This window comes from Aliiglaciecola sp. CAU 1673 (assembly GCF_029223185.1).
In the GTDB taxonomy this organism is placed as follows: domain Bacteria; phylum Pseudomonadota; class Gammaproteobacteria; order Enterobacterales; family Alteromonadaceae; genus Bowmanella.
In genome coordinates, this window is record NZ_JARHUG010000006.1 from 57460 (window position 1) to 115130 (window position 57671).

Sequence of the window (57671 nt, forward strand, 5' to 3'; positions counted from 1 at the left end):
ACTATTGGATACCCCGAGGACTTACAACGGGTGGATGTAACGGATTTAAAACGATTCTTTGCAACATGGTATGGCCCCAATAATGCGGTATTGACCATTGGTGGAGACTTCGATGAGCAGCAAGTACTTGACTGGGTGGTGAAGTATTTTGCCAGTATTCCCGCAGGCCCAGCAGTTGAGCCGTTAAAAAAGGAGCAAGTCAGGTTGCCTCAGAGTCGCCATCTGGTGCTTGAAGATGATGTGCATCTGCCGCTGTTACAGCTGACGCTGCCGACGGTGTATGCACGACACGAGGATGAAGCCGCGTTGGATGTGTTGGCCGATATTCTCGGCGGCGGCAAGACCTCACTGTTTTATAAAAACCTGGTTAAGCAAGGGATCGCGGTCAACGCCGCGGTCAGTCATCCTTGTCGCGAATTGGCCTGCGAATTTCAATTGATTGCGCTTGCCCATCCAAGCCGGGTGAGCAACCTCGGTGAATTGCAGCAGATAATCCAAAGCACCCTCAACGAATTTGAGCAGCGAGGAGTGATGCCGGACGATCTCGTCCGCACTAAAACCACCATTGAAGCTGGCACCATTTACGGATTGCAAAGTGTGGCCGGCAAAGTATCGACCCTGGCTGCCAATGAGGTTTTCGAAGGGCAGCCTGATTTACTGCAATTTGATTTGGACAGATACGCCGCAGTTACCGAAGAAGACGTGATGCGGGTCTATCGTCGCTATATCAAAGACAAGCCAGCGGTTGTATTGAGTATCGTTCCTCGCGGCCAAACTGAATTGGCCGCCGCGCCCTCCGACTTTACTAAGCCACAAGCGATGCCAACGGACCAGGAGTCAGCGCAAAGTCCTGCTTTACGGCAAAAAGTGGTGGCGGATGATTTTGATCGAAACCAAGTGCCGCCGGCGGGTCCCAATCCGCTAATCCATGTGCCGGCGTTTTGGCAAACCCAGTGGCAAAACGGTATTGAAATCATTGGTCATCAAAGCAAAGAAACGCCGACGGTGACGCTGACCCTCTCTATGGAAGGGGGACCATTACTGGATCCTATTGAAAAAGCGGGGTTGGCCTGGCTCACCGCGCAGATGATGAATGAGTCAACCAAGACCATGAGCACCGAGCAACTGGCCAATGAGCTGAGTAAGCTTGGTAGCCAAATCTACTTCGGTGCAGCGGGTCGCCATTCTCAGATTACGGTATCCAGCCTGAGCAAAAATCTTGCCGAGACCCTTGAGCTTTTGCAACAAAAACTCTTCCAGCCGGCATTTTTGCAAGAAGACTTTGAGCGTATACGTCAGCAGGCGTTGCAGGGGATTCAACAACAATTGAAAGATCCAGAGCGTTTGGCCAGCCGAGGCGTCAGTCAACTGCTTTTTGGTGAACAGAATCGCGTAAGTCTGCCCGATCAAGGCACATTGACCACCCTCGCGTCGGTCACCCTTGAGGACGTGAAGGCCTTCTATCAGCGCTACTATTCGCCTGCGAAAGCGAAGCTGGTCCTGGTGGGTGATGTGGAACAACAAAGGTTATTGGCTCAACTGAATTTTCTGAAGTTGTGGCAGGGACAGGACTATGTCATCCCCGACTACGCGGATTTTCCTGAGTTGAAGGAAGCCAAGTTGTATTTTATCGACAGACCCGGTGCCAATCAGTCTGTTGTTAAATTGTTTAAGCCTTCGCTGCCTTATGATGCAACCGGTGAGCATTTTAAGTCGAAACTGATGAATTTTCCGTTGGGCGGCATGTTTAACAGCCGTATTAATCTTAAGCTAAGGGAAGAGAAAGGCTTCACTTATGGGGCCAACAGTATGTTTGTGGGAGGCAAGACCCTGGGGTGGTTCGAGGCCGCCAGCAGCGTCAAACAGGACAATACTGCTGAGGCCATTGAGGCGTTGATGGCAGAGATTGACCGCTATGCTGAAGAAGGCATGAGCCAAGCTGAACTGACCTCCTTGCGCCAGGCCTATTTACAAGCTGAAGCCTTGGATTATGAAACCCCAGGGCAAAAAGTTGGATTTTTACGTCACTTGGTGAACTATGATTTACCGCCGGACGTTGTAAAGCAGCAGCATACTGTGATCAAAAATATCAGTACCGCTGAGTTGAACGCACTGGCAGCTAAACATCTGCAACTGGATAGCATGCAACTGCTGGTGGTAGGTGACAAAGCACAGATTATGGATCAGTTGAGCGGCCTAAACAGGGACATTGTTGAGGTGAATATCACGGAGTAGGTCGGCGTTCTGCATGCCCTGATCAGATGACGAGCTTGAATTTACGAACAAGTCCCCCATTAAAGAGGGGGCTTGTCCACATTAGGATATATTTTGCAGCATAACAACCAGCCATTTAGCGAGCGCTTGCGCCTGTTAGCCAGGCCCGATATCGCCGCCACCCTCAAAGGCATCAAGCAGGGGATAGAACGAGAAACCCTGCGAATTAATCCTGACGGCAGCCTGGCCCAAACGCCCCACCCGAAAGCGCTTGGATCGGCGATGTGCCATGAATTCATCACCACCGATTTCTCGGAAGCCCTGCTCGAATTTATTACCGAGCCTCATGAAGATCCTCGCAAGGCATTGGCCCAGTTGCGTGATATCCACAAGTTTGTACTTGAGCGCATTGGTGAGGAACGCTTGTGGCCGATGAGTATGCCCTGCTATATCGAAAGCGAGGAGCATATTCCCATCGCCCAATACGGCTCATCCAATATCGGCAAGATGAAAACCTTGTACCGGACGGGGTTGAAGAATCGTTACGGCAGCATGATGCAAGCCATTGCCGGGGTGCATTTTAATTTCTCGTTACCAGAGAGTTTCTGGCAGGCATGGCTCACTGCCTTAGGAGCGCCGCAGGCGACCAAGGATGAAATATCCGCTGCTTATTTTGCCCTGATTCGTAATTATCGCCGACTGTGTTGGTTGATACCCTACTTGTACGGTGCGTCGCCGGCCCTGTGTGGCTCTTTTATCCGTGGTAAGCAGAGTAGCCTGCCGTTCCAGAAAAGCCCGCAAGGCTCTTACTATCTGCCTTATGCCACATCTTTGCGGATGAGCGATTTGGGCTACACCAACAAGGCGCAGTCGGGGCTGAATATCTGTTACAACGAACTGGATAAGTATGTTGCTTCGCTAAGACAAGCGATTCATACCCCATCGGCAGAGTTTGCGCGTTTTGCCGATAAAAAAGACGGTAAACATCAGCAGCTTAACGCCAATGTGCTGCAGATTGAAAATGAACTCTACTCACCCATCCGACCCAAGCAGATCACTAAACGCCTGGAGAAGCCCTCCGATGCGCTGGAGGACAGGGGAGTACGCTACATTGAAGTGCGGGCCTTGGATCTGAACCCATTTAGTGAAGTGGGGATCTGCCTGAACCAATTCTATTTCCTCAATGTGTTTTTGGTTTATTGCGCCATCAGTCACAGTGATGCCTTGGATCCCGGCGGTTTTTCGCAGACCGAAGCCAATCTGCGTGCAGTCGTAACCGAAGGCCGAAAACCCGGACTGATGCTGGAGCGCAATACCGGGTCGGTTAGTCTGCGTGAATGGGCCGATGACATCTTTAAAGACTTGCTAGAGGTTGCGAAGGTGATGGATGCTGTGTATCAGGAAAATCTCTACAGTGAGGCGGTGCAAACGGAGTGGGAAAAAGTACGCGATCCGAGCCTGACCCCCTCTGCCCGTATGTTAGACAATTTGATGCAGTGTGGCATGGGTACCGGCGATTATGCCCTGGCCATGGCAGAGCAGTATCGCCAACATCTGATGTTGCACCAGTATGAATATCACAGCGAGGCAGAATTGGAGTTACTGGCGAAAACATCCTTGCAGGCACAGGAAAGCGAGGAAAAGGGCGATACCCAGTCTTTTGATGATTTCCTCAGCGCCTACTTTGAAAAAAAGGTGGCACAGCCTGCATAAAAAAGCCCGGAAAAACCGGGCAACGTATTCAGGGGACACAGAAATAACACAGAATCAGAACATCCAAAGCGCTAGAAGTTCGACGTGAATATAAAAAAAATCATTTTATCAGGTTTATTGGCTGTTCCATTCCTTAGCGGTTGTGCCTCGGCGCCCCCTAAGGACAGCAGTAATCTGTGTGAAATTTTTTACGAAAAACGTGACTGGTATGACGCTGCGGTGGATATGAATGAGCGTTGGGGGGTGCCCATTCATGTGCCTATGGCCATGATGTATCAGGAAAGCTCCTTTAAGCATAATGCCCTGCCACCCCGGGATTACATTTTCTTCGGCCTGATCCCCTGGGGCAGAGTCAGTTCCGCCTATGGTTATTCTCAGGCCAAGACGCCTACCTGGGAAGATTATCAGCGAGAAACGGGCAACAGTTGGTCGTCCCGCGAAGATTTTGACGATGCCATGGATTTTATGGGCTGGTTTATCAGCAAGACCCATAAAATTAACGGCGTGTCTAAATGGGATGCCTATGCGCAGTACCTGAATTACCACGAAGGTTGGGGCGGTTACCGGCGCAAGACTTACAACAACAAAGCCTGGTTGAAGCAGATCGCGCTGAAGGTCAAAGATCGTTCTTTACGTTATGCCAAACAGTATAAGTCTTGCCAGGAAGATCTTGATAAGAGTTGGCTGTGGCGGTTGTTTTTCGGTTGAACTGATAACGCCATAGCCTTAGTTGTTTATTGGCTGAGCGTGAGGCTCATCGACCATGACTTTGTTGCGCCCACTGCTTTTTGCCCGGTAAAGCGCACGGTCGGCCGAGATCAATACTTCATCAAAGCTCTGATCATTGTTGCTAAAACAGGCCACGCCAAAACTGGCTGTGATCGCCACTTTGGTGGTACGAGTGATAGACAAAGGGCGATTCTCTATGTTTTCTCTTAGGGTTTCGGCCAGGATTAACACATCTTCCAGATTGCTATCGGTGACCAACACGGCAAACTCCTCGCCACCGAGTCGCCCGAATCGGTCATCTTTACGAATTCGATTGCTGATAAGACTGGTAAAGTGGCAAAGCACCTTGTCACCGATATCATGACCATGTGTGTCGTTAACCTTCTTGAAAAAATCGATATCCATCAAGATCACAAAGGCCGGACGTAATTGATGACGGCGAAAGCGGCTCCATTCCTGCTCCAGCAATTGCATAAATGCGCGCCGGTTCGCAATACCAGTGAGCTCATCGGTCATGGCCTGTTCATGGAAGCGGACTTCAAGGGATTTACGCGCAGTAATATCCTGAGCCGTGCCCTCGAGTTTACCCTCTTCGGTGCGGTTGGCCAGTTGATGGATCCAACGTATTGCGCCACTGCTGCGTACAATACGATGCTCCACATTAAGATGGCCGCTGCGTTTGGCCTGCTGCCAAGCCTGTTCGACCTTCTCTTTATCTTCGGGATGGACTAATTCAAGCAGCATTGACAGGTTAGTGTGTGCTTGATTGTCCACGGCAAAAATATCGAACAATACATCTGACCACCACATCTGCCCGCTTTGCAGATCGGCCGTCCAGGTACCTAATCTCGCAGCTTGCTGCGCCCTGACCAAGGTTTGGTTCAGCTCGCGCAGATCTTGCTCCAAGGCCTTGTGTTGACTGATATCGGTGACATAACCGTGCCACAAGGTGCTGCCATCGGCCTGATGTTCAGGGCGGGCAAACACTTCCCGCCAGCCAGGGCTTGGCATAGTTACCCGAAACTCACTATGCAAAATGCTCAGATTTTGCCGGGAGCTTTCCATGTCTTGCTTAAAGCTTTCACGGTATCGTTCATCAATGGTCGCCATTACCGGATTGGCGCTTTCCTTCAGTACTTCATTGCTCAGTCCTGTCAGCTTTTCCATGCCTTGATTGGCATAGGGAAAGCTCATCTGACCGTTTTGATCGATACGAAATTGAAAAATTGCGCCCGGTACTTGTTCGGATATGCGTTGCAGGAAACGGGTGGTGTCCTCAAGCTCCTGCTGTGTGGTTTGCTGCTCGGTGATGTCGGCATGGGTACCGCACATACGCAATACCTTACCCATGCGGTCTCGTTCAACGATTTGACCGTCGCTGCGTATGATGCGCCAGCTGCCATCTGCATGCTTAAGCCTGAAAACATGCAATAGCTGATGTTGCTGGCCCTTAAGATAACTTCTCACCGCTTCCCGGGCGCTTTGCAAATCGTCGGGGTGGAGTAACTTTTCAAAGGCTTCCAGCGTCAACACCTGGTAGCTTGCAGAATAGCCCAATAGTCTGGTCCACATGTTGTTGAAGTAGAGTTTGCCTTCGTCCAGACGCCAATCCCAAATGCCCAACCTCGCCGCTTTGATGGCATAACGCATTTGCTCCGTCTTTAAACGACTCTCCATGGCACTGGCGGCTAAAATCAATGAGGCCACACCTAGACTGGTGACATACAGCCAGGTACCCAGTATCGGGTTCGATAAATTCGCAAAGATACCCTGTTGGTTGAGGGCTCCATAACCTGCCACCATGGCCAGGGCCAGGATCACCCAGGAGGTCACCGCCAGGTTGGTACGAAGGGCAATCCACAATAAGCCGAGCATTGGCAGCAGGGCCATGGCTGGGGCCATGCTGGTGCTCTGCAAGACGAAAATTTCAAGGCACAGCAGTAACATCAGAAAGAATACCGACATCACCGCGGGTCTGAATAACTGATTAAGGCGGTTAAGATTGAATGACAGCAGCGGAATACCGAAGATCAAGACGCCGGTAATGTCTCCCAGTGTCCAGTTGAGCCAGGCTTTGGCGAAGTCGGATAAGGAAACGAGCTGATGCCAGGTCAGTAAGGATACGCCTAGCAGCGCCATCAGCATGGAACAAGCCAGAACACCTATCAGAGTAAACAACAAAATATCGCTATTGCTCTCAAGTCTGGCGTCAAAGCCCAGGCGCTTTAGCGTGTAGCAGCACAGATAGATGGGAATTGTTGCAGTGGCCGCAATTTGCAAGGCCATCCAAAAGTTGTGACCTGTAAACACCGTATCCAGAAAGGTGCCACCCACCAATATGGCTGGCCACAGGCGCAGATCCCAGCGCAGCAGCAAGGCGACGGCAATGCCCACCGGCGGCCATATCAGGCTGATATTGTAGGAGAATGTTGCAAGCTCAATGCCCCAAAAACCGAAGAGTGCATAGCTGCTGGCCAGAGTCAAAAATTGCAGGCAATAGCGGACCAATGCTTTCATCGGCGGCCAGCCTTAAGAATGTGAAGATTGGATGCTCCCATAACCACCTTTTATGTGGGAGCCCTGCAGCTTCAGCGGGTGAGGGGAACACACCGCGCTAAACGCTGCCCCTGTGGGCTTTCAATCAGTACGCCTATATTGTAGCCAAAGCTTTGGCGAGCATATATTAATTTGTTGAAATATCGAGCAATACCAATAAGGCGCCGTCACCGCCCCATTCCAGCGGGGCTTGGTGGAATGCGACGACGTCGGGGTGTTGAATCAACCAGTTCGGGGTGCTGCGTTTAAGCACGTGTTCGCCTATGCCATGCACAATACACACGCAGTCGCAGTGCTGTTTGACGGCGGTATATAGCAGTGCAGCAATTTCAGCCTTCGCTTCATCTCGCTTAAGTCCATGCAGATCGAGGATAAATTCGGGCACATAGTCACCCCGGCGTAATTGCTTGAGTAAATGATGGTCGGCCATGGGGCGGATATATTTGACTGCTAGTTTGGGATCAAACCAGGCTTCGAAGCCGTCAGAAAACTCAAAGCTGGCGGCGATTTTGCGCGCGAGATCGCCACCACCCGTTTTTTTCGGTAGGGAATTGGCTTTTTGCTTGCTGGCAGGGGGCTGAGGGGGTATTTTGTCCTGCTCTAACGGCGCCACCCCTTGGGTTATTTCTTTAAATAAGGCGCGGTCGTCGTCGGCCAGTTTGGACTTTTTGTGCATGACACCCTGCATTGGAAAGTTTGTGGCCGCATGATAACAAAATCGATCACACAGGTAACGCAATCCCATGACACAACCAGCCCATAATCATCAAGCCATCAGCGAACTTCGAACTATGTTGGATATGGTGAGATGGACAGTGAGCCGCTTTAATGGCGAAGAACTGCATTTTGGCCATGGCACCGACAATGCCTGGGACGAAGCGGTCAGTCTGATATTGCAGGTACTCAATCTGCAGCAGGATATTGATCCCAAGTGGTTTGATGCTCGCCTGACCCAGACCGAGCGCGAAGCCATAGTGGCGCTGGTGCAAAGGAGGGTGGAAGAGCGTGTGCCGCTGGCCTATTTGACCAATCAGGCTTGGTTCTGTGGATTACCTTTTTATGTGGACGAGCGGGTCCTGGTGCCGCGTTCTCCCTTTGCTGAACTGATTGATAAAAAATTCAGTCCCTGGCTTAACTTTGAACCAGACTGCATTCTGGATATGTGCACCGGTAGCGCCTGTATTGCCATTGCCGCCGCCCATGCCTTCGAAAATGTCCAAGTGGATGCGGTAGATATCAGTAGCGACGCCCTGGAGGTCGCTGAAATCAATATCCAGGAACATCATCTTGAACATCGTGTGTTTCCGTTGCAATCCGATTTGTTCGATGGCCTCGTCGGGCAGCAATACGATTTGATTATTGCCAATCCTCCCTATGTGGATGAGGAGGACATGAACGACCTGCCACAGGAGTTCCAGCATGAGCCTGAATTGGGACTGGCGGCAGGATTTGATGGCTTGGATCTGGTCCGTCGCATGCTCATCGAAGCCCCGGATTTTATGACCGAACGCGGTTGGCTATTTGTCGAGGTGGGTAACTCCTGGGTACATATGACTGAGCAATACCCGGATCTGCCACTGACCTGGATCAAGTTTGAACGCGGCGGTCATGGTGTCTTTGCTATCAGTCGCGAAAATTTAGTGGCCTGGTGTAAGAATCAGAAGGAGGTGAATAATGGCGGGCAATAGTTTCGGACGTCTTTTTACCGTCAGCACCTTTGGTGAAAGCCATGGCATTGCCTTAGGCGGTGTGGTGGATGGTTGTCCGCCGGGATTGGAACTTTGCGAAGAGGATCTGCAAGTGGACTTGGACCGGCGTAAGCCCGGGACATCCAGGTACACCACCGCCAGGCGCGAAGAAGATAAGGTGCAAATCCTCTCTGGCGTATTCGAGGGCAAAACCACGGGCACCAGCATTGGCCTGTTGATTCAAAACACCGATCAACGCTCGCAAGACTATTCCAATATCAAAGATATCTTCCGTCCGGGCCATGCCGATTATACCTATCAGCAAAAATATGGCCTGCGTGATTACCGCGGTGGTGGCCGCTCCAGTGCTCGTGAAACCGCCATTCGTGTGGCCGCCGGCGCCATTGCTAAAAAATATTTAAAAGACCGCCTGGGGATCCAGATCCAGGGCTATCTGTCGCAACTGGGGCCCATCGAACTGGCTCCTGAAGATTTGTCCATCGTCTATGACAACCCATTTTTCTGTGCCGAACCGGGAAAGTTGGAAGCGCTCGATGAATATATGCGTGACCTGAAGAAAAGCGGTGATTCCATCGGCGCCAAAGTGTCGGTAGTGGCCACTGGCGTGCCGGTGGGATTGGGTGAGCCGGTATTCGATCGTCTCGATGCCGATATCGCGCAAGCGATGATGGGCATTAATGCTGTCAAAGGCGTTGAGATTGGCGATGGCTTTAAAGTGGTGAATCAAAAAGGCAGTGAGCATCGCGACCTGATGAGCCCGGCGGGTTTTCTGTCCAATCGCTCTGGCGGTGTATTAGGTGGGATCTCCAGCGGCCAGGATATTCTGGTGCATATGGCCCTTAAACCCACATCCAGCATCAGTGTACCGGGAGAGACGGTGAATATCCGCGGTGAACAGGCGGAAGTGGTCACCAAAGGCCGCCACGATCCTTGTGTGGGCATTCGTGCTGTGCCCATTGCTGAAGCCATGCTGGCCCTGGTGCTGATGGATCACTATCTGCGCCATCGCGGTCAAAATGCCGATGTAAACCACACCACGCCGGTTCTGCCAGGACAAGCCTGAGGCAATGCATAAATCTGTGAATATGGGTGCCGGCACGGGCTGGCTTGCCCTGGCCTACCTGTTGTACTTCGGCCAGCTGGGTGTGCTGGTGCCTTATCTTGCCCTGTTTTTGGATGGCAGGGGCCTGGACTCCACCGCCATTGGTGAATTGTTGGCACTGATTACCCTGGCGCGCATTCTGGGCCCCACTCTGTGGGCCAATCTGGCCGATAGCAGCGGTAAATGTCTGCGTATTCTGCAGCTGGGTTGTTTGTTAGCCAGCCTCAGTTTCCTGTTTATCTTTATCGCCGATGATTTTTGGAGTCTGGCCCTGTGTTTTGGCCTGGTACTGATGTTCTGGACCGCCATTATGCCGCAGATGGAGGTGATCACCCTCAATTCGGTGGAGGGCAATGCCAGTCGCTATAGCCGTATTCGCCTGTGGGGAAGCCTGGGTTTTATTCTGCTTACCGTTCTGGCTGGACGCTTAATAGATTGGTATGGCACCGAAGTGCTGATTTTCCTCTGCAGTGGACTGCTGCTTTCCTTATTGTTGGTCAGCTTGCGGTTGCAAGAGCCGCCACAACAACAGATCGACAATGAACCCGAAGGCCCTATATGGGATTGGCTGAGAGCGCCGGTATTTATCGGCTTTATCCTCGCTGCCTGCTTGTTGCAAGTCAGTTTCGGTCCCTACAACAGCTTTTTTACTTTATACATGAAGGACCTGGGCTATAGCGGTATGCAGACGGGATTGCTGCTGTCCGTAGGGGTGGTCGCAGAAATTGTTATTTTTATGCTGGCCGGGCGTCTGATTGGCCGTTTTGGCGTAAAGCGGGTGCTGTATGTCAGTCTGCTACTCACCGCATTGCGCTGGTATGTGATGGCAAGTCTGGCCCATGTACAGTGGCTATTGATCCTCAGTCAGCTGTTTCATGCGGCCAGTTTTGGCTTAACCCATGCCGCATCTGTGCATTTCATTCATCGCTACTTCGGGCGGCGTTTTCAAAGCCGTGGTCAGGCCCTGTACGTGAGTTTGGCCACGGGGCTGGGCGGCGCACTGGGGAACTATGGCGCCGGACACTTGTGGCAGCAAGGCAAGGGGGCTGAACTGACTTTCTTATGTGCCGCTGCCGTGGTGACGCTGGCTGCCCTGGTGGTGATGTTATTGCCCCGTCAGCAATTGCAGGGCGAACGGCGGCAAAGTTGAGCCAAACCTGGCAACTGGATACAATGCGCGCCGGTTTTTGCATCAGGAGTGACATGTGGCAGACAGACAGCACCAATACCAGGATCTGATCCTGTTGTTCGATGGCCAGTTTGCTGCCAGTCACAATACCCGCCTGGTATTGGGGGACGATGAACCCATCTATCTGCCTGCTGACGATAAGGTACCCTATCACCGCGTGGTCTTCGCCCATGGCTTTTATGCCAGCGCCTTACATGAAATTGCACACTGGACCCTGGCCGGTGAGAAGCGTCGGCAGTTGGTGGATTACGGTTACTGGTATTGCCCCGACGGTCGTGATGCCGCACAGCAGGCCGAGTTTGAAAAGGTAGAAATCAAACCCCAGGCCATTGAATGGGCCATGAGCCAGGCGGCTGGAAAGCCTTTTCGGGTGAGCACCGATAACCTCAACGGCGCCGAGCCGGATCGCGAATCTTTTACCGCCAATGTGCGCAGTCAGTTGCTGCATTATTTGCAACAAGGCTTTCCCAGCCGGGCGCGCCAGTTTATCAATACCCTGCACCAGTTTTACCAAACCCCAGTACTGAAAGCGTCAGATTTCAAAGCGGAGGCGCAAGATGTCCTTTAGGTTGGGGCTGATTATCAATCCTTATGCTGGCATTGGCGGAGCGCTTGCTCTGAAAGGCAGTGACGGCGTTGACATTCGCGAAAAGGCCCTGGCCATGGGCGCACAAAAGCGCGCCAACGAGCGAACAGCAAAGGCCCTGGAACTATTGCTTCCTTATCAGGGCCAGTTGACCATTCTGACCGCCGGCGGGGAAATGGGCGAAGACTTGGCGCGTTCTTTAGGCTTTGCCGTGGAAGTGATTTATCAGCCACCAGTACAAACCGAAGCGGTGGATACGGAAAATACCGCCAGACTGATGCTGGACAAAGGTATCGATTTGTTGCTGTTTGCCGGTGGTGATGGCACCGCCAGGAATATCTGTTCCATTGTAGAAGAGCGGGTTCCGGTATTAGGTATTCCGGCGGGTTGTAAAATTCACTCTGGCGTTTATTGTGTCACGCCCCAAGCGGCAGGTCGGGTAGTGGAAATGATGCTCAAAGGGGAGTTGGTCAGCCTGCAGGATGCCGATGTGATGGACATTGACGAACAGGGATTGCGTGAAGGCAAGGTTCGGACTCGCCGTTTTGGCGAGATGTTGGTGCCCAGTGAACTTCGCTATGTACAGGCGACCAAGGTCGCAGGCAGGGAGTCCGACGAGTTGGTGCTTGCCGATATCGCTGCCCATGTTATCGAACTGATGGACGATGAATACTTTGTCATGGGCTCAGGCTCAACAGTGGCCGCCATTATGGAAGAGCTTGGCTTGGACAACACGCTGCTGGGGGTGGATCTGGTAAAGGACCGTGAACTGGTCGGCTGGGATCTCACCGCACAAGAGTTACTCGCAAGTCTTGAGGGGCAGCCGGCCAAGCTGGTGATCACCTTAATTGGCGGTCAGGGACATATTTTCGGCCGCGGCAATCAGCAACTGAGTCCTGCCCTTATCCGCGCCATTGGCCGCGACAATATTCTGGTGGTGGCCACCAAGAAGAAACTGCAATCCCTGGCCGGACGGCCATTGATTGCCGATACCGGCGATGCTGAACTGGATAAGAGCCTGTCTGGTTTTATCCCTGTGATCACCGGTTATCATGATCAAGTGCTTTACCCGGTTAGCTCACCGGGCAACCAGGAGTAGGAGTTATTATGGCTGAGCAGCAATTTCAGGCCTTTGTGGAGGCGGTGGAGCAGGCGTTTGATCAGGCGGTAGAGGAGGGCAGTGATCAGCAGTTGTTTATCTCCAGCTATTTAAGCGGCCATTTTTCACTGGTGGTGGCCAATGCCTTAAATGCCAAGGAGCATTGCCTGCAAAGCCTGAATGACAAGATGCAAAGCAGTCTGGCGATGGCCTTTGCCAACAAAGAATTAGAAGGTGGTGATCAGGATCAGGTTCGTGCCCTTTGGGCGCAACTCTTCCATCAATTCGCATAAAAAAGCGAGGTGCCAGGACCTCGCTTTTAATCAACACTAAAAGTCGCTACCGGGTGTAGTGGATCTTCTGCCCCAACATCTCTGCCGTGACCAGCGTCACGCCTTTGTCGGTGACGCGAAATCCTCTGGCAATATCTTCTTCTTTGTCTATCCCGATATTGGTATTGGGCGGGATATGCACCCCGCGATCGATAATGGCCTTACGAATATGGCAATGACGACCGATGTCTACCTCCGGCAACACCACTGAATCTTCCACCAGTGAATAAGAATGCACTGTCACATCTGAAAATAGCAGAGAGCGATTGAGCCTGGCGCCAGAGATCACGCAGCCTCCGGATACCATGGAGTCAGTGGCCATGCCAACCCGATCAGATTCATTCAGCACAAACTTAGCCGGGGGTTGTTGTAACTGATAGGTCAGAATTGGCCACTTCTCATCATACAGATTCAGCTCCGGCACCACCGAAATCAGTTCCATATTGGCTTCCCAGAATGCATCCAGTGTCCCCACATCGCGCCAGTAGGCTCGCTTACCGCCAGGCTCCCTGAAAGGAAAGGCATAGACCTTATGGCTCTTGATAATCGAAGGGATGATGTTTTTGCCAAAGTCGTGCTCTGAATCTTGGTTGTCAGCATCCTTGATCAACTGTTCAAACAGAAACTCGGTGTTAAATACGTAGTTGCCCATGGAAGCCAGGGTCATATCCGGGGTTTGTGGCAATGGGGTAGGATTGGCCGGTTTTTCATCGAAGCGCTGAATTCTGAATTGGTCATCCACCGTCATCACGCCATACGCACCGGCGGCCTCTTCGATAGGAACTTCCATACAGGACACCGTCATATCGGCACCGGACTCAACGTGATAGGCCAGCATTTCGCCATAGTCCATCTTGTAAATATGGTCACCGGAGAGTACCAATACATATTTGGGGTTGTGGGCGCGAATAATATCGATATTCTGATAGATGGCATCGGCGGTGCCGGCGTACCAATGGTCCGAGGTGCGCTGCGAGGCGGGTAACACGTCCACAAATTCACCCATATTGACATTCACATGAGACCAGCCACGCACCAGATGTTTGATCAGGGAATGGGCTTTGTACTGGGTTGCGACGCCAATTTTTTTGATCCCTGAATTGACGCAGTTGGAAAGAGGAAAGTCGATAATGCGGAACTTGCCACCAAAATAGACCGAAGGCTTGGCCCGCCACTCTGTCAGTTCATGCAGCCTCGAACCTTTTCCGCCTGCAAGGATCAGCGCATAGGTATCGCGGGTTAGGCGGCTGATATAACGTTGGTTCTTATCTAACATAATGTCTCCCTGGAACTCCTGTTAAGTGATCGAGTGAAGTGGTCGATCTCACGCCAAAATCCACTATAGCAAAGAATAAAAATTAACCGCCATATCAAAATGATACCTGGTCTGTGTTGGCGCACGGCAAGGGAGCGGGTTACGTTATCTGCCGAATACTTGGCGCAGTTTATGCAGGGAATTGCCTATTGATGTTATCCAAACGCCAAATTTTGGCCATTGTCCGCACGGTGGGTGCACGATGAAATACTTACTGTCCTGTGTTTTGTGCTGTTTTTTATTGGCCTGTGCCAGTCAACCGGAAGAGGCGCTGATTGAGGCACCCCTCCAGCAAACTGGCAATGCCGAATTTCACACCTATGAACTGGCTCAGGAGCTGTTTGCCAGCCTCGAGGGGAAGTACCCGCAGGCCAGGCAATACCGCTTTGCTGCCGCAACTTTCGTGCCGATAACCAGCCTTAAGTACAATCAAGGTCGTCAGCATCCACTGATGTTGCTTGGACACCAACTGGCTCAGGGGATGATTACCGAAAGCAGTCGCCGTGGCTATCTGGTTCAAGATTTCCTGGCCACAAACGATATTATAATGGAAGAGCAGGCAGAACGTGTGTTGTCCAGGCAACTCTCCCAGTTGGAGACTAATCAGAACGTGGATTTCTACATTACCGGGACCATCACCGAGCAGTCCAATGGCGCGGTTGTCAACGCCAAGGTGGTGCACAGTCGCAGTAAAACCGTGGTGGCCGGTGCAACCAAGTTTTTCCCCAACGAGTTGTTCTGGCCCAGTGAACACGTCACCACCAGAGACGGTATGATTTACCGTCAAGGCGCACCGGAGTAATAGCCAATGAAGTTAATCAATCCGATACTATCTCTCACTGCCGTTGCCATGTTGGCAGGATGTGCCGATAGCTTCAGCTTTATGCAGCAAGAGCCCGACATGAATGAGGCAGAGCCTGGCCATGTGGTCAATATCGTCGCCTACGAAGGACCGCAGGCTGTTCAACCCGGCACAGGCATGAGTGTTGATGCTTTTGGTGCGGTCAAGCAATCCGGGAACCAGCCGGCTTTTATGGATAAAGGGGTGTTGTATCAAGGCCATCCCCTGACTAAACACGTGGGCAGTTATGTGCAGAATATGACTCAGGATCTTATCTCCAATATGGAGTATGTGTCTGACCAGACGCCCATAGGCGTTACTCATTTTGCTTTGTTAGACAGTGACTTACAGCAAACAAACTTGCTCGGATACCAACTGGCCGAGTCCTTTATGCATGAGCTGCATAAATTCCGTATCCCAGTGCTGGATTACAAATCTACTGAATACGTGCGGGTCACCGAGGACGGTGATTTTGTGCTGTCCCGTGATTTTCTGGAGCTCAAAGAAAGGGTGCCCATGGACTATGTGTTGACCGGCACGCTGACCCGCCATCAGGGGGGCTATCTGGTCAATGCCAGAGTGTTGGGAATGCGCACAAAAGCGGTGGTTGCCACTGCACAGACGTTGATCCCCTTCTACGTGGTGGATGCGCTGCTGCCATCCGAAGCCAAGGACAAGGTGGATGGCGTTAAACTGACTAAGGGGTAAGTGATGAATGCTTCTCCAATACTGCCGTCTTTACTGGCGCTTACCCTTTCTGCTTGTAGCTGTAATTTCGAGCCCCTGGAACAGATGTTCAGCTCTGACAGCCAAAGCGCACCTTCCAGCAATAACTGGGATGAGCCAAAGCAGGCAGAGCCAAGCGTGCAACGTGATGAAACCACCTGGCAGGACGTGCCTGCTGAAGATGCGGTGGAAGAAATTCAGGCAGAAAACAACTATCCCTATCGCCAGGAGCATGGGGTGTTCTACCGTCCTGCGCCCAGTGAGCAAGAACAGGTAACAGCACCTCAACAAACTGCGCCGGTGGCTTATCTGAAGACCCCGGGAAACCTTTATCAGGCTGAATATCTGCATAAATCATTGGACGGCTATGCTGAGCAATTAGCCATGGATTTGGTGGCTAACTTAAGCCAGAAAAATCCCCGCAAGCGCCTTGCTATTGCTTCATTGGTCGAGCTGGATAGCAGCCTGCAAGGCACCAATGTATTGGGGAACCTGATGGCAGAAAAGTTGATCTCTGAAATGCAGGTGCTAGGTATGACTGTGGTGGATTATAAAACCATGGAACTGATCAAGGTGGGTAACAATGGCGATCTGGTGTTTAGCCGTCAGATGATGGATTTGGCTAAGGAGCAACAGGTGGATTACGTGCTATCCGGCACCATGGTCAGACAGGGGCGCGGCGTACAAATTCAAGCCCGTATCATCGCTCTTAGTGACAAGAAAGTGGTTTCCAGTGCCAGAGGCTTTGTCCCTAGTCTGGTGGTCAATTCCCTGTATCCCAATGTGGTGATTGAGGGGTAACCGCGATCGCGTTTACCCGTATCCGGCTATTGATGCTCCGGCCGCTTTTGCAGTTGTCTGATCAAAAATCGATTGGGACTTAAGGCGGCAAGGGTATCCCTGTCCATGGGCAATGGACTGCCGCTAAGCTGGCAAGCCAATGCCTCTGCCAATAAGGGTGCAGTGCACAGTCCCCTTGAGCCAAGTGCCGTCAATACAAAAAGGCCTGGTATGTCTTCAGCAATGGGGTATTGCGAAGGGGCTTTACCCCGATGCAATTCTGCGTATTGTTTTTGTTGAGCGTTTACATCGGCAACCGCGCCCATCACTGGCAGGTGATCCGGCGTACTCAGTCTGATGGAAGCGCGCCCTTGCTGATTAGCTTGAATTTGTTGTGCCCAATCACACTGGCTCAAGGCCTTCTGGTGGGTCTGTAAATTCTTCAGCTCTTCGTCTTGGCGATATTCACAGCTCATATCTTGCTTAACATAGGTTGAGCCCAGGGCATGATCGCCATCATGCTCAGGCGTTAAATAGCCTTTATGGCACAACACCGTTTTAAGTCCTTTAAGTGCGTCCTGCGCGGGAATGGTTTCCACCTGGCCGCGAACGGCTCTTAAGGGAATATCGGTCAGCTGTGCTAACAGCGGACTTTGTGCACCGAGAGCCAGTACCAAACATTGTGCATTGTCTTTGCTACCATCCTGCCAATGTAACTGCCAGCCATCTGCCTTTGCGGTTAAAAATTGCAGATTGTGTTGTTGGTTAATTTGCAGGTTATCACCACAGCCATCCAGTAATGCCTGAACCAACTGCTTGGGGCTTATCCAACCACCATGGGGAATAAAGAGGCCTGGATAGGGCAGGGGTAAGCCACTTAATGCACACGCTTCTGAGGCATCCACCTGATAAATAAGATCTTCTGGCCAGGCACTTTGCCCGATAAGCTTTGCCGCCTTATCCTGCAAGGCCTGATTAAAGCTCACTTGCAGCACGCCGCATTCATGCATGGCGAATGAATGGCCTTTTGCCAGTAGCGAGAGATAACGGCGCCTGGCAAAACCAAAGGCCTGCGCCATCAGGTTGCTGGATAGATTGATCTGGCTATGCAGCTGTGGATAAAAGCCGCCCTGACGATTGCCTGAGGCGCCATCGCCAATATCCTGGCTATACAGTGTTACCTTGACTCCTTTGCTGCAAAGGGCATAACACAGATTGGCCGCTGCCAGGCCCCCACCCACTACAGTAACTTCGGTATAGGCGGAGATCTGCCGATGAAACCAGGGGAGCGGCGAAGTGGATAGTGCTTTCTCAGTTAATATGCCGGCCAGCATCTCCCGTTTCTGGCCAAAGCCCTTGCGTCGCTCCACAGAAAAACCGGCTTGCTGGAGCCCCCGGCGCACAAATCCGGCGGCAGTAAAGGTGGCGAAGGTACAATTTTGTTTGCCTAACCTGGCCATATGAGAAAACAGGGCATCGGTCCACATCTCCGGGTTTTTACTTGGCGCAAAGCCATCGAGAAACCAGCTGTCTACCAAGCCTTGTGCGGGCGTTTCCACCTGGGGCAGTAAATCATGCAGATCGCCCAGCCATAGATCCAGAATCACCTCAAAGCCGCTTTCTTCAAATATTAATCGATGGCAGCCGCCGGTCAGTGAGGGGTAATGTTGTATCAGTCTGTCGCTAAACGCAGAGAGTTCCGGCCACTGTTTGAGGGCATTGGCCAGGTCCTGGCGTTGCAGAGGAAATTTCTCAAAACTGATGAAATACAGCCTTTTCAGGCGGTGGGTTGGGTTGGCTTGGCGAAACTCGGCAAAAGCCTGCCAGCAGGCCAGAAAATTAAGACCGGTGCCAAATCCAGTCTCGGCGATACAGGTTTCATCACTTTGTAACAGACGCCAGCGATCAGGCAGGTCATTATTAGCCAGGAAGACATAACGGGTTTCAGCCAGACCATTGGCATTGGAAAAATAGACATCATCGAAGGCTTCGGCCACTGGGGTACCGGCATCATTAAAGTGAATCGTGGCAGTTTGGATGGGCATGAGCAGGCGGAGTTGACAACAGAGCCCGGTATTCTACGTTAAGGTTTTTATACAGTCCAAGGCGCTGCCGTACTGGCAAGTCTAAAGAGCGGACCAGTTCCCCATGGAAAATCATTACCATAGGGGCAATTTTCTACACTAGGGTATCAAGATGAGAAGAGCCGTGATTACCGGCCTGGGCGTGGTGTCCAGTATTGGTAACAATCAACAAGAAGTGTTGGGATCCTTAAAAGAAGGGAAAAGCGGTATCCGTTTCTCCCAGCAATTTGCCGACTTTGCGTTACGCAGCCAAGTCTGGGGCAATATCCAACTGGATGTGAGCGAACACATTGACCGCAAGGCCCTTCGTTTTATGGGCGAGGCTGCTGCCTACGCCTATATCGCCATGCAACAAGCTATCGAAGACTCAGGCCTGACGGAAGAGCAAGTGTCTAACATGCGCACCGGACTGGTCGCAGGCTCTGGCGGTGCGTCATCCAAAAACCAGGTGGAAGCTGCCGATATTCTGCGTGAAAAAGGGGTCAAAAGAGTCGGCCCCTATATGGTGCCACGTACCATGAGCAGCACGGTGTCTGCCTGTTTGGCGACCCCCTTTAAAATCAAAGGTGTGAACTATTCGATTTCCTCTGCCTGCGCTACCAGTGCCCATTGTATTGGTCACGCGGTAGAGCTTATTCAATTGGGTAAGCAGGATGTGGTGTTTGCCGGTGGTGGTGAAGAAGTAGACTGGACCCTGGCCATGGAATTTGATGCCATGGGCGCCCTGTCGACCAAATATAATGAGACCCCGGATAAAGCCTCCAGAACCTACGATGCAGATCGTGATGGCTTTGTTATCTCAGGCGGTGGCGGCATGGTGGTGGTTGAAGAGCTGGAACATGCCCTGGCTCGTGGTGCCAAGATTTATGCCGAAATTATTGGCTACGGCGCCACCTCTGACGGCTACGATATGGTCGCGCCTTCTGGTGAAGGTGCGGTGCGCTGCATGCAGCAGGCACTACATGGAATTGAGGAGAAGATTGATTACCTTAATACTCACGGCACCTCCACTCCTGTAGGCGATGTGAAAGAGCTGGAAGCTATCCAGCAGGTATTCGGCGGTAAATCACCGGCCATCAGTGCCACCAAAGCGATGACAGGCCATGCATTGGGCGCCGCTGGTGTGCATGAAGCCATCTACAGCCTGCTGATGATGGAACACGACTTTATCGCCCCCTCAGTCAATATCGGTAATCTGGATGCCAAGGCTGAAGGCCTGGATATTGTGCGCGAGACCCGCAGTGCCCGGCTCAACACCATTATGTCCAATAGCTTCGGCTTCGGTGGCACCAATGCGACCTTGGTGATGCGTCGATTTGAAAAATAAAGGCTAATGGCTTTAAAAAAGCTTGGTGCCTGGCACCAAGCTTTTTTGTTTCAGGCCCCTGTTTCCGATCCTTCCGTCGAAAGCATTGGACTCTGCCCCTGGCAACTGATAGAGTCCCGCTCCCTTTTTAAGCACCCTTCGGTCGGTGCTTGCCCGGTGTCCGCTCTTATTCAGTACACCCGTTAATTTATCCCGCCTAAGACCGTCTCCAAACCCAGGTTTGGATTTAGGCCGGTTTGGAAAACACTCATTAATGACTTCATTTGATCAACTTGGCCTGTCGGCCGAATTGTTGCGCGCTATTGCTGAACAAGGCTATAGCACCCCTACGCCTATTCAGGCCCAAGCTATTCCGACTGTATTGGAAGGCAAAGATGTAATGGCCTGTGCCCAAACCGGCACCGGCAAAACGGCTGGCTTTACCTTGCCGCTTTTGCAGCGCTTAAGCCAGTCTCCAAAAGGTGGCCCAAGGGTAGTACGTGCTCTGGTACTGACCCCAACCCGTGAGTTGGCGGCGCAGGTGGGCGAGTGCGTGGAAACCTATGGTAAGCATCTGCCACTGCGTAGCACCATTATCTTTGGTGGTGTGGGTATCAATCCGCAGATCGCTGAACTGAGAAAAGGCGTGGATATATTGGTGGCAACGCCAGGACGTCTTTTAGATCACCTTGGGCAACGCACCCTGGACTTATCCAAACTGGAAATTCTGGTATTGGATGAGGCCGACCGTATGCTGGATATGGGCTTTATTCATGACATCCGCAAGATCATGGCCAAGCTGCCCAAAGCGCGTCAGAATCTACTGTTCTCTGCCACCTTCTCCGATGATATCAAGCGCCTGGCCGATGGTATTCTTCACCAGCCAGTATTGGTGGAAGTGGCACGCAGAAATACTGCCTCTGAGCAGGTCAGCCAAACGATCCACCCGGTGGATAAGTCACAAAAGCGTCCACTGTTATCTTACCTGATTGGCTCAGGCAATTGGCGTCAGGTCCTGGTATTTACCCGCACCAAGCACGGTGCCAACCGTCTGGCCCAGCAACTGGAAAAGGACGGTCTGACCGCTGCCGCTATCCACGGTAACAAGAGTCAAGGCGCACGTACCAAGGCCCTGGCTGATTTTAAATCCGGTGGGGTACGGGTATTGGTGGCTACCGATATCGCCGCCAGAGGATTGGATATCGACCAGTTGCCCCACGTGGTCAATTTTGAGCTTCCCCATGTACCGGAAGACTATGTGCACCGTATTGGCCGCACCGGCCGTGCCGGTAACGAAGGTATGGCCATTTCCCTGGTCAGTAACGATGAAAAGAAACAGCTTCGTGATATCGAAAAGCTGATCAAAAAGGAATTGCCGAAGGTCATTATCGAAGGCTTTGTGCCCGATCCTAATGCCGTGGATGAGCCGGAGGAAGCGCCACCACCGCGTAGACGCCCAGCACCACGCCGCCAGGGGGCATTTGAGAGTGTGGAACGACCTAAGACGCAGCGCCATCAAAGACGTCGCAATCAAGGCCAGGGCAGGGCGCAAAGCCAAGCCCGTTAATATGGTCTAACGCTAAGGGGTGCAATTGTGCCAAGGGCTAGGCACAATAGCGCCCATTCTGTTGTTATCTCGTTATCCCATGCGTATCTATTGCGAAGACAGCCTCCTCTATGCCCGCGAATTCTTTTCTTCTTTAGGTGACTTGCAGTTTTTCAGTGGTAAGTCGGTTCGCCCGCAAGATATCAGTGATGCCGAAATTCTGCTGGTTCGTTCCACCACCAAGGTCAACCAGACGCTGATTGGCCAGTGCCAACATCTGCGTTATGTGGGGACCGCCACTGCCGGTACCGATCATATGGATCTTGCCTATCTTTCCCAACATGGCATTGCCCATGGCAGTGCTGCCGGTTGTAACGCCATTGCTGTTGCCGAGTATGTGGTGAGCGCCATACTGGCCCTTGCCCTTAAAAACGGAGATAGCCTAAAAGGGAAACGTGTCGGCATCGTCGGCGCTGGTCATGTGGGCAGTGCATTGGATGCAAAATTGCAGGCGTTGGGTCTTAGTACCTTACTTTGCGATCCGCCTTTGGCAGAGAAGGGCGATCCCCGCCACTTTGTGTCCATGGATGAAATTATGGACTGCGACATTATCAGCTTGCATGTACCGCTGGTGGAAGATGGCCTTTATCCGACCCGTCATCTATTTGACGCTAAGCGATTGTCTGCGCTTAACAAAAACCAGTGGTTAATCAATGCTTGTCGGGGAGAGGTGCTGGATAATCAGGCATTACTGATGCTGGCTCAGCAGCAGGAACATTGTCAGATGGTGCTGGATGTCTGGGAAAACGAACCTGATGTATTGCTTGAACTACTGCCGCACTTGGCGCTGGCCACGGCCCACATTGCTGGCCATACCCTGGAAGGTAAGGCGCGTGGCACTGAACTTTTATATCGCCAGGTTACGAAGTTGCTGGGCCTGCCCGACAACATCAAATTGGAAGACGTACTGCCCCAACCCGAACTGGACGTGCTTTCGCCACAAGGCGAGGGGCTTGATGCCATTATGCAATTGGTCTTCAGTCTCTATGATATTCGGGAGGATGACGGCGCATTCAGGGAACAGGTTAACGGGCCTGCTGACTTTCGCTATGCCCGACAGCACTATGGTATAAGAAGAGAGTTTGCCAGTGCGCGAGTTAGCACTGGAAATTCAGCGCTGGCCGAGGCAATCTACGGCCTTGGTTTTCAATCTGCGGAGTGTGAATAAAAAATGTCTCGTGCCTTTGATGTTGCGGTATTAGGCGCCACCGGTTTGGTGGGCCAGCATATGATTGAAATTCTCGAACAGCGTGAATTTCCGATCAATAAACTCTATCCTCTGGCCAGCGCGCGCTCAGCTGGCGGCACCGTGAGCTTCAAGGGTAAAGATATTAAGGTGCTGGATGCCGATCAGTTCGATTGGTCACAGGCTCAACTGGGCTTTTTCTCTGCCGGTGGCAGCGTGTCTGCTAAATATGCGCCCATGGCGGCAGAAGCGGGTTGTGTGGTTATCGACAATACCTCTCATTTTCGCTACGAACCCGATATCCCCTTAGTGGTGCCGGAAGTCAATAGTCACGCGCTGGCCGACTACCGTAACCGCAATATTATTGCCAACCCTAATTGCTCTACTATTGGTATGCTGGTGGCGCTTAAACCTATTCATGACGCTTTCGGGATCACCCGAATCAACGTAGCCACTTACCAATCGGTATCAGGTGCCGGGCGTGCTGCGATGGAAGAGCTGGCCAGACAAACAGCGGACTTGCTTAGCAGCCGTGAGATCCAGCCCAAGGCGTTCAGTCGTCAAATCGCCTTCAACTGTATCCCACAGATAGATGTGTTTCTGGATAACGATTACACCAAAGAAGAGATGAAGATGCTGTGGGAAACCCAGAAAATCATGGGTGACGACAGTATTTTGGTCAATGCCACGGCGGTGCGCGTACCGGTCTTCTATGGTCATGGCGAAGCCATTCATCTGGAAACCCGTCAACCTATTGACGTTGAAGAAGTCAAAGCCTTGTTGGCCAATGCGCCAGGCGTGGTTCTGATGGATGGCAGGGAAGACTTCCCTACCCAGGTAGGCAATGCCAGCGGCAAGGATGAGGTCTTTGTGGGTCGCATTCGCAAGGATATCAGCCATCCCAATGGCCTTAACCTGTGGGTGGTATCGGATAATGTACGCAAAGGTGCTGCCACCAACAGTGTGCAGATTGCCGAGCACTTGGTACGGGATTACCTCTAGTTTGCTATCCGGGGGCGTTAGATCTAACGTCCCCACTATCTCTGCTTAAACACAATTCTTCCCCTAACTCGCTAATAAACTTAATGAATTCCAGATTGCGCCGATAAGAAAGCGTAATAGACTTGAATCATATCATTGGTATTCAGCACGCTTAGGAACCAAGCCGATAACAGGGTTATAAATTGCGCATCCGTATTCGGCCTTTATGGATCGTTATATCCTTCTGGTTTATAGTGCTTTTTGGAACATAAATTGCAGAAATATGCATATTAAAAAAGGTTTGTCAGCGGCATGGAGAGTTGAAGCGCCATGTCGAGTGCTTAGGGGCGGCGAAGAACACAGATGAAGATGCGACATTTGCTTGTTGGGCTATTCGCCGGTTATATCTCCTTGTCTATCGTCTCGATGGCCGATGCCCAGCAAGTGCAAATCAAAGGGCCGAAAAACTCTACCCGGGAATATTCCGGTAACGAGTATGGCCCGATTGATTCGAACGACACTCTTTGGCGTATCGCCGAGCGCTACCGTCCCAACAAGAGCCTGAGCATCTATCAGGTGATGCTGGCCATCTACGAACTTAATCCTCATGCCTTCGAAGATAAAAACCTCAATCTGTTGATTAATGGTTCGATGCTAAAACTTCCCAGTGAAGTATATGCCGCGCGTATCGATCCCGATGAGGCTAAAGCTCGCGCTGAAAGCGACAATAAGAATTGGAAGCCCAAAAGTGACAAGGATAATGTCGCTCCCAACCTTAAGCCGGTGCAGCCTCTGGCCAGCAGCGCGGAAATTTCCCAGACCAGGGAGTCTCTTGAGCGCAAGCTTAGCGAGTTGGATTTGCTCAGCAATAAACAGTTCGAGCTGTTGCAAGAGCAAATAGGTGCGTCGATTGATTCGGTTAGTGCACTTCTGGCCGAAAATCAGAAGATATTCAACCGTCTGGATTCGGTGGATCAGGATATTGAAGAGCTGCGTTCGCGCGTCGGCCAGGAAGGTGAAATTCAGCAGCAGATGCAATCCCTGCTGGATTTACAGAATCAGCTACTGGATTTATCCCGTCAGGCGGAAATGCGTCAACGGGCTGAAGCGGAAAATAGCTGGAGTAATAACTCTGCCTTAATGGTGCTAGCCGGTGTATTGCCTGCGCTGCTGGCATTGGGGGGGCTGGCTTTCTGGCTACGTAACCGTTCATCCTCTCCTGTTGCAGAAAAGGCCGCGCCAGTGATACACACACCGGCCAGAGATGATCATCCTATGGACAACTTGTCCGATGCCCTGGCTGATGAACTTTCTGGCGAACAGCTGGCCGCAGATGATGATCTTTTCGGGGATGACCTGCTAGACGATGTGCTGACCGATGAGTTGCAGGAGTCTTTGGATGCGACGTTGGATGAGGAACTCAAAGAATACGACGATCTGGAAGATCAACTGTTGGTGCCAGAGGAGAAAGACGAAGATAGCGGCGGTCTGCTAGGACAGGATGAGCTGGACAGCCTCTTTGCCGAGGACGATTTGTCTCCGCCCCCTGAAAAAACCAAACCCTCTGCTGCCAAGGATGATATTACCGCCATCGATTTGTCAGAAGTGGAAGATGAACCTTCCATGGACTCTTCCGAGCCACCGAAATTTGAAGAAGTGGCAGATTGGGATCTGGATGAAGAACTGGATGCTCTTGATGATTTGGAGCCAGAACGTAAACCTACTAGCAGTGGTGATGAGAAGCCAGAAATTAGCATCGATGAACTGCTTAATGAGCCGATGGCTATTGCTCCAACGGGACAAGGTGGTGATGAGGATGCTTTCTTAAGTCCTGACGCACCATTGACCGATGAGCTGCTGGAGCAGCTGGACAAGGATATTTTCGAACAGGGTAAGCAACTGGATAGCCTTACCGACGAGATCCTCTCCGAAATTGAGCAGGTGGAAAGCTTCCAGCAGAACCTGTCTGATGAACTACTGGAAGAGATGGAAGAGGAGCAAAATGCCTCTGAAGGCGACAGAGCCGATATGGATATTCTGTCCGACGAGCTATTAGGTGAATTAGAGCAAGGGGAAGAAGAGAAAGCATCGGTGCCAGAGCAAACACTGCTTGAAGCACAGCCAGCAGATGAAGAATTCGAAGCGACCACAGAGGCCACCCTGCCTGCCGATTCCGTCAATCAAGATGACCTTTCCGATGAGTTGTTAAGCGAGCTGGAAAAGGCGCCGGAAGAAGAATCGGCGGTAGCCGGTCAGGACGATCTTTCCGATGAGTTGTTAAGCGAACTGGAACAGGCACCGGAAGAAGAAACGGCGGTTTCCAGTCAGGACGATCTTTCCGATGAGTTGTTAAGCGAACTGGAACAGGCGCCAGAAGAAGAAACGGCGGTTTCCAGTCAGGATGATCTCTCCGATGAGTTGTTAAGCGAACTGGAACAGGCGCCAGAAGAAGAAACGGCGGTTTCCAGTCAGGATGATCTCTCCGATGAGCTGTTAAGCGAACTTGAGCAAGCACCCGAGGAAGAAGAGACAGCGGTTTCCAGCCAGGATGATGATCTTTCCGATGAACTGCCAAGCGAACCGGAACAATCCCCTGAGCCCGAGGAAACCGTCGCCGAGGCTGAGCCAGCCCGGGAAACACCCAGTGACACCGAGCAAGCCAGTGTGGCCGCTAAGGCAGAAAGCGTTGCAGAAGAGCTCTCTGAACAAGAGGCTGAGGCAGAAGCACCAGCCGAACAAGAATCCGATGCACCTGAGGCAGATGAAGAAGAGCTGGATGATTTGGTGACAGAAGGCTTTGAGTCTTCTGATGATGATTTGGCGATGGCCGATCAGGAACTGGCGGACCTTGAAAAGGCCTTGGATACGCCTCTGGAGGAGCTCTCCGAACAGGAAGATGCTGTGCAAACAAAGGCACAGCAGGAATTGCCCGAAGAATCGGCGAAGCCGCCAGCAAAAGAGCAGCACAAAGAGCCAAGCCTCGACGATATGCTTGATGATGTGCTGGATGATGAAGAGTTGGAAAAGGCGCTGTCTGAGCTTGAAGACGGTGAGTTTGAAGCTACGCATCATGCAATGGAATCTTCTGATACAGAACTGGAAGAGCTGGAAAACGAGCTGGCCAAGGATATGGACGAGTTGCCGGCGTTGGGTGATTGGTTGGAGCACAGCAAGGATCGCAGAGCCGCCAGCGTCGACGATGATGATGTATTGGAAGAATTGGAGTCTTCTGACTTTGACCAAATGCTGCAGTCCATGGAGCAGGATGACGAACCGGGCGCCGGATTGGATATCGAAACCCTGCTGAATGAGCAGTTGGAAGATCCGCAGACGCCGCAGCCTTTGGCTGAATCTGAAGAAGACTTCTTGGATATCGACGCACTCCTAAATGATAGCGTCGAAGCCGAGGAAACGACGCTACCAGAACAACCGCTGGATCTTGACGGGACGTTGGATGAGTTCGGCACCGTTGAGGACGATGAGGACTTGGTAGACGTCGACAAAGACAGCGGACTGGCTGCCAAACTGGATTTAGCCCGAGCTTATCTGGAGATGGATGACAAGGAGTCTGCCATTGAGCTTCTGCAGTTGGTGGTGGAAAAAGGCAATGATGAACAGCAGGAAGAAGCAAAGCAGATTCTCGACAGCCTATTGTGAATCTTTTTTGACAGCCTTGAGTAAGCAGGTCCCACTGCTTACACTGCCGGCTTACCGGACAAGCGCTAAAACTTGAGATGAAGCTGCAATTTAACGAGCAATGGAAACACTGGTTACAAACCAATCTGGATGCAGGCCATCACAAAGATAGTCTGTTTAAAATCCTGCTCGATGAGGGTTTTGATCATCAGCTGATCAAACAGGAAATGGGATATGAACCCAGTATCCCGACAGTATTAATTGCTAACCCCCTGCACGGCAAACAACAAAGTAGCAAGTCATCAAAGGAGTATGACAAATCCCCTTACCTTCAACGGCAGGGTGCACAAAGCTTTTGTTCTGATTTAGTTGAAATGTACAAGGTGGATGATTTTATTGGTGGCGAGGCCTGTAAGCGCTTGATTGCACTTATTAAAGATAAATTGCAGCCCTCCCAATTGTCCAGCAAAGAGGCCGATAGCACATTTCGAACCAGCAGTACCTGTTATCTTGGCACTCTGGACGATCCTTTAATTGCTGAGGTTGATCAGCAAATCTGTGACTATCTGGGTATTGCCCCTGCTTATGGTGAAGTCATTCAGGGGCAATACTATGAAACAGGGCAGGAATTCAAAGCCCACACCGACTACTTTGAAGACAATGAATTGCCATTCCATGGTGCCACCATGGGACAGCGTACCTACACCTTTATGCTCTATCTTAACGATGTGCAATCGGGCGGTGAAACCAAGTTTCCAAGGATAGGTGAGAGTTTCACGCCCAAAGCGGGGACCGCACTTATCTGGAACAGTCTGCTTGCCAATGGCCAAGGTAACTACAACACTCTTCATCACGCTATGCCGGTGAAGTCAGGAACGAAAGTGATTATCACCAAGTGGTTCCGACAAAGACCGGCCTGCTAGCTGATAAGCCGTCAATGTCACTTTAGTGACCGGTTTAGTGATTCGACAATTTTCCGTTATAATCCCGCGCGTTTTGGTTAGCAGAGGCCCAATATGCGCATTGCCTTGGGAATTGAATATGATGGTGCCAGTTACTATGGTTGGCAGCGTCAGCAGGAAGTCAACAGTGTCCAGCAGGAGCTCGAGCAGGCGCTAAGTCGTATTGCCGACGAGCCCATTGAGCTGCAGTGCGCAGGTCGCACCGATGCCGGTGTGCATGCGACCGGTCAGGTGGTGCACTTTGATGTGAATAAGGCCCGCGAAATGCGCGCCTGGACACTGGGCATGAACGCTAACTTGCCTGACAACATCGCGGTAAAATGGGCCAAGGAAGTGCCGGAAGATTTTCACGCGCGCTTTTCGGCTTCTGCCCGGCGTTATCGCTACATTATCTATAACCATCCGCTTCGCACCGGTATTTTGCGCCATGGCATTACCCATTACCACAGTCCCCTGGATGAAGCGCGCATGTATGAGGCATCTCGCTGCCTGCTGGGAGAGCACGATTTCAGTGCGTTTCGCGCCGCTATCTGCCAATCAAAATCGCCATTTCGCAATGTGATGTCGCTAGAGATCTTCCGCATGGGGGACTATGTGGTATTGGATATCCGCGCTAATGCATTTTTGCATCATATGGTCAGAAACATTACCGGCAGCCTGATGGAAATCGGCACCGGCCGAAAACCGGTGGAATGGATGCAGGAACTACTGGAAAACCGAAACCGTAGTCTGGCCGCGGCGACTGCCAGGCCCAATGGGCTGTATCTGGTGGATGTGACTTATCCAGACGCCTACCAAATCCCAAAAAATGCACCGGGTCCACTGTTTTTGCCGGCTGAGCTGACGCCTGGAGCTTAGACCAGTTTTGATTTCGGTCTTTTCTGAAAATATGCTTTAATGACGCCGGTCTACCACCTGATATGCTTTAATTTCAGGGGATTAGTCTTATACTTTGCGGCAATTAGCCGCTTTTTAGAACATTTGCAAAAGGGTTTGCATGAGCTGGATTCAGAAAATATTGCCCCGCACCCAGTCCTCTATCAAGAGCAACGTTCCAGAGGGTGTGTGGACCAAATGTACCGAATGTAATGCCATGCTGTATAAGCAGGAACTGGAGCGTCAGTTCAATGTTTGTCCCAAGTGTGACAATCATATGCGCATTGGCGCCAGAGCCAGGATTGACAGTATCCTGGACCAAGGGGATCGCCAGGAATTGGGTGCTGATTTAGAGCCTCAGGATATCCTCAAGTTTAAAGATTCCAAAAAATACAAAGACAGAATTACCGCCGCACAAAAAGCCACTAACGAAAAAGATGCGCTGGTAGCGATGAAAGGCAAGCTCAAAGGCATGCCCGTCGTGGTTGCTGCCTTTGAATTTGAATTTATGGGCGGCTCTATGGCCTCTGTGGTCGGTGCCCGCTTCGTCAAAGCAGTGGAAGCCTGCCTGGCCAATAACACACCGCTGATCTGTTTCTCCACCAGTGGCGGCGCCCGAATGCAGGAAGCGCTGTTGTCATTGATGCAGATGGCCAAAACCAGTGCTGCCCTGGCCAAGATGAGCGAGCGCGGCTTACCTTATATCTCTGTGCTGACTGACCCCACCATGGGTGGTGTTTCCGCCAGTTTGGCTATGCTCGGTGATATCAATGTGGCTGAGCCCAAGGCCTTGATTGGCTTTGCCGGCCCCAGGGTAATCGAACAGACCGTTCGTGAAAAATTGCCTCCCGGTTTCCAACGCAGTGAGTTTCTGCTGGAAAAAGGCGCTATCGATATGATCGTCGACAGACGCCAGATGCGGGATAAATTGCACGATCTGCTATCAAAATTGCATCATCAACACTAATTATGCCAAGTTCTGTTAAAAGCCAGCCTTCCTCCTTGGAAGGCTGGCTTTCTTATCTGGAGTCCATCCATCCGGCCAGTATCGAGATGGGACTGGAACGTATCCGCCGTGTTTATGACTTATTGCAGCTGGATCTAAGTGCCACACGGGTCATTACGGTGGCAGGCACCAACGGCAAGGGCACCACCTGTGCCATGCTGGAGCAGGCCATGCTGCAATTAGGACAAAGCGTGGCAGTTTACAGCTCGCCGCACATTGTCGATTACCGTGAGCGCTTGCGCGTTAATGGGGCCATGCTCGATGAGCCGGCCCATTGCCAGGCGTTTGCCGCAGTTGAAAAGGCTCGTGGCGATATCAGTCTGACCTACTTTGAGTTCGGCACCCTGGCGGCCTTGTACCTGATTGCCTTACAAAAACCGCAGAATGCAATTTTGGAAGTGGGTTTAGGCGGCAGACTGGATGCGGTCAATATCGTTGAGCCGGACCTTAGTATTATTACCACTATCGATTTGGATCATCAGGATTGGCTGGGTGATAGTCGCGAAAAGATTGCCATAGAGAAAGCCGGTATTGTCCGCGAAGGGGGCAGGGTGGTGATTGGTGAACCCAATCCGCCGCAATCCCTGAAGCAAAGAATGGGGCAACTGCATGCCAATGCATTATGGCGCCATCAGGATTTTGATTGTCAGGTGACGACATCAGGTTTCCAATGGCAAGGCATGGGCCTGGAACTGAAGGATGCACCTGTCCCCAATATTCCAGCGGCCAATGCTGCAACGGCAGTGGCTGCTTTGGCCGTCTTGGGACTTTATGCACAACTGGATATGCCCAGGCTTTTTCAAGATACCCGTCTGCCTGGGCGCTGCCAGCTGATTCAACGATCACCTGATGTGCTGCTGGATGTAGGGCATAATCCTGAAGCGGTGCGTTATCTGGTGTCGCAACTGACATCTCGGACATGGCAGCAACTGCATCTGGTTGTCGGGATGCTAAAAGATAAGGACATTGCGGCGACCTTGGCTCCTCTCAGTGTCTTCGATGCCAATTGGTATTTGGCGCCCCTGCCAGGACCACGCGGCGCTACCACAAAGCAACTGCTGGAAAAGCTGCCGTCGGCGCAAAGCGTGATAGAATGCTCTTCTGTCATAGCGGCGCTTAATAAGGCAAAACAGGCTGCTGGCGCTGATGATTTGATTTTAGTATTCGGCTCTTTTCTTACAGTAGCCGAGGTATTGGCCGCGCCATAAAGCCAATACGTTGATCTTATAAGGGAGGTTCGCTTGTCGTCTGCGTTTCAAAATAGGTTGGTGGGCACCGTTATTATTGTGGCCTTGGCCGTGATTTTTCTGCCTGATGTGTTGGACGGTAAGAAGGTCAGTCATAAAGATACCTTTGTCGATGTCCCCCCCAGGCCAGCTGCAGCGCAGATAGCGTCGTCAAAGGATTTCCCCAAAGACGAGGTACAACAAAGGGTTAATCGCGAGGTAGAGGTCATTGACGAACCCGCTGTCGATGAAAGTGGCGACCTGCCTGCATCAACCGAGCCAGAGCCAGAGATGGCTGCTGCCGACACTGTCAGCCAGGAAGAAGTAACACCTCCCGCGCCAGCCACGCAAAGTAAAGCACAAAGCCCCTCGGCCAACACCGTTCAGGTCGCTGCCGCCAGACCGCTGGATTACCCCGTGGAAGATCGCCCTGTTGGTGAACCGGTCAGCGCAGGATGGGTCGTTCAGCTTGGTAGCTTCCGTCATCAGAAGAATGTGCGTGAACTGTTGGATAAAGTGGAGTCGGCGGGATACAGAGCTTTTACCCGTAAGGTGCAAACCAGTGCGGGCGAGCTGACCAAAGTCTTTGTCGGTCCGGATCTGAGTAAGGACAAGATGGAAAAGGCTCTGCCGCATTTAAACAAACTCACATCCCTGCAAGGTAAAGTGACCGAATTCCAAGTGCAGTAATTCCAGGCCTGTAGTAATGAGTGCACCTGGAAAAGTCTGGCTTTAAATAAAAGAGATTTTCCAGTTCGCTTTTGCTAGAATGCGCGCGGCTTTTTTCAACGATTAGCGGCATGAACTGGATAGACTACTGCATTCTGGGCATCATCCTTGTCTCCACCCTGATTAGCCTGGTCCGTGGCTTCGTCAAGGAAGCTATCTCTCTCGCCGTCTGGTTTGCTGCCTTCTTTGTTGCCAGCCAGTTTTATGCTGACTTGGCCGTATACCTTACTAATTTCTCCGACGAACTCATTCGTAACGGCGTCGCGATTGCCATTCTCTTTGTGGTCACCCTGATTTTAGGTGGCCTGTTAAACTACTTGATTGGTCAGATGGTCCAATACACAGGGTTGTCTGGTACTGACCGGGCATTAGGTGCTGTATTTGGCCTGTTGCGTGGGGCACTGGTGGTCAGCGCCTTACTGTTTTTTATGGATGCCTTCACCGGCTTTCCCAATGCCCAGTGGTGGCAGTCGTCCATGTTGATCCCAGAATTTCGAATCGTTATCGAGTGGTTCTTCGAATATTTGCAGAACCATTCCAGTTTCTTAACTCCAGCTTGATATAGGTAACTTGCATGTGTGGTATCGTTGGTATAGTGGGTAAAAGCCCGGTCAATCAGGCCTTGTATGATGGTTTGACCGTGTTGCAACACCGAGGACAGGATGCCGCCGGGATCGTCACCGTGGACGATGGTATGTTTAATCTGCGTAAGGCCAACGGCCTGGTGCGTGATGTCTTTCATAGCCGCCATATGCAGCGATTGACTGGCAATTTCGGGATTGGCCACGCGCGTTATCCTACTGCCGGCACTTCCAGCTCTGCCGAAGCTCAGCCTTTCTACGTGAACTCTCCCTTCGGGATTGCTTTTGCCCACAACGGCAACCTGACCAATGCTCATGAATTGGAAGATGAAGTCTTTCGTATAGCCAGACGTCATATCAACACTAACTCCGACTCTGAGTTGTTGTTGAATATTTTCGCCCATGAACTGCAAAATTGTTCTGGACTGGTGCTTGAGCCGCAGGATGTGTTCACCGCGGTTAGCCGCGTACATCGCAAGATCAAAGGTGCTTATGCCGTGGTTGCAGCGATTATCGGCAACGGCATGGTGGCTTTTCGTGATCCCCATGGTATTCGACCACTGGCGCTGGGTAAGCGTGAGACCGAGTTTGGTGATGAATATATGGTAGCCTCTGAAAGCGTAGCGCTGGATGTGGTTGGCTTTACCTTTATCCGTGATGTTGCCCCCGGTGAAGCTATCTATGTCACCGAAGAGGGACAGTTGTTTACCCAGCAGTGCGCTGATAATCCAACCCATACGCCCTGTATTTTCGAGTTTGTCTATTTCTCCCGTCCCGACTCCTTTATTGATGGTATTTCCGTTTATGCTTCGCGGGTCAACATGGGCCGCAAATTGGGCCAGAAGATTGCCAAGGAATGGGCAGATCTCGATATCGATGTGGTGATCCCTATTCCTGAAACGTCTAATGATATCGCCTTACAAATTGCCCAAGAGTTGAATCTTCCGTACCGTCAGGGCTTTGTAAAAAACCGTTATATCGGCCGGACTTTTATCATGCCCGGGCAGACGCAACGTCGTAAATCTGTGCGCCGCAAACTCAATGCGATTTCGTCGGAGTTTGCCGGTAAGAATGTATTGTTGGTAGATGACAGTATCGTGCGTGGCACCACTTCTGAGCAGATTATCACCATGGCCAGGGAATCGGGCGCCAAAAAGGTTTACTTTGCCTCTGCGGCACCTGAAATTCGTTTCCCCAACGTCTACGGGATCGATATGCCCTCGGCCAATGAGCTGATTGCCCATGGTCGTGAAATTGACGCGATTTGCGACTTGATTAAGGCCGATGGGCTTATCTTCCAAAACCTGGAAGATTTGGTTGCGGCAGTGCGTGAGGAAAATCCGGAAATTAGCCGCTTCGAGACATCAGTATTCGATGGTCACTACGTTACCGGCGACGTAGATCAGGATTATCTGAATCGCCTGGATTTGTTGCGTAATGATACCGCTAAACACAGCAAGGCCCAGATGGAACTGTGTAACCTAGAGATCCATAATCTGGACGGCGAATCTTGAGTTGATGTGAGCATCCCAATAAAAAACCGCGCATGGCGCGGTTTTTTATTGGGAAAATGGTGAACCCTTAAGACATATACACAGGCCCAAGCCCCATGCTCCAGAGGATCACTGAGGCTGCCATAATGATAACAAGTAGCACCAGACCACAGGTTACCACTGAACTGGAGTAGATGAAGCCTTTCTCCTCAGGGATATTCATAATGATAGGCGTGCCAGAATAGAGCAGATATACGCTATAAGTCAGGCCCACCAATCCTACCATCATGACAAACCACAGTACCGGATAAAAAGCTGCGAAACCTACCATAAACAAAGGCGTTGCAGTGTATGCGGCAAGCTCCAAAGATTGGGTGAAACTTGGGTTTGCATCGAAGGTTTGCGCCATCCAATGAATCAGGTAGGCCAAGGCAAATACCCCAGCAACTAGTGCAACATACATCGCTGCACTCATCAGTAAGGCACTTTGTTCGGTCAGTTTAATCAGGTCGCCGACACCGATACTCCAACCCAAGTGGGCTGCAGAGTAATAGGCGCACAAGGCCGGCACCAGCGCCACAATCAGAATATGGGTCAGGCTTTGGCCTATCCCCTCATGTCGCTGCTCTATGCTGTGCCATTCTTCTTTGGGATGAGTGTAGAGTCCCCATAAATGGTTCAGAATCATACTTACCTCACTTAGCGCATTGCGTGGGATGATTGTTATAGATTGCATTTAACAACCTGTTAACATCAGTGTCTTACTCGCTGGATATTTCGTCAACTGTTTTTTTATTGACCAGATCAATAGTTTATAGATGTGAAACAGCCCCAAGCATTGAGATGCGCTTACGCTGTCTTTTGGGATAAAATGCCTGCCTCGTTTTTGACTTTTCTTACCCATGTATCAACATTTGCTCGAACCCATCAACGCCTTCCTGCACTGCAAATCACCGCAGCAATGGATTGACACCGCAATTCAACCGCAGAATCTATCTGTCTTGCTTACAGACCACCTGATATGTGAACTCAAGGCCGCCCAAAGTGCCATGTTCCTGATCCGCAAATATGCGGTCGACGAGGAAAGCGGAGCTGCTTTGCTGAAGTGGCTAAAACCCTATGAGGACTTTGCCTATCGCCAAGTGGGGGAGTGGAGAGAACTGGCTGATCATGAAAAACTGTCGAAGGCGATGCTGCCGCGTTCGGATTCCCCCTACGGCAAAGACCTGATCGATAAGATGGTATTGCTTATCAAAGAGGAGCTTCACCACTTTTATCAGGTACTTGAGTTGATGGAGGAATTTTGCATTGAGTACGACAAAATCACTTCCAGCCGCTATGCCAGAGGACTGCTGACCCATGTTCGAACCTATGAGCCGCAAGCTCTGATAGACAAGCTGATTTGTGGAGCCTATATCGAGGCTCGCTCGTGTGAGCGCTTCGCTGCTATCGCCCCGCATATGGATAAGAGGCTAGGGGAGTTCTACGTATCGTTGCTACGTTCAGAGGCACGACACTATCAAGATTACTTATCACTGGCTGAAGAAATATCGGGTAGTGATATTTCCGAGCGGGTAAATTTCTTTGGCCAGGTGGAAGCAGAACTCATTTTATCGGCGGACAGCGACTTTAAGTTTCATAGTGGTGTGCCTGTTTAATAAGGGCACACATTTAAGAGCTAACCTTTATGGCTTAAGTAAAGGTCGCCTCAAAAAAAACATAATCAACCGTTTGATCAACTGGCACCATAAAGAGGCTTAAGACGCCTAATTCTGGATGACGCAAAGTGTACATACCCTGATTGGTGGACTCTCCATCGGTTTTAAAAAGCAGTGAAAACGGGGGGCGTTTAACTCTTGGGTCATCTTGCTGAAACAATGGCGCCACTTCTGTCAGCTCAAAAGCCTGTTCTGGTTCGCAGGTAAACTGTTGACCTATAAACGGCTTGAAGTCTTCGAGGGTAAAAGTGTGGAGTTCTTGCTGTGTCGGTTGTGCCATGCTGCGGTTGTTCTCTTCCTCGCCTAGTATTCTTCTTACCTTAGCACTGTCCGTTTGTCTGCGCACTGTTGCAACAATCAAGGAATATTATGGCTGCTTCATCTGTATTTACCCATACCAACCATCCGGCATTCTATTACGAAGACATGTTGGCGGATAAAGTGCGTATGCAGCTTTATCGCCGTGCTATCAATGAAGTGGTCAAGCCCGGAGCTATCGTTGCAGACCTTGGCACAGGTATGGGGGTGCTGGCGATGATGGCGATACAAGCAGGGGCTGCACATGTCTTTGCCGTAGACAACCGACCTCAGATCTTTCCGGTGACCCAAGCAGTTGTCGATCAAAATGGAATGACCGATCGGATCACCCTAATCAATGGCGATGCCAGAACTGTTCGGTTGGAGCAAAAAGTCGATGTCATTATCAATGAATTAATAGGTGACTTCGGTACAGACGAGAATATTTATGAATGCGTCTCTGCCTTTGCCAGAGCCAATTTAAAGGCTGATGGCTGCATCATGCCAAAAGGCATACGCACGTTATTGGTACCTCTGGAGCATAACGATGAGTTTCGCGGTGTATGGCGCAGTGATTATCAAGGCCTGGATCTTAGCTGTGTAGCATCCATTCCCTGTCGCGAAGAGGCGGTGATGCGTTTTCTGTCCGCCCAGCCCAAAGAACTGGCAACACCTGCAATGTTGGAAGACATTACGTTTAACATCAATATGGCGCCTCGTCAGACAAGATTTGAAGGAAATTTTCAGCTACATAGTGACGGTGTTTTACATGGGTTTATGGGCTTTTTCGAAACAGCTTTGACCGACCACATTCGATTGTCGAATTATCCTCAGTATCCTGGCTGTCACTGGCAGACCTGGCACTGGCCTGTCTATCCCTTTCGTCGCTTTCAGGTGGGGCAGCATCTGACAGCGGTATTGAATGCCATACCAAATATGGTTGCCCAAGGTTGGACATTGGAGTGGTCAACAGCTTGAATTGTCAGATAAATTTACAATTGGTGTTTCTACAGATAAGCATTAGATATTCATACCTTTGATAACTATGCCTTTTCTGCACATGGCTCACATTGTGCATTCCTTGAACAACTTTTCCAGGTGGATACAGCAGCTTGATGGAGGCTACGCCTATGTTCAAGAGACGTGATTTTATCCTGGGCTCCAGTGCATTTGCCGGTCTGGCGCTCCTGACCCCCTTTGCATCGTTCAGGACGATTGCTAAGGTGACTACTCCAACAGCCACTCAGCTGGACAAATTTCATCAGCTACAAAAGCAGCAAAAATGGCTGGCCCTTTACGATCAAGAAGGCACGTATTTATCTGATATTCGCTTGTTGTCGGTCGAGCAACTTCGTCTCGATGCTCAAACTGATCAATTCACCTTGCATTGGCGAAGTCGGGATGAACTGCAGATAAATGCGGGCACCTATGTAGTGGATGATTTCTCCTCCAGTCCCCAAAGCCTGTATTTGGCTCCTGCTTCTAGTACCGAGCAGGGCGTATTGTTTGATGCGCCATTTAGTTTACTCAGGGAGTAATGAGGGTTTTATCAACCCAACGTAGTCTGACTCCACAACGAATCAGAAACTCTCAAAACAAGAGTATCAATAAATCAAAGGAGAGCCGACATGTCAGAACCCTTCCTGGCAGAAGTCAAAATAGTGGGATTCAACTTCGCGCCGCGAGGTTGGGCTCACTGTGATGGACAGATTTTGCCCATCAATCAGAATCAGTCTCTTTATTCCCTACTTGGCACCACATACGGTGGTGATGGGCGCACCAGTTTCGCTTTGCCTGATTTGCGCGGGCGCACGCCTTTGCATGTTGGTAATGGCGTTCTATTGGGACAAAAAAGTGGAGCTGAAAACCACACCCTGACACAGGCAGAAATCCCATCGCATACGCATGGAGTAAGGGGAACCAGCAGTGCCGCATCGAGTAGCTCCGGATCAGGACAATTACTGGCCACTACCGGGGGCGGGCGACGCGCCATTTTGCCCTATGCGGATGTCAGCCCTGCCAACTCGCAAGCACTGGGAAATGGGCAGATTGGCAGTATAGGCGGGGGGGCTCACAACAACATGCAGCCATTTCTCTCAATTAACTTTGTGATTGCACTGCAAGGCTTGTTTCCTTCTCGCAATTAAACAAGGAGTCTTCTTATGTCAGATCCCTTTGTCGGCGAAATTCGCATGTTTGCGGGTAACTTCGCCCCCCGTGGTTGGGCTTTTTGTGACGGGCAGTTGTTAGCAGTGTCCCAAAATGATGCGTTATTTAGCTTATTCGGTACTATCTACGGTGGCGATGGAAGGACGACTTTCGGCTTGCCCGATTTGCGCGGTCGTATCCCTATCCATATGGGAAGCGGTCCGGGGCTGACCCCCCGAAATATCGGCAGTAGAGGTGGCGCAGAGCACGAAACCCTGACTGCAAATCAAATTGCTGCACACAATCACAGCTTTTCAGCCACATCGAGTGCCGCCAGTGATGCCAGCCCTGCCAATAACAGTATCGCCGCGTCTACCGGTGCCAATTTATACGGCAGCAATAATCCTGCGGCCATGAATGGGGCTTCAATTACGCCTACCGGTGGCAGTCAGTCTCATACCAATTTAATGCCTACACTCTGTATCCACTTTATTGTGGCGCTGGTAGGCATTTATCCGTCCCGCCAATAAGGAGAGGCACATGTCAGACCCCTTTATTGCTGAAGTGAGAATCTTCGCTGGTAACTTTGCTCCCCGTGGTTGGGCCTTTTGTGACGGTCAGCTGCTGCCCATAGCGCAGAATACGGCGTTGTTTTCTTTAATTGGCACCACTTATGGTGGCGATGGTCGCACTACCGCTGCGCTGCCAAATTTGCAGGGCAGAGCGCCAATGCATCCGGGAAGAGGTCCGGGCCTGACCGACCGCCGTTTAGGAGAACGGGTTGGTATTGAGACTGTGACATTGACCGAAGCGCAGATCCCTAATCACAGTCATACATTGGTGGCTTTTTCTGATGCCACTGCCTCTTCACCTTCCACATCGGTCGGGTTAGGGGCTGCGCCAATGTACGGCGCTGGTACACAGGTTGCTATGGACAGCGATATTGTTGGTGCGACTGGTGGCAACCAGGCTCACAACAATATGCAGCCCTATTTGGGTATTAACTTTATTATCGCCCTGCAAGGGCTTTACCCGTCCAGGTCTTAGCCTTGGATATAAACAGTATTGCGGTTTCAGGAAGGAGTCCTGTTGCCATCGCCTGTCCATATATCAGCATTGATGGTGATGCGCTGAGACTGCGCTTGGTAGATTCCACCGACAGGGCTTTTTTGCAAAGAGTGTATGCACAAAGCCGGGCCGATGAGATGGCAAAAGTGTCACATTGGTCTGATGTGCAAAAAGCTGAATTCCTACGCTTTCAGTTTGACGCACAGGATGCCCATTATCGTGCTCATTACCCTGATGCTGAGTTCTGGGTGGTGCAATGGCATAAGCAGGATATTGGTCGCTTGTATCTGCACCACTCTGAAGACGATATCAGGGTAATGGATATCGCATTGCTAAGTCCGCTTCGTGGCCAGGGTTTTGGCAGTCAGTTGATGCAGTGGATTTTGTCTATGGCTGAGCGGCAAAATAAAAGTGTCAGTTTGCATGTGGAGCCGGAGAATCCGGCCAAACGTCTCTACTTGTCACTTGGCTTTGAAGTCTGTGGGGAAATCAGTTTTTATCAACGCATGTGCTGGCTTCCCAACTGAGGTGCTGGTTGTCTGTGTTTTTTACAGTTTGTTAACATTCTTGCTCCAGTGTTTTCCTAACATTATGTAATAAAAGGAAAAAACATAGTGGCGTGATATTTGCGGTGACACTTGCGATAAGCTTCACCAGACACACTTTATGATTGGACACGTGCGCGAATTGGAGGGCTGGCCCTCTCTTCGGGTGCAACACCTAAGGAGACATTTATGTCCTTAACGTCGTTTGCTAAAGCCTTGGTTCCACTTCCTGTAGTTTCCGCTGTTGTGTTGTGTTTATCTTGTCTCTCTTTCAGCCTGTCGGCGGCCATCATCGACCATACCTGGATTGGGACATGGGGAGGGACAGGCGCAGGTAATCCTGTTGGTGTAAATGGTCCCGGGATGTCGGCCGGGCAGCGCTTTGTTATCCGGGTGGCTTATGATGACGCCTCTGCTGTGACTGATAATGTTGATGTCTTAGACGCCTTTTTTAATCCATCAGGCGAATTGATGCGCACTATCGATTTAAATGCGGCTGGTAATTCGCTGGATATCTTTGTGCCAATGGAGGGATTAGATGCTGGCAGCCCATTTATTTATGTGCAAAGTGAAGCTGATCATTTCCCAGCCTTTATTCCTAATCCAACCCTCAATTTTGTCAATGGCAGCAACATCAGTAACACAGCAAACCTGATTGGCTTGGAGTTTGAAGGCAATTTCTTCGCTGGAGCCGCGCAAAATGTCATTGAGCTTTTTAATACGGCTCCACCCGGTGGTCCCATCAATATGCAGAGCCAGATTTTTAATTTGGACAATGGACTACCAGCGGTGACCGGCTCCAATTCTCTTGCCTCGGCCGTGGGCTTGGCGATCGATGCAGGACCTGATTTGGTCTACAACGCTGCTACGCTGGTGCAAAATACGTCCATGTCCGTGCTGCAAAGCAATGATTTGGGTGCGGCGCGTAGTGATGGTGAAGACTTTGTAGACGTCAGCTGGACACCAGCCGGCACACCGAGTGGCAATGATACCAGTGTGGGTATTGCCGATTCCGGCCTGACGATGACTACCAGCACCACTACCTGGACGGCCAATGCCACGGAACAGATGACTGGTAAAACGGCTTCAGATACCCTCAATATCAGCTATGACAATGCTGTTCCTACCTTGAATGCCAGTGCCACTGCGAATGCCGGTGGCACAGATTTCAGTATGACCTTTGCTGATCTGGATTTGGCCGTTAACGCCTTGATTGCCGGATTCGAGTCACTGACATTTGCAGCACTCCTTGACGGTCTTATTGATGCCACTGCCTTTTTCAATACGCTGTTTACCACGGGATCGCAAAGTAGCAGCGATGCCAGTCTTTTCAGTGCTTTCGGTGCGGGAGCGCACAATGTTGTGTTTACCCTGGTTGATAAGGCGGGCGCCATGGCCCGCGCTTCGGTGGACTTTACGGTTAATACAGTGCCGCAGGATGTCCCTGAGCCAGGCACCTGGTTGCTTATCTTGTTGGGCGCAAGCCTGCTAATGTTGCGACCTACCGCAGGGAAAAGGAGCCGTCGTTGCTGAGCAAATTCAGAAGCGTCACACTGATGGCGCTTTTGATTTTTACATGCCTGGCTCAGGCCAAGGATGATGACGGCGCCTTTGCCTTAAAAGGCATCGGCACGGCCACTTGCAATAGATACATTGATGCGGCGGCCAATGAAAAGCCTGAACTCCTACAGATAGCCGGTTATGTCACCGGCTATATCTCTGCTTACAATGAGCTGAGTGAAGATACCTTCGATCTTCTGCCCTGGCAGCAAATGGATACCTTGATGCTGCTGATGTTGCAGCAATGCCGGCAAAACCCGCAACTCACCATTGGCATGGCCGTCTCTCAACTGGCCAGGTATTTTTCTGCCACAAAATTAGCTCAGCAAAGTGCCATGCAAGAAATCACAAGCGGAGGTAGCACTTTTTACCTCTACCCACAGGTTCTTGAGCAACTCACCAAAGCACTTCGTGAAAGAGGGTATGCTAGTGGTGATTTGGTTGCAGATCTCAATCGTTTTAAGCAAGAGAATCAAATCAAAGGGGAGCATCCCTTTGCTCAGTTAGTTATTTTAAAGCTGCTTTATAGTAAAGATCCTGCTTAATCGCTCTATGCGGTATCTCTCCTCCTCTGATTTCATTCCGGCGAAAGCGAAGAGGACCGCAGTCATATCTTGTGTTGACATCATCTTCCAGCTGCCCATCACTCGGTAACTGTGCATTTGTAATATTTTATTCTTCTATCTGTAGCATTTACTTCATTGGTCTGACACATAGCCCGGGCAGCATGGGCTGTCCCCTTTTTCGGGAACCCAAACCTAAGACGTCAGCAGCGTAGTGGACGTTTGCATAGCAGTGGTGCAACTCAATCAGAATAGTGGATATTCCCATGCTTAAACAAAATCTAAAACTTTCTCTTCTTGCGGTTTCCGTGGTATTTGCCTTGACCGCCTGTAGCGGTGATGACGGCACCGATGGCGCCACCGGCTCTCAAGGTCCTGCTGGTCAGGATGGTGCGCCGGGTGCTCCTGGTGTGGACGGTGCTGCTGGACAAGATTTGACGGCGGCGCCTAAGTTGTCTCGTGTGGCGACTGTGCCTGTAGGTGCAGAAATCACTGGTATGTTCGTTACCGATAACGACGAGCTTTTCTTCAACGTGCAACACCCTGAAGATCTGGATGGTAATGCTACCCCTGCTCAGGTTGGTTTTGTTGCCAATCTGGATTGGAGCAAATTAGATCCGCGCACGGCTGAGCTGACAGCGCCCACCACCGATGCCGAAAAAATGGCAGTGCGTGTTGTCTCTGGTAGCTATCAGGCACTGGGTATGGCCGATGGACATCAGGACAAGGTGACCTTTGGTTTGGGTGCCATTGTATCTTCCGATGGTACTACCGAGCTGAAACAGTCACAGGATCCTGACTTCAACGCCTTTATTGCTGCCGATGCCGCCGGCAAGGAAGGTTATCTGTTTACCGCCTGGGAAGATCGTCCCGGTACCATGAGCCGCATGGCGCTTAGCATGCAAGATGATGGCACCTGGTCTGTGGGTGACATTATTAATGTGGATTTCTCCGGTGTACTTGGCACCATCATCAACTGCTTCGGCAGCCTGTCTCCGTGGGGTACGCCGCTGACTTCAGAAGAAAATTATGAGGCTGAAAATACCTCTCAGTGGAACAACACGGCATATGTGGATGGTTATCCCAGCTATACCGATATTAAGCTTCTGATGGATTACCTGGGCACCAACGCACTGCCTAATCCTTATAACTACGGTTACATCGTCGAAGTGACCGATGCCATGGGCACCAACCCTACGCCGGTTAAGCACTACACTTTAGGCCGCGCGGCTCATGAGAACGCATTGGTGATGCCTGACTGGAAAACCGTCTACACCACTGATGACGGTACCAACAAAGGTTTTTACAAGTTTGTTGCCAAAACGGCGGGCGATCTAAGCGAAGGGACCTTATATGCTGCCAAGCTGACTCAGGACAGCACATCTGATGCTGCCAAGGCCGGTTTTGATATTCAATGGATTGAACTGGGCACGGCCAGCAACGCGCAAATCGCTACCTGGATTGCCGATTATGACGGTATTACTGAAGCAGATTATGTCGAAGGCCAAACCAGCTATATCACCGATGCCGAGATCCAGGAATGGGCTGACAATGGCACTGGCGATGACCGTTATGCCTTCCTCGAGACCCTGAAAGCGGCCAAGGCCAAAGGGGCGACGGTGGAATTCCGTAAGATGGAAGGGATTGCCATTAACTACAACGGCGCTGCTAATAACAGCATTCCTTATATGTACGTGGCCATGTCAGAAGTGAGAAGTGGTATGACTGACGGTCAGGGCGACATACAAGTGGATGAGAGTGCACGCTGTGGTGCCGTCTATCGTTTTGGTCTGCATCCCGACTACAACGTGACCCGTATGGATCCTGTTGTCGTTGGCGGTGCCTACAACAGCCAAGGTGACGAGCATGGAAACCGCTGTGATGTTAATGGTATCTCCAACCCCGATAACCTGGCGGTACTGGACGATGGTCGTGTATTGATTGGTGAAGACACCAGCAACCACACCAACAACGCTATGTGGATCTATAATCCCAAAGGTGAATAAGCCACATTAGATCCTTCAAACCAAAAGCCCCGCATATCTGCGGGGCTTTTTTATGGCTATCGAGACATGTTCACTAAAACATAAAAATGGCGGGCTTGCCCGCCACCACGCCCGTTCTGACGTTGTTATTTCCAGTCAATCAAGCGGATATCCCACCCATCGAAGCGATGCTCTGGGTTTAGAGGCGCAATGCTTTCGTCTATCTCTTTATAGACATTGATCGCCGGGGCAATATTGGTGTCTCGGCCATGGATAAAGCTCTGGGTACGCACAATTTGTGTGTAGGCTTTATTCAGCTTGAGGGCTCTCTCTTTGGAGGGGGTGATCAGCTCGTATACATCCGCCGTTTTGACTTTCTGTTCATCCAGGCTACCGTCTTCTTTATACCACTTGGCAAACATTTCATCGTTTTCACGAAACTCATTGCCACCGCCGTTTAGTCTCAGGTATTGCAGGATTTCGCCTTCGGTTTGGCCAAAGGACGGCACATCCTTCATGCCTTTAAGGTCAATATAACCCCAGCCATTTTTGCCGGTGATTTTGCGCGGAAAGGCAAAGGTTTGGTCGATGGTGGTACCGATTGCTGCATGGCAGCCCATGCAGAAAAACTCCTCTTCATAACTTTGCGGACGCAGTTTGCCGTCATAGTCTTCAATGTAACCTTGAATTAGCCAGCCAAACTTATTGTTGAATCCTTTTTCCGAGACACGGGAATAGTAGGGGAGTTGCTCGTCTATCTTTTCTTTGCGCTCACGGCGATAGGCATTGTCGATATCTGCATCAGACATGATCTTGGTTTTAGCCATATAGCGCAGCTCTTTCATGCGCTTGGGAATATGGATGTTGCCTGCTTCGTTCACACCCACATAGCGCACCGAATGCATAATCTCAGTGCCTTGTGGATACTGCTGTCTAGTGACGGCGATATCCGCCGCGTCACCCAGGTAATGATCGCTTAACACCAATTGGCTGACATTGTCTGAATATTGACCATCGGCGTTGATATCCAGACCCAATCTCGTTTCGTCGATTGGGAATACCTCGATCTGCGTCAGCCCTTTGATGGTCATTTCGACGATGGAAAGATTAAGCAAATAGAGATCTTGATGATATTTTCCATCCAGGTTCTGAAAGCGCTCTGGTAAACGGATAAGTACGTCATCGGTGGCGCCATTGGTGGGCCAGAAAGTGCCGGGAAAAGGTTTATAGTTGAAGGCTACCCAGCCACTGCCATCTTTGGCAAAACCACGCTCATCGAAAGCCTCGCCAGCCAGGTGATAGTTTTCCAGATCAGGAATAAAGCCTTGCCAGTTCTGCTTTTTGAGATCACTTGCCAGACTTGAGTAGTTGTCCTGACCGATATATTTCAATATCGCCTCATCACTGATTTGGTCAATCCAATGACGTCTGTCTACAAACAGGTTGCTCCAGCTATTGCTCTCACCCGCCTCTGAAAACGTATAGATACCTTGATTGGCGCCATCATCACGCAGATTTGCACGATAGGGCTTATCATCGCCACGGGGATAGGATTGATGGCAGGTATAGCAAGGGTTGTGAACGCCTTCTGTTTTGGTGTAACACTGAGAAGGGATGGGCGCTTCTTCGTTTAGGGCGCCGTTTGCTGTTGGCGTGATGCGCAGTTCTTTGCTGACTTCTGGTAGCAATGATGACGGCGAGGCTGAAGTGAAGACGTCATCCAGGCTTTGTTCTTCGGCTTTGTTCTCACTGCATGCCGTTAATAGTGTTGATAAAGAGAGGGCAATAGCACTAAGCCCAAAAGCGTGCTTCATTCACATTTCCTTGTAGGGATAAAAGACGCTTTATGGTAGTGACTGAATATGTCAGTAATTTGAAGCGGACTTGCTAGCCCGCGATGATTTGCAGTTCACCTGCAAGGCGAGTTAGGGGTCTAATGCTCCGTACTCAAGATTCATCCCCTCTGGGGTGACTCGAAGCAGACTTGACTGACTGTACCAGTCGCCCAATACCACCCGCTTGGCTGGATGACCATCCAGATCAAAATGATGAATGTCCGGCCTGTGGGTATGTCCATGTATTAAGGTGTTTACCTTATATTCGCGCATCACCCGAGTCACTTCTGATGGTGTGACATCCATAATCTCCTGCGGCTTGTCCTGATAGTTTTGCTGGCTCTTACGCCGTCCATTTTCGGCAATTTGGCGGCGTTTTGATAACGGCAGCGCCAACATTAGCCTGGGCCACCACCAACCGCGGGATTTCTTGCGAAACGCCATGTATTCGAGGTCGCGGGTGCAAAGGCTGTCGCCATGCATGATCAACACCGGCTCGCCATAGAGATCAATCAACTGCGCTTCGGGTAGCAGTTGTACACCGGTTTCTTTGGCAAAGCGCTTGCCAATCAAAAAGTCGCGATTGCCGTGAATGAAGTAGCAGGGGATACCACTGTCGGTCAGATGTTTAAAAGCCTGCTTAATCTCTGCAGTAAAGGGATTGTGATCATCATCGCCAATCCAGGCTTCGAAGAGATCACCCAGTACGTAGAGAGCGTCGGCAGAACAAGCTTTATCCCGCATAAAACGCATAAACGCAGCGGTAATATCAGGCCGATCTGCAGATAAATGCAGATCGGCGATAAACAACGTATTGCTCATCTAAGGTGGGCTTATTCCACGATGCTAGCGGATTGGATAACCACGTCTTCCAACGGCACATCCTGATGGAAGCCGGCGCTACCGGTTTTCACTTTCTTAATTTTTTCAATCACATCCACGCCGTCGGTGACCTGGGCAAAAACACAATAACCCCAGCCATTCATGCTCTCGTCACGGAAGTTAAGAAAATCGTTATCGGCCACGTTGATGAAGAACTGGCAAGTGGCGGAGTGCGGATCGTTAGTGCGCGCCATGGCCACCGCGCCCATTTTGTTAGGCAGTTTGTTGTTGGCTTCGTTTTTAATCGGGTCTTTGGTAGGCTTTTGCTTCATGCCTGGTTCAAAGCCGCCGCCCTGGATCATAAAGCCGTTGATCACGCGATGGAAAATGGTGTTGTCGAAGAAGCCTTCACGTACATAAGACAAAAAGTTCTCCACTGTCTTAGGGGCTTCTTCGCTGTGCATGGTCATTTCAAAATCACCGTAATTGGTGCTAAAGCGTACTTTCATCCGTTGATTCTCCATAAATTTAAGCTGCGCATAGTGTATCCCAAAGGCTTAATCTGGGAAACGAGCGAATTGGCGGATGCAGCCTGGCTTGCCTTGATATAAAATCCGCCTTCTTTTGTTATTAAAGCCCATGAGGATTGTCGATGCTGCACATTTTCAACACCTTGACCCGTCAGAAAGAGGTCTTTAAACCCTTAGTTGCAGGTAAGGTGGGCATGTATGTGTGTGGTATCACTGTTTATGATCTCTGCCATATGGGTCATGCCCGCACCTATTTAAGCTTCGATATGATGGTACGCTATTTGCGTCATCTTGGTTACGAGGTCACTTATGTGCGCAACATCACCGATGTGGATGACAAGATCATCAAGCGTGCGAACGAGAATCATGAGCCATTTGAAAAGCTGATAGAGCGCACCATCGCCCTGATGCATGAAGATTTTGAGTCTATCAACTTGGTGGCGCCGGATATTGAACCTCGCGTGACCACCCATATGCCCGAGATCATCGATATCATCCAGCGTTTGATTGATAAAGGTCATGCCTATCAGGCACCTAACGGCGATGTGCTGTTTGAAGTCAGCACCTTCAAAGAGTATGGCCGCTTAAGTCGTCAGGACCTTGAGCAGCTTCAGGCTGGTGCCAGGGTCGAAGTGGCTGAAGGTAAACGTGAGCCGTTGGATTTTGTATTGTGGAAATCCGCCAAGCCGGGTGAGCCAAGCTGGGAATCTCCTTGGGGCAAAGGCCGTCCGGGATGGCATATCGAATGTTCAGCCATGAACAGTAAGCACCTGGGCAAGCATTTTGATATTCATGGCGGCGGCTCAGACCTGATCTTCCCGCACCATGAAAACGAAGTGGCCCAGTCCTGCTGTGCCCTGGATACGCCTTACGTGAACTACTGGCTGCATACAGGAATGGTGCAGGTTAACCAGGAGAAAATGAGTAAGTCCCTGGGTAACTTCTTTACCCTAAGGGATGTGCTTAAGGAATATGACGCCGAAACATTGCGCTATTTCCTGTTGTCCGCGCATTACCGTAGTCAGCTGAATTATTCTGAAGAGAATATTCATCAGGCCAGGGCAGCGCTGGAACGGCTGTATACAGCGCTAAGAGATGTGGACGCCGATAGCCATGTTGATGTGGCATTTGGTGGTTACCTCGCACGCTTTAATGCGGCGATGGATGACGATTTTAATACGCCAGAAGCCTTTTCTGTGTTGTTTGAGTTGGCCCGAGACCTGAATAAGTACAAGCAGGGCGATAGCGTTGAAGACAAAGCACAAGCGCAGAAATTGGCTGGGGTGCTGGTTCAACTGGGGGCTGTACTGGGATTGTTGCAATTGCCGCCTGAGCAGTATCTGCAATCGGGCAGTGATGATCTGGATGTGGCAGAAATTGAGCGCCTGATCCAAGCCCGTGCCGATGCCCGGGTCAGCAAGGATTGGGCGGCCGCCGATGCTGCGCGTAATGCACTTACCGAGATGGGCGTGGTGCTGGAAGACGGCCCGCAAGGTACCACTTGGCGCCGCGCATAAATCTCAGCTTCTAACCGTGGCGGGATAATACTATCCCGCCTGCTTTCAACTGATCTGCGCTTTAACCGTTTCGTCCAGCTTTAAAGCAAGAGCGTTTATCAGCTCATCAAAATCCTGTGAATCCACATCTGAGAGAAACTTCGCGTTATTTTTCAATAACCGTGGAGGCACAAACAAATAGGTCCTTTTTTTAAAGCGCCACATCCGGCAATGCCCTTTGGGATGGTGGAATCGCTCTTCCTTGCTGCCCAGAGAAAAGACATCTTGGGCGTCATCGTCTGTCTCAAAATGCTCCCCATGCCCATCTGCCAGGGTCTCTATTTCCTTGCCACTATAGGGCTCGATATTGACCAGGATGGCGGTAGTTTGCGGCAGGCCCAGCAGTGACTCACAGATAAAAAAGATATTGCCGCTTTGGCAGAACTTAAGCTGCCTGGCATCCAATTGTTGCTTCTCCTGCTCATCGGGTTGCTGATAACCCATGGCATTAAACATGCCTCTGGAAAAAGCCAGCCTGGATTCTGAAAAGTTACGATTTAAGATTTTCTGCACCAGCTCCTTACCCAAAGACTCGCCCACATCCTTGCTGGTAAATACGCCCGTTTCCACATTGAGCTGAATAAACATCCCCGATTGACTGAGCACATTTTTCACCGCTTGATAGTTGTATATGGAGAAGGGCTTTTGCGTTACCGGATTAATGGTGGAGTGGATGGCTTTGGTCATGGCTGAAAAGAAGATGGTGACATCAATAAAGGCATCTTTTATGTCTTTGTCAAAATCCTGGATGCTGTCTTTCGATGCACACAACATAATATTGCCGGTTTCACTGAACATATAGTGTTTGGTCATCGGCACATACAGAGTGGGCTCGCTTTTTTCTTCCTCGCTCTTTCCGCTTAGCCAGCGCCATAAGCGTTGTAACATGGCGATTTCCTTATTGACCGCTGCCGGCAATGGACGATTTCAGCGAGTCTACCAAGTTGTTGAATTCCGGATCCGACATGGCTTCGTTAATGGTGGATGCATGCTTGATAAAGGCTGGTGGGACGAAGAGATAAACAGATTTTAGAATTTTCAGGCTGTTGTTTTTCTTTTGCGCCTTAAAGCAGGGGCCGGCCTTGATAGTATCCAACGCATCCTTGGCATCCACCGTGATCACAATCGGGGTGATAGAGACGGCACCCAGCAGATATTCACAGACAAAAATAATGGTACTGACCCGGGTTTCCTTATTGGAGTGTTGACCGGACATCTCGATACTGCCAAGTTGATTGCCCATCCCCACAATCATATCCATCAGCGACTTGCCGATGGCGGCCAGATTGCCGCTTAGGCCAAAGATGGCCTGAATCAACTGATTGCCAAATTTAATTCCCCATTGGCTGCTTTCGAAAAAGATCTGGCTTTGGGTGACTTTAACAAAAAGCCCTGAGGACGTGACCAGGTTATTGATAGCCTGGTAGTCGAATAGGCTTCGACCGGAATCGTTGATCGCTTTGGTCATGGCTGCAAAAAACACACTTACCTGACTAAAGGCTTCTTCCGCTTCTCTGGAGATGGTGACGTTTTCAGTGCTACCGGCATTTTGGGTGGTGGCGATAAACAGATTACCGGTGGCATTGACCACAAATTGTTTGGTGGCCGGCACTTCGGCGGCCACGCTCGAGGTCGGGTTTTCTGCTCGGGTGCTGGCGTTGCTGACGATAAAATTGTCCGGGGCGGGAACGGATTCGTAGTCTTCTGACATAGCCATAGCCTTTTGTTTTTCTTAATAGATCTGTCAGGAGTACGACAGACAGAAGCCTATAAAGAACATAGTTCAAAAGAGCGGTTGTTCAACTGCAAAAGAATAACGGAGGGAAGGGGGAGGGCGCTTACACACCCTACAAATCAAAGCCCCACTTCAGCATGGCCAAAAGCACTGTTGAATAAACGATGGCCAGCGGGATCCCGAAACGCACAAAATGCGTGAGTTTGTAGTTACCGGCGGTAAAGACCAATAAGTTAGTTTGATAACCCCAAGGCGAGATAAAGCTGGCACTGGCGCCAAAAGCCACTGCCAGTGCAAAGGGCAGAACCGGTGCGTCCAGAATTTGTACCAGCGCCCACATAAAAGGGAACATCAGCGCGGCCGCGGCATTATTGGTGACTAACTCTGTGAGGGTAAAGGTGATCAGGTAGATCACCACCAATGCAACGAACGGACTGGTGCCTTGTAGATGGGGCATCAGCCATTGTTTGAGGATCTCAATGGCGCCGGATTGCTCCAGTGCGGTGGCCAATGCCAGCGAGCCGACAATCACCATAATCAGATTGATAGGCAGGTAACGTTTCAGTTCATTGCCGCTGACAATACCGGTGAAAGTGAGGGCCGCCAGCAGGAACAGCAATGAAATCGCCAAATCTACAAAGGCGGTGGCGCTTAGCAATATGGCCAGTAAAAAACCGCCCAAGGTCAGCACTTCTTGCTTGGCGGTGAGTTTTTTACTGATGCTGTGCTCTGACAAAATAAAAAAGTTTTTACTGAGGTTATTGCGCTTGGCAAAATCCGGTCCGGTGGCCAATAACAGATTGTCACCGGCTTGCAGAGGAATATCCCCAAGCTTGCCAGATAGCTGTTCCCCATCGCGGCGAATGGCGACCACCGCAGCATCAAAAAGGGCGCGAAAGCCAATTTGTTTAAGAGTTTTATCAATCAGCGTGGCGCGGTTGGAAACCATCACTTCAGTCAGGTTTTCCCGCAGCAGGCCATTGGATTCGGCAAACAGGGAAAGACCAGGAAGATGGGAAAGACTGTCCACCCGCTTAATATTGCCACTGAAAATAAGCTTATCGCCCGCTTCAATCAGGATATCCGGGGTGACGGGGCTGATTAGGTGCTTGTGGCGGACAATCTCTACCAAAAACAGCTCAGGTAAGTTTCTAAGGTGATTTTCTTCCACCGTCTTACCAACGAGTGGGGAATCTTCATGTACCTTAGCTTCGATAAAGTATTCTTTGTAGTCAGGGCGTTTTGACTCAATCACTGGCAGCCAGGATGACAGCACATACATGATCACGCCACCGGCTAATCCCGCCGTCAGTCCATAGAGGGTAAAGTCTAAAAAGGCAAAGCCGGGTTGTCCCTGTTTGACCAAGAAGCTATCCACAATCAGGTTAGTGGAGGTGCCCACCAAAGTGACTGTACCGCCCATAATGGCCGCATAGTTCATAGGCAACAACAGCTTAGAGGCTGGCTGTAACTGATTTTGCTTAATAGGGCTAAGCAAACTAGCGACAATAGCCGTATTGTTGAGCACCGATGAGGACGTGAAGGTCAGTGCAAACATGCGCCAGTAGCTGGCAGCATAGCTTTTGGTCACTAATTTTCTGGCCAGGCTCTTAATCATAGAGGTTTTATCGACGGCGACACTGACCAAAAGTAGCAATACCAGCGTTATCAAACCCTGATTGGTGAGTCCGGCCGTGGCGTCTTTAAGGCTAAGCTGCCCACTGCCAAGTAATGCCAGCAAGGCCAACGTAAAGATGGCCTCGGGGCTTTTATCGCTGACCACCAACGCAAGAATGGTGGCAAAGAAGATAGCGGATACCAGAATCGGGCCAAAATCCATGATAGATGTTTACTCTTTACTGATATCCAAAGCTTGCCAATGAGGGAAGTGTTTACGAATCAAGGCATTAAACTCTAACTCAAATTCAGAGTAGGCCGCCTTGGCTTCGTTTTTACTCTGTGTTGCCTCAATAATCATGCCTGCGCCTACGGTACCATTGGTCATTCTGTCGATAATGATAAAAGCGCCGGTTCGACGGTTAGTTTTATAGGCATCGCAGGCAATGGTCTGGGTGAGTTTGATTTCACCCACGGCAATTTCGTTTAAGTTCAGATGCAGGGCTTCCCTGTGCTCCAGGGTGTTGACGTCAATCAGATAGTCCAGATTTTTGACCACGCCCGCTACTGATTTAGTGGCAAACTTAAACTCATACTGTTTATTAGGCATCAGTGGTTGCTCTGCCATCCACACTAAATGGGTGCGGAAGCTGTTACCCAATAACGGCAGATTGTCGGATTTGACAATCATATCGCCGCGGCTGATATCGATTTCATCTTCTAGTGTCAGAGTGACTGCTTGTGGGGCGAAGGCGCGCTCGAGGTTGCCATCGAAGGTCACTATCTCTTTAACCTTGGATGTTTTGCCTGAGGGCAGGGCTGTAATGGCATCACCAGGGCGAATTTCGCCCGATACCACGGTGCCGGCAAAGCCCCTGAAGTTCAGGTTAGGGCGGTTGACATACTGCACCGGGAAGCGGAAATCCGTACGATTCTGGTCCTTACTCAGAGGAATATTTTCCAGCATCTGCATCAGACACTCGCCCTGATACCAAGGCATCTTCTCACTGCGGTTAACTACATTGTCGCCTTTAAGAGCCGACAAGGGCACAAAGCGGATATCGGCAATATGTAATTGCTTGACAAAGGCCAGATAATCTTCGCGGATTTTGTCATACACGGCCTGATCGTAATCCATCAGGTCCATCTTGTTGATGGCCACGATCACGTGCTTAATGCCTAGCAATGAAACCAGAAAAGAGTGACGACGGGTCTGTACTTTTACGCCACCTCTGGCATCCACCAGAATAATGGCCAGATCGCAGGTAGAGGCGCCGGTCACCATGTTACGGGTGTACTGTTCGTGTCCTGGGGTATCGGCGATAATAAATTTGCGCTTGTCGGTGGAGAAGTAGCGGTAGGCTACGTCAATGGTAATGCCTTGCTCACGCTCCGATTGCAGGCCGTCTACCAAAAGCGCCAGATCCACTTCTTCGCCCTGGGTACCGACTTTCTTACTGTCTTTGCTGATAGCCGCAAGCTGATCTTCGTAAATCATCTTGGAATCGTGCAATAGGCGTCCAATCAGTGTGCTTTTACCGTCATCCACGCTTCCGCAGGTAAGAAAACGCAGCATATCCTTGCGCTCGTGCTGATCTAAGTAAGCGATAATATCTTTTTCTAGCAGTTCGTTTTGGTTGTTCATTTTCCAATATACCTATGAACACCCGATGCCATTGGCAGCGGGAAAAATATTGTCTGAATCTACTCTGCCCTGACCAGGAAGTAGGGGTTTAGCAGTGACTCTTTCTGGTTGTATTTCAGCGCTTTAATCTGTTCTTGCCAGGGTTTATCCGCCTGAAGCTCAACCACATGTGCACCCGCCGCGTTGGCCACCGCATGGGCAGCGGCCGTGTCCCATTCGCTGGTAGGACCTAAACGTGGATACAGATGGGCCTTACCCTCGGCGACCAGACAGAGCTTTAAAGAGCTGCCCATAGCAACCAGTTCTTTTTCGCCCGGTAGTTGTGCCAGAAAGGCTTCAATTTCAGGTGATTGATGTGAACGACTGCCCACTACCTTCCAAATATCACCATGTTGAAGAGAAGCTGGATGAATAGGATGTCGCTGGCCATTTTCTATCTTAAACGCGCCTTTTCCGACTTCTCCTACATAGGTGATATCCAAAGCTGGTGCATAAACAACGCCTAGCACCGGCTCACCCTCACTAATCAGAGCGATGTTGACAGTGAATTCACCGTTTTTCTTAATAAATTCCTTAGTGCCATCCAGAGGATCCACCAGCCAATACTCTGACCAACTCTGGCGCGTTGCCCAGGGAATGTCGGCCGATTCTTCAGACAGAATCGGGTAGTCAGAGACGGCTTTAAGACCGGCCACGATGATTTTGTGAGCCGCCAGATCGGCTTCGGTTAAGGGGCTTTTATCGTCCTTTTGTTCAACCGAAAAGTCCCTGGCATAGATTGCCATAATGGCATCGCCGGCTTGTTTGGCAATACTGATAAGCTGGTCAGTGAAATCGCTCACAGATAGCCTCCCAGCTTGAGCGCTTCTATTAACTCCGCCGCCGATTGCTCTGCACTTTGCTCTTTGTATTGCAGGTGCACTTCGGGAGACTCGGGGGCCTCATAGGCAGAATCGATACCGGTAAACTCTTTGATTTCACCTTGTCTGGCCTTTTTGTACAGACCTTTGGGATCGCGCTTTTCACACACCGCCAGCGGTGTATCCACAAAGACTTCGACAAATTCGTTGTCTGAAAGCAATTCACGACAAAATGCACGATCGGCTTTAAAGGGTGAAATAAAGGCGGTGATAACTATTAAACCGGCATCCACAAAAAGCTTAGTTACTTCGCTGATACGACGAATATTCTCGACCCGATCTTTGTCTGAAAAACCCAAATCACCACACAGGCCATGACGAATATTATCGCCATCCAGTAAATAGGTGTGCTTGCCCAAAGCATTCAACTGCTGTTCGAGTTGATTGGCGATGGTGGACTTGCCAGAGCCGCTTAATCCGGTTAGCCAAATTACCATCGGCTTCTGGCTTTTTGCTTGAGCTCGCTCGGCTTTGCCGATTTTATGGTCATGCCAGGTGAGATTGTTTGCCATTAGAAATATCCCTCCATCTTCTTCTTCTCCATCGAACCGGCACTGTCATGGTCAATCACGCGGCCCTGACGCTCGGAAGTCTTGGTCAGCAGCATTTCCTGGATCACGTCTGTCAGGGTTTCGGCTTTAGAGCGCACCGCGCCGGTCAATGGGTAGCAGCCCAGGGTACGAAAACGCACCCATTCCATCTGCGGCTTCTCACCTTCCTTAAGGGGCATGCGGTCGTCATCCACCATGATCAGCACACCGTCGCGCTCGACCACAGGCCGGGGTTTGGCAAGATAAAGTTCAGGAATATCGATGTTTTCCAGATAGATGTATTGCCAGATATCCAACTCGGTCCAGTTAGAGAGCGGAAATACGCGGATGCTTTCGCCCTTATTGATGCGGGAGTTGTAGATATTCCACAACTCCGGGCGCTGATTCTTGGGATCCCAGCGATGGTTTTCATCACGAAAAGAGTAAACACGCTCTTTGGCGCGGGATTTCTCTTCATCCCGGCGCGCACCACCAAAAGCGGCATCGAAACGGTGCTTATCCAAGGCCTTTTTCAATGCCTGGGTTTTCATAATGTCGGTATGCTTGGCGCTGCCCACAGTAAAGGGATTGATGTTATTGGCTACCCCTTCTTGATTGGTGTAGACAATCAAATCCAGCTTGTGCTCTTTGGCCATACGGTCGCGAAACGCGATCATTTCGCGAAACTTCCAGGTGGTATCCACATGCATCAGCGGGAAAGGAATGCGCCCCGGTGCAAAGGCTTTACGGGCCAGATGCAATAAGACAGAGGAGTCTTTACCCACAGAGTAAAGCATTACCGGGTTTTCGAATTCGGCTGCCACTTCACGGAAAATGTGGATGCTTTCTGCTTCTAGCTGTTTGAGATGGGTCAGGGTAGATTGATTAATGTCCATTAAAGAACTGACTCCGGTAGTAAGCACTGTTAGGGAAGTTAATGCTTATAACGATATCATGAAGAACAGAGCATAGATTATGCTAGTTGGTTATTTCTAATAGCAATTAATAGAGGAAAAGAAAGAGCTCCGCTTAACCCATTCCTTCGCGTTCAGAAACCCAGCTTAACGCTTCCACGTATATATCGGAGACCTTATCCATTTCAACATTAAGCTCCTTGGCCAGGACTTGTCCTTCTGACCAAAGGCCTTCTTCAAAGCATTTAACCAGATTGAGATAGGTGGCTAACCGTCCCTTATCCTGGCAAAGCGCATCCTTAATTTCGCTGGTAATGGGGAGCTTGTCGAGTAGCTCGGGTAGGGGAGAGTCGAGCAACGCATCCAATAGCGACAAAATCCCTGTCAAAAAGGCGGAGGCGGGCTCACAAGGCTGGCCTGGTTCACTGGCCAATGACTCCATAAATCTGGCCCTGATCAATGACATCACGGTTAAGGCAACAGGTTTATTGTCAGCAAATTGGGCGGCAAAAAGCAGGGATACAAACCTGCGTAATTCCTGCAAACCCAACACTACAATAGCCTGCTTAATGCTGGAGATGTCATTGCTGCGTTTAAAAATAGGCGATTGGGTGTAACGCAGCAGCTTGAAGGACAGGTTTACATCCTTTTCAAACACATCGGTGACCGCGTTGATATCCGGATCCGGGCCTGACAGCTCACTCATGATCCTGGCAACCGTTAACTGAGAGGGATTTAAAACGCGGCTTTGCAGCACTTCCGGTTTACTGAAAAAATACCCCTGGAAATAACAAAAGCCCAGATCCAGGGCCTGACGATATTCCTCATGGGTTTCTACTTTTTCTGCCAAAAGTTTAATATGGGGAAACGGTACTAAAACTCTCTTGATGGCCAGGATTTCTTTGACCGGGGTTGCCCGAAAATCAATCTTGATAATATCGATATAGGGATAGAAGTGTTGCCAGGCGCCCTGGTGTTCGTAGTCATCCAGGGCTATCAGATAACCCTTGCTTTTAAGCTCTTTGCAGGCATTTAACAGCGACCGGGTAGGGCGAGCCGTCTCCAGGATTTCGACTACCACTTGTTCCTTGGGCAGTAGCAAGGGATAGCGGTTGATTAG

At 50.6% G+C, this 57671-nt stretch carries 52 protein-coding genes (2 of these 52 only partly in view); 35 read left to right on the forward strand and 17 right to left on the reverse strand.

All coding sequences use genetic code 11. The features are described 5' to 3' along the window. The 3 genes from P2G88_RS07190 to P2G88_RS07200 all read left to right on the forward strand — a co-directional run. Window positions 1-2235, forward strand: the 3' portion of a protein-coding gene (locus tag P2G88_RS07190; protein ID WP_275795142.1) for a pitrilysin family protein. Its footprint begins 612 nt before the window's first position; the window shows 2235 of its 2847 coding nt (coding positions 613-2847); its start codon lies beyond the left edge, outside the window; the stop codon is at window positions 2233-2235. A 93-nt stretch (window positions 2236-2328) separates the two neighbouring features. Beyond that, window positions 2329-3927 carry a glutamate--cysteine ligase gene (gene gshA / locus P2G88_RS07195; protein ID WP_275795143.1) on the forward strand — a complete coding sequence of 533 codons (1599 nt, stop codon included), beginning with the start codon at window positions 2329-2331 and terminating at the stop codon, window positions 3925-3927. A gap of 84 nt (window positions 3928-4011) precedes the next feature. Continuing rightward, window positions 4012-4635, forward strand: a complete 624-nt coding sequence (locus tag P2G88_RS07200) for a hypothetical protein (RefSeq protein ID WP_275795144.1) — start codon at window positions 4012-4014, stop codon at window positions 4633-4635. A gap of 18 nt (window positions 4636-4653) precedes the next feature. Here P2G88_RS07200 and P2G88_RS07205 read toward each other — a convergent pair whose 3' ends face one another. Both P2G88_RS07205 and smrB read right to left on the reverse strand, forming a co-directional pair. Beyond that, a complete protein-coding gene (locus P2G88_RS07205) occupies window positions 4654-7173 on the reverse strand; it encodes a sensor domain-containing diguanylate cyclase (RefSeq protein WP_275795145.1) in 2520 nt (839 codons plus the stop codon). Window positions 7174-7339: 166 nt separating this feature from the next. Then, window positions 7340-7888 carry an endonuclease SmrB gene (smrB, locus tag P2G88_RS07210; RefSeq protein ID WP_275795146.1) on the reverse strand — a complete coding sequence of 183 codons (549 nt, stop codon included), beginning with the start codon at window positions 7886-7888 and terminating at the stop codon, window positions 7340-7342. Window positions 7889-7955: 67 nt separating this feature from the next. Between smrB and prmB the strand changes: the two genes are divergently transcribed. The 6 genes from prmB to P2G88_RS07240 all read left to right on the forward strand — a co-directional run bounded on the left by prmB (window position 7956) and on the right by P2G88_RS07240 (window position 13190). Continuing rightward, window positions 7956-8900 carry a 50S ribosomal protein L3 N(5)-glutamine methyltransferase gene (gene prmB / locus P2G88_RS07215; protein ID WP_275795148.1) on the forward strand — a complete coding sequence of 315 codons (945 nt, stop codon included), beginning with the start codon at window positions 7956-7958 and terminating at the stop codon, window positions 8898-8900. Continuing rightward, window positions 8887-9984 (forward strand): chorismate synthase, encoded by a 1098-nt coding sequence (gene aroC / locus P2G88_RS07220; protein WP_275795149.1) that lies wholly within the window; start codon window positions 8887-8889, stop codon window positions 9982-9984. The genes prmB and aroC overlap by 14 nt, the downstream gene beginning before the upstream one ends. 4 nt (window positions 9985-9988) lie before the next feature. Continuing rightward, window positions 9989-11173: an MFS transporter gene (locus P2G88_RS07225; protein WP_275795150.1), complete on the forward strand. Its 1185-nt coding sequence runs from the start codon at window positions 9989-9991 to the stop codon at window positions 11171-11173. A gap of 85 nt (window positions 11174-11258) precedes the next feature. Continuing rightward, window positions 11259-11780, forward strand: a complete 522-nt coding sequence (locus P2G88_RS07230; protein WP_345798878.1) for an elongation factor P hydroxylase — start codon at window positions 11259-11261, stop codon at window positions 11778-11780. Further along, a complete protein-coding gene (locus P2G88_RS07235; RefSeq protein ID WP_275795152.1) occupies window positions 11770-12897 on the forward strand; it encodes an ATP-NAD kinase family protein in 1128 nt (375 codons plus the stop codon). Before P2G88_RS07230 ends, P2G88_RS07235 begins: the two co-directional genes overlap by 11 nt. An 8-nt stretch (window positions 12898-12905) precedes the next feature. Continuing rightward, window positions 12906-13190: a YfcL family protein gene (locus P2G88_RS07240; protein ID WP_275795153.1), complete on the forward strand. Its 285-nt coding sequence runs from the start codon at window positions 12906-12908 to the stop codon at window positions 13188-13190. 46 nt (window positions 13191-13236) lie between these two features. Here P2G88_RS07240 and glgC read toward each other — a convergent pair whose 3' ends face one another. Beyond that, on the reverse strand, window positions 13237-14505 hold the full coding sequence (gene glgC / locus P2G88_RS07245; protein ID WP_275795154.1) for a glucose-1-phosphate adenylyltransferase: 1269 nt from the start codon (window positions 14503-14505) through the stop codon (window positions 13237-13239). Between the two features lie 241 nt (window positions 14506-14746). Here glgC and P2G88_RS07250 point away from each other — a divergent pair, with 241 nt between their 5' ends. From P2G88_RS07250 to P2G88_RS07260, 3 genes are read left to right on the forward strand one after another with little or no spacing between them, the layout of a single operon-like run. Next, window positions 14747-15346 (forward strand): FlgO family outer membrane protein, encoded by a 600-nt coding sequence (locus P2G88_RS07250; RefSeq protein ID WP_275795155.1) that lies wholly within the window; start codon window positions 14747-14749, stop codon window positions 15344-15346. A gap of 6 nt (window positions 15347-15352) precedes the next feature. Next, a complete protein-coding gene (locus P2G88_RS07255) occupies window positions 15353-16093 on the forward strand; it encodes a FlgO family outer membrane protein (protein ID WP_275795156.1) in 741 nt (246 codons plus the stop codon). Between the two features lie 3 nt (window positions 16094-16096). Further along, window positions 16097-16912, forward strand: coding sequence for a FlgO family outer membrane protein (locus P2G88_RS07260; protein ID WP_275795157.1), 816 nt, complete (start codon window positions 16097-16099; stop codon window positions 16910-16912). A gap of 26 nt (window positions 16913-16938) precedes the next feature. Here the strand turns inward: P2G88_RS07260 and mnmC are convergent, their stop codons facing one another. After that, entirely contained in the window at window positions 16939-18936 is a 1998-nt protein-coding gene (mnmC, locus tag P2G88_RS07265; protein WP_275795158.1) for a bifunctional tRNA (5-methylaminomethyl-2-thiouridine)(34)-methyltransferase MnmD/FAD-dependent 5-carboxymethylaminomethyl-2-thiouridine(34) oxidoreductase MnmC, read from the reverse strand. Window positions 18937-19087: 151 nt separating this feature from the next. On the opposite strand from mnmC, the gene fabB reads away from it, so the two are divergent. The 12 genes from fabB (at window position 19088) to purF (ending at window position 34584) form a co-directional block, all read left to right on the forward strand. After that, window positions 19088-20302, forward strand: coding sequence for a beta-ketoacyl-ACP synthase I (gene fabB, locus P2G88_RS07270; RefSeq protein WP_275795160.1), 1215 nt, complete (start codon window positions 19088-19090; stop codon window positions 20300-20302). A gap of 253 nt (window positions 20303-20555) precedes the next feature. Continuing rightward, on the forward strand, window positions 20556-21848 hold the full coding sequence (locus P2G88_RS07275; protein ID WP_275795162.1) for a DEAD/DEAH box helicase: 1293 nt from the start codon (window positions 20556-20558) through the stop codon (window positions 21846-21848). A 79-nt stretch (window positions 21849-21927) separates the two neighbouring features. Then, the gene (locus P2G88_RS07280; protein ID WP_275795163.1) at window positions 21928-23055 is read left to right on the forward strand and encodes a 4-phosphoerythronate dehydrogenase; all 1128 of its coding nucleotides are present in this window, start codon (window positions 21928-21930) and stop codon (window positions 23053-23055) included. A gap of 3 nt (window positions 23056-23058) precedes the next feature. Beyond that, window positions 23059-24075, forward strand: coding sequence for an aspartate-semialdehyde dehydrogenase (locus tag P2G88_RS07285; protein WP_275795165.1), 1017 nt, complete (start codon window positions 23059-23061; stop codon window positions 24073-24075). Between the two features lie 342 nt (window positions 24076-24417). Then, window positions 24418-27711, forward strand: coding sequence for a FimV/HubP family polar landmark protein (locus P2G88_RS07290; protein ID WP_275795166.1), 3294 nt, complete (start codon window positions 24418-24420; stop codon window positions 27709-27711). A 77-nt stretch (window positions 27712-27788) separates the two neighbouring features. Continuing rightward, a complete protein-coding gene (locus tag P2G88_RS07295) occupies window positions 27789-28613 on the forward strand; it encodes a 2OG-Fe(II) oxygenase (protein ID WP_275795168.1) in 825 nt (274 codons plus the stop codon). A 93-nt stretch (window positions 28614-28706) separates the two neighbouring features. Continuing rightward, a complete protein-coding gene (truA, locus tag P2G88_RS07300) occupies window positions 28707-29510 on the forward strand; it encodes a tRNA pseudouridine(38-40) synthase TruA (protein WP_275795169.1) in 804 nt (267 codons plus the stop codon). Window positions 29511-29649: 139 nt separating this feature from the next. After that, complete coding sequence (gene accD, locus P2G88_RS07305; protein WP_275795170.1) at window positions 29650-30495, forward strand: acetyl-CoA carboxylase, carboxyltransferase subunit beta; 846 nt, start codon at window positions 29650-29652, stop codon at window positions 30493-30495. 2 nt (window positions 30496-30497) lie between these two features. Continuing rightward, the gene (folC, locus tag P2G88_RS07310; RefSeq protein WP_275795171.1) at window positions 30498-31742 is read left to right on the forward strand and encodes a bifunctional tetrahydrofolate synthase/dihydrofolate synthase; all 1245 of its coding nucleotides are present in this window, start codon (window positions 30498-30500) and stop codon (window positions 31740-31742) included. Window positions 31743-31775: 33 nt separating this feature from the next. Next, window positions 31776-32450 carry an SPOR domain-containing protein gene (locus P2G88_RS07315; protein WP_275795172.1) on the forward strand — a complete coding sequence of 225 codons (675 nt, stop codon included), beginning with the start codon at window positions 31776-31778 and terminating at the stop codon, window positions 32448-32450. Window positions 32451-32560: 110 nt separating this feature from the next. Beyond that, window positions 32561-33049 (forward strand): CvpA family protein, encoded by a 489-nt coding sequence (locus P2G88_RS07320; protein ID WP_275795173.1) that lies wholly within the window; start codon window positions 32561-32563, stop codon window positions 33047-33049. 14 nt (window positions 33050-33063) lie between these two features. Continuing rightward, the gene (gene purF, locus P2G88_RS07325; RefSeq protein WP_275795174.1) at window positions 33064-34584 is read left to right on the forward strand and encodes an amidophosphoribosyltransferase; all 1521 of its coding nucleotides are present in this window, start codon (window positions 33064-33066) and stop codon (window positions 34582-34584) included. A gap of 67 nt (window positions 34585-34651) precedes the next feature. Here the strand turns inward: purF and P2G88_RS07330 are convergent, their stop codons facing one another. Continuing rightward, complete coding sequence (locus P2G88_RS07330; protein ID WP_275795327.1) at window positions 34652-35251, reverse strand: Yip1 family protein; 600 nt, start codon at window positions 35249-35251, stop codon at window positions 34652-34654. A 214-nt stretch (window positions 35252-35465) separates the two neighbouring features. Here P2G88_RS07330 and miaE point away from each other — a divergent pair, with 214 nt between their 5' ends. Then, the gene (gene miaE, locus P2G88_RS07335; protein ID WP_275795175.1) at window positions 35466-36221 is read left to right on the forward strand and encodes a tRNA isopentenyl-2-thiomethyl-A-37 hydroxylase MiaE; all 756 of its coding nucleotides are present in this window, start codon (window positions 35466-35468) and stop codon (window positions 36219-36221) included. Between the two features lie 34 nt (window positions 36222-36255). On the opposite strand, the gene P2G88_RS07340 is transcribed toward miaE, so the two are convergent. Then, entirely contained in the window at window positions 36256-36561 is a 306-nt protein-coding gene (locus tag P2G88_RS07340; protein ID WP_275795176.1) for a hypothetical protein, read from the reverse strand. 89 nt (window positions 36562-36650) lie between these two features. On the opposite strand from P2G88_RS07340, the gene P2G88_RS07345 reads away from it, so the two are divergent. From P2G88_RS07345 to P2G88_RS07385, 9 genes are all read left to right on the forward strand, one after another. After that, window positions 36651-37556, forward strand: a complete 906-nt coding sequence (locus P2G88_RS07345) for a 50S ribosomal protein L11 methyltransferase (RefSeq protein ID WP_275795177.1) — start codon at window positions 36651-36653, stop codon at window positions 37554-37556. Between the two features lie 152 nt (window positions 37557-37708). Continuing rightward, entirely contained in the window at window positions 37709-38116 is a 408-nt protein-coding gene (locus tag P2G88_RS07350) for a hypothetical protein (RefSeq protein WP_275795178.1), read from the forward strand. 90 nt (window positions 38117-38206) lie between these two features. Further along, on the forward strand, window positions 38207-38725 hold the full coding sequence (locus P2G88_RS07355) for a tail fiber protein (RefSeq protein ID WP_275795179.1): 519 nt from the start codon (window positions 38207-38209) through the stop codon (window positions 38723-38725). 15 nt (window positions 38726-38740) lie between these two features. Beyond that, the gene (locus P2G88_RS07360) at window positions 38741-39256 is read left to right on the forward strand and encodes a tail fiber protein (RefSeq protein ID WP_275795181.1); all 516 of its coding nucleotides are present in this window, start codon (window positions 38741-38743) and stop codon (window positions 39254-39256) included. Between the two features lie 10 nt (window positions 39257-39266). Beyond that, window positions 39267-39773: a tail fiber protein gene (locus P2G88_RS07365; RefSeq protein WP_275795182.1), complete on the forward strand. Its 507-nt coding sequence runs from the start codon at window positions 39267-39269 to the stop codon at window positions 39771-39773. A gap of 2 nt (window positions 39774-39775) precedes the next feature. After that, on the forward strand, window positions 39776-40321 hold the full coding sequence (locus P2G88_RS07370) for a GNAT family N-acetyltransferase (protein WP_275795183.1): 546 nt from the start codon (window positions 39776-39778) through the stop codon (window positions 40319-40321). 207 nt (window positions 40322-40528) lie between these two features. Then, a complete protein-coding gene (locus P2G88_RS07375) occupies window positions 40529-41872 on the forward strand; it encodes a PEP-CTERM sorting domain-containing protein (RefSeq protein WP_275795184.1) in 1344 nt (447 codons plus the stop codon). Beyond that, window positions 41866-42444: a hypothetical protein gene (locus P2G88_RS07380; protein WP_275795185.1), complete on the forward strand. Its 579-nt coding sequence runs from the start codon at window positions 41866-41868 to the stop codon at window positions 42442-42444. Before P2G88_RS07375 ends, P2G88_RS07380 begins: the two co-directional genes overlap by 7 nt. A 284-nt stretch (window positions 42445-42728) precedes the next feature. Beyond that, a complete protein-coding gene (locus tag P2G88_RS07385; protein ID WP_275795186.1) occupies window positions 42729-44468 on the forward strand; it encodes an alkaline phosphatase PhoX in 1740 nt (579 codons plus the stop codon). 125 nt (window positions 44469-44593) lie between these two features. Here P2G88_RS07385 and P2G88_RS07390 read toward each other — a convergent pair whose 3' ends face one another. From P2G88_RS07390 to P2G88_RS07400, 3 genes are all read right to left on the reverse strand, one after another. Next, window positions 44594-46261 carry a hypothetical protein gene (locus P2G88_RS07390; RefSeq protein WP_275795187.1) on the reverse strand — a complete coding sequence of 556 codons (1668 nt, stop codon included), beginning with the start codon at window positions 46259-46261 and terminating at the stop codon, window positions 44594-44596. Window positions 46262-46372: 111 nt separating this feature from the next. Beyond that, window positions 46373-47104 (reverse strand): UDP-2,3-diacylglucosamine diphosphatase, encoded by a 732-nt coding sequence (gene lpxH / locus P2G88_RS07395; protein WP_275795188.1) that lies wholly within the window; start codon window positions 47102-47104, stop codon window positions 46373-46375. Between the two features lie 11 nt (window positions 47105-47115). After that, window positions 47116-47613, reverse strand: coding sequence for a peptidylprolyl isomerase (locus P2G88_RS07400; protein ID WP_275795189.1), 498 nt, complete (start codon window positions 47611-47613; stop codon window positions 47116-47118). Window positions 47614-47756: 143 nt separating this feature from the next. On the opposite strand from P2G88_RS07400, the gene cysS reads away from it, so the two are divergent. Further along, entirely contained in the window at window positions 47757-49151 is a 1395-nt protein-coding gene (gene cysS, locus P2G88_RS07405; protein ID WP_275795190.1) for a cysteine--tRNA ligase, read from the forward strand. A gap of 45 nt (window positions 49152-49196) precedes the next feature. On the opposite strand, the gene P2G88_RS07410 is transcribed toward cysS, so the two are convergent. The 8 genes from P2G88_RS07410 to P2G88_RS07445 form a co-directional block, all read right to left on the reverse strand. Beyond that, window positions 49197-50078 carry a hypothetical protein gene (locus P2G88_RS07410; protein WP_275795191.1) on the reverse strand — a complete coding sequence of 294 codons (882 nt, stop codon included), beginning with the start codon at window positions 50076-50078 and terminating at the stop codon, window positions 49197-49199. Between the two features lie 10 nt (window positions 50079-50088). Then, on the reverse strand, window positions 50089-50901 hold the full coding sequence (locus tag P2G88_RS07415; RefSeq protein ID WP_275795192.1) for a hypothetical protein: 813 nt from the start codon (window positions 50899-50901) through the stop codon (window positions 50089-50091). A 136-nt stretch (window positions 50902-51037) separates the two neighbouring features. Next, window positions 51038-52765, reverse strand: coding sequence for an SLC13 family permease (locus P2G88_RS07420; RefSeq protein WP_275795193.1), 1728 nt, complete (start codon window positions 52763-52765; stop codon window positions 51038-51040). 9 nt (window positions 52766-52774) lie between these two features. After that, the gene (gene cysN / locus P2G88_RS07425) at window positions 52775-54187 is read right to left on the reverse strand and encodes a sulfate adenylyltransferase subunit CysN (RefSeq protein WP_275795194.1); all 1413 of its coding nucleotides are present in this window, start codon (window positions 54185-54187) and stop codon (window positions 52775-52777) included. A 59-nt stretch (window positions 54188-54246) separates the two neighbouring features. Next, window positions 54247-55029 (reverse strand): 3'(2'),5'-bisphosphate nucleotidase CysQ, encoded by a 783-nt coding sequence (gene cysQ, locus P2G88_RS07430; protein WP_275795195.1) that lies wholly within the window; start codon window positions 55027-55029, stop codon window positions 54247-54249. Beyond that, window positions 55026-55619 carry an adenylyl-sulfate kinase gene (gene cysC, locus P2G88_RS07435; RefSeq protein ID WP_275795196.1) on the reverse strand — a complete coding sequence of 198 codons (594 nt, stop codon included), beginning with the start codon at window positions 55617-55619 and terminating at the stop codon, window positions 55026-55028. Before cysC ends, cysQ begins: the two co-directional genes overlap by 4 nt. After that, on the reverse strand, window positions 55619-56533 hold the full coding sequence (cysD, locus tag P2G88_RS07440; RefSeq protein ID WP_275795198.1) for a sulfate adenylyltransferase subunit CysD: 915 nt from the start codon (window positions 56531-56533) through the stop codon (window positions 55619-55621). The genes cysC and cysD overlap by 1 nt, the downstream gene beginning before the upstream one ends. A 133-nt stretch (window positions 56534-56666) precedes the next feature. Then, window positions 56667-57671: the 3' portion of an HDOD domain-containing protein gene (locus tag P2G88_RS07445; protein ID WP_275795199.1), read on the reverse strand. Its footprint extends 213 nt past the window's final position; only the last 1005 of its 1218 coding nucleotides appear in the window; its start codon lies off the right edge, out of view; its stop codon occupies window positions 56667-56669.

Excerpts from the sequence above, each read along its gene's own strand:
- folC (WP_275795171.1), top strand. The coding sequence starts at position 30,498 with ATGCCAAGTTCTGTTAAAAGCCAGCCTTCCTCCTTGGAAGGCTGGCTT.
- cysN (WP_275795194.1), bottom strand. The coding sequence starts at position 54,187 with ATGAACAACCAAAACGAACTGCTAGAAAAAGATATTATCGCTTACTTA.
- P2G88_RS07345 (WP_275795177.1), top strand. The coding sequence starts at position 36,651 with ATGGCTGCTTCATCTGTATTTACCCATACCAACCATCCGGCATTCTAT.
- P2G88_RS07275 (WP_275795162.1), top strand. The coding sequence starts at position 20,556 with ATGACTTCATTTGATCAACTTGGCCTGTCGGCCGAATTGTTGCGCGCT.
- P2G88_RS07250 (WP_275795155.1), top strand. The coding sequence starts at position 14,747 with ATGAAATACTTACTGTCCTGTGTTTTGTGCTGTTTTTTATTGGCCTGT.
- P2G88_RS07280 (WP_275795163.1), top strand. The coding sequence starts at position 21,928 with ATGCGTATCTATTGCGAAGACAGCCTCCTCTATGCCCGCGAATTCTTT.
- P2G88_RS07415 (WP_275795192.1), bottom strand. The coding sequence starts at position 50,901 with ATGTCAGAAGACTACGAATCCGTTCCCGCCCCGGACAATTTTATCGTC.
- aroC (WP_275795149.1), top strand. The coding sequence starts at position 8,887 with ATGGCGGGCAATAGTTTCGGACGTCTTTTTACCGTCAGCACCTTTGGT.
- glgC (WP_275795154.1), bottom strand. The coding sequence starts at position 14,505 with ATGTTAGATAAGAACCAACGTTATATCAGCCGCCTAACCCGCGATACC.
- smrB (WP_275795146.1), bottom strand. The coding sequence starts at position 7,888 with ATGCACAAAAAGTCCAAACTGGCCGACGACGACCGCGCCTTATTTAAA.
- P2G88_RS07350 (WP_275795178.1), top strand. The coding sequence starts at position 37,709 with ATGTTCAAGAGACGTGATTTTATCCTGGGCTCCAGTGCATTTGCCGGT.
- P2G88_RS07385 (WP_275795186.1), top strand. The coding sequence starts at position 42,729 with ATGCTTAAACAAAATCTAAAACTTTCTCTTCTTGCGGTTTCCGTGGTA.
- P2G88_RS07290 (WP_275795166.1), top strand. The coding sequence starts at position 24,418 with ATGAAGATGCGACATTTGCTTGTTGGGCTATTCGCCGGTTATATCTCC.
- fabB (WP_275795160.1), top strand. The coding sequence starts at position 19,088 with ATGAGAAGAGCCGTGATTACCGGCCTGGGCGTGGTGTCCAGTATTGGT.
- miaE (WP_275795175.1), top strand. The coding sequence starts at position 35,466 with ATGTATCAACATTTGCTCGAACCCATCAACGCCTTCCTGCACTGCAAA.
- P2G88_RS07260 (WP_275795157.1), top strand. The coding sequence starts at position 16,097 with ATGAATGCTTCTCCAATACTGCCGTCTTTACTGGCGCTTACCCTTTCT.
- P2G88_RS07255 (WP_275795156.1), top strand. The coding sequence starts at position 15,353 with ATGAAGTTAATCAATCCGATACTATCTCTCACTGCCGTTGCCATGTTG.
- truA (WP_275795169.1), top strand. The coding sequence starts at position 28,707 with ATGCGCATTGCCTTGGGAATTGAATATGATGGTGCCAGTTACTATGGT.
- cysD (WP_275795198.1), bottom strand. The coding sequence starts at position 56,533 with ATGGACATTAATCAATCTACCCTGACCCATCTCAAACAGCTAGAAGCA.
- accD (WP_275795170.1), top strand. The coding sequence starts at position 29,650 with ATGAGCTGGATTCAGAAAATATTGCCCCGCACCCAGTCCTCTATCAAG.
- purF (WP_275795174.1), top strand. The coding sequence starts at position 33,064 with ATGTGTGGTATCGTTGGTATAGTGGGTAAAAGCCCGGTCAATCAGGCC.
- P2G88_RS07410 (WP_275795191.1), bottom strand. The coding sequence starts at position 50,078 with ATGTTACAACGCTTATGGCGCTGGCTAAGCGGAAAGAGCGAGGAAGAA.
- P2G88_RS07355 (WP_275795179.1), top strand. The coding sequence starts at position 38,207 with ATGTCAGAACCCTTCCTGGCAGAAGTCAAAATAGTGGGATTCAACTTC.
- P2G88_RS07420 (WP_275795193.1), bottom strand. The coding sequence starts at position 52,765 with ATGGATTTTGGCCCGATTCTGGTATCCGCTATCTTCTTTGCCACCATT.
- P2G88_RS07285 (WP_275795165.1), top strand. The coding sequence starts at position 23,059 with ATGTCTCGTGCCTTTGATGTTGCGGTATTAGGCGCCACCGGTTTGGTG.
- P2G88_RS07340 (WP_275795176.1), bottom strand. The coding sequence starts at position 36,561 with ATGGCACAACCGACACAGCAAGAACTCCACACTTTTACCCTCGAAGAC.
- P2G88_RS07400 (WP_275795189.1), bottom strand. The coding sequence starts at position 47,613 with ATGAAAGTACGCTTTAGCACCAATTACGGTGATTTTGAAATGACCATG.
- P2G88_RS07240 (WP_275795153.1), top strand. The coding sequence starts at position 12,906 with ATGGCTGAGCAGCAATTTCAGGCCTTTGTGGAGGCGGTGGAGCAGGCG.
- P2G88_RS07330 (WP_275795327.1), bottom strand. The coding sequence starts at position 35,251 with ATGATTCTGAACCATTTATGGGGACTCTACACTCATCCCAAAGAAGAA.
- P2G88_RS07225 (WP_275795150.1), top strand. The coding sequence starts at position 9,989 with ATGCATAAATCTGTGAATATGGGTGCCGGCACGGGCTGGCTTGCCCTG.
- P2G88_RS07235 (WP_275795152.1), top strand. The coding sequence starts at position 11,770 with ATGTCCTTTAGGTTGGGGCTGATTATCAATCCTTATGCTGGCATTGGC.
- P2G88_RS07390 (WP_275795187.1), bottom strand. The coding sequence starts at position 46,261 with ATGAAGCACGCTTTTGGGCTTAGTGCTATTGCCCTCTCTTTATCAACA.
- cysC (WP_275795196.1), bottom strand. The coding sequence starts at position 55,619 with ATGGCAAACAATCTCACCTGGCATGACCATAAAATCGGCAAAGCCGAG.
- lpxH (WP_275795188.1), bottom strand. The coding sequence starts at position 47,104 with ATGAGCAATACGTTGTTTATCGCCGATCTGCATTTATCTGCAGATCGG.
- P2G88_RS07360 (WP_275795181.1), top strand. The coding sequence starts at position 38,741 with ATGTCAGATCCCTTTGTCGGCGAAATTCGCATGTTTGCGGGTAACTTC.
- P2G88_RS07205 (WP_275795145.1), bottom strand. The coding sequence starts at position 7,173 with ATGAAAGCATTGGTCCGCTATTGCCTGCAATTTTTGACTCTGGCCAGC.
- mnmC (WP_275795158.1), bottom strand. The coding sequence starts at position 18,936 with ATGCCCATCCAAACTGCCACGATTCACTTTAATGATGCCGGTACCCCA.
- P2G88_RS07320 (WP_275795173.1), top strand. The coding sequence starts at position 32,561 with ATGAACTGGATAGACTACTGCATTCTGGGCATCATCCTTGTCTCCACC.
- P2G88_RS07365 (WP_275795182.1), top strand. The coding sequence starts at position 39,267 with ATGTCAGACCCCTTTATTGCTGAAGTGAGAATCTTCGCTGGTAACTTT.
- P2G88_RS07375 (WP_275795184.1), top strand. The coding sequence starts at position 40,529 with ATGTCCTTAACGTCGTTTGCTAAAGCCTTGGTTCCACTTCCTGTAGTT.
- cysS (WP_275795190.1), top strand. The coding sequence starts at position 47,757 with ATGCTGCACATTTTCAACACCTTGACCCGTCAGAAAGAGGTCTTTAAA.
- prmB (WP_275795148.1), top strand. The coding sequence starts at position 7,956 with ATGACACAACCAGCCCATAATCATCAAGCCATCAGCGAACTTCGAACT.
- P2G88_RS07295 (WP_275795168.1), top strand. The coding sequence starts at position 27,789 with ATGAAGCTGCAATTTAACGAGCAATGGAAACACTGGTTACAAACCAAT.